54 protein-coding genes, 1 tRNA gene and 1 pseudogene (1 of these 56 running past the window's edge) are annotated in these 57,671 nt (G+C 38.0%); 31 read left to right on the forward strand and 25 right to left on the reverse strand.

Going from position 1 to position 57,671, the window contains the following annotated elements:
* A pseudogene (locus G580_RS09580) lies at positions 1-210 on the reverse strand (IS256 family transposase); the annotation flags it as partial.
* Between the two features lie 141 nt (positions 211-351).
* Between G580_RS09580 and G580_RS09585 the strand changes: the two are divergent.
* The 11 genes from G580_RS09585 to hypD all read left to right on the forward strand — a co-directional run bounded on the left by G580_RS09585 (position 352) and on the right by hypD (position 9,963).
* Entirely contained in the window at positions 352-777 is a 426-nt protein-coding gene (locus G580_RS09585) for an HD domain-containing protein (protein ID WP_281168567.1), read from the forward strand.
* A complete protein-coding gene (gene mdh / locus G580_RS0101940) occupies positions 774-1,703 on the forward strand; it encodes a malate dehydrogenase (RefSeq protein WP_028840806.1) in 930 nt (309 codons plus the stop codon). The genes G580_RS09585 and mdh overlap by 4 nt, the downstream gene beginning before the upstream one ends.
* A 10-nt stretch (positions 1,704-1,713) precedes the next feature.
* Complete coding sequence (locus G580_RS09590) at positions 1,714-2,793, forward strand: PIN/TRAM domain-containing protein (RefSeq protein ID WP_051172983.1); 1,080 nt, start codon at positions 1,714-1,716, stop codon at positions 2,791-2,793.
* Entirely contained in the window at positions 2,786-4,471 is a 1,686-nt protein-coding gene (gene mutL, locus G580_RS0101950; RefSeq protein ID WP_028840807.1) for a DNA mismatch repair endonuclease MutL, read from the forward strand. The genes G580_RS09590 and mutL overlap by 8 nt, the downstream gene beginning before the upstream one ends.
* Entirely contained in the window at positions 4,468-5,388 is a 921-nt protein-coding gene (miaA, locus tag G580_RS0101955) for a tRNA (adenosine(37)-N6)-dimethylallyltransferase MiaA (RefSeq protein WP_028840808.1), read from the forward strand. Before mutL ends, miaA begins: the two co-directional genes overlap by 4 nt.
* Positions 5,376-6,257: a YicC/YloC family endoribonuclease gene (locus G580_RS0101960; protein ID WP_028840809.1), complete on the forward strand. Its 882-nt coding sequence runs from the start codon at positions 5,376-5,378 to the stop codon at positions 6,255-6,257. The genes miaA and G580_RS0101960 overlap by 13 nt, the downstream gene beginning before the upstream one ends.
* A 20-nt stretch (positions 6,258-6,277) precedes the next feature.
* Complete coding sequence (locus tag G580_RS0101965) at positions 6,278-7,150, forward strand: UbiA-like polyprenyltransferase (RefSeq protein WP_028840810.1); 873 nt, start codon at positions 6,278-6,280, stop codon at positions 7,148-7,150.
* Positions 7,151-7,942 (forward strand): ParA family protein, encoded by a 792-nt coding sequence (locus tag G580_RS0101970; RefSeq protein ID WP_028840811.1) that lies wholly within the window; start codon positions 7,151-7,153, stop codon positions 7,940-7,942. It begins immediately after the preceding gene.
* Positions 7,943-8,033: 91 nt separating this feature from the next.
* A complete protein-coding gene (locus G580_RS0101975) occupies positions 8,034-8,627 on the forward strand; it encodes a CDP-alcohol phosphatidyltransferase family protein (protein WP_028840812.1) in 594 nt (197 codons plus the stop codon).
* A 3-nt stretch (positions 8,628-8,630) separates the two neighbouring features.
* On the forward strand, positions 8,631-8,870 hold the full coding sequence (locus G580_RS0101980) for a HypC/HybG/HupF family hydrogenase formation chaperone (RefSeq protein ID WP_028840813.1): 240 nt from the start codon (positions 8,631-8,633) through the stop codon (positions 8,868-8,870).
* Positions 8,833-9,963: a hydrogenase formation protein HypD gene (gene hypD, locus G580_RS0101985; RefSeq protein ID WP_028840814.1), complete on the forward strand. Its 1,131-nt coding sequence runs from the start codon at positions 8,833-8,835 to the stop codon at positions 9,961-9,963. The genes G580_RS0101980 and hypD overlap by 38 nt, the downstream gene beginning before the upstream one ends.
* Positions 9,964-10,059: 96 nt before the next feature.
* Here hypD and G580_RS0101990 read toward each other — a convergent pair whose 3' ends face one another.
* From G580_RS0101990 to G580_RS10900, 4 genes are all read right to left on the reverse strand, one after another.
* Complete coding sequence (locus G580_RS0101990) at positions 10,060-11,757, reverse strand: nickel-dependent hydrogenase large subunit (protein ID WP_028840815.1); 1,698 nt, start codon at positions 11,755-11,757, stop codon at positions 10,060-10,062.
* Between the two features lie 42 nt (positions 11,758-11,799).
* Positions 11,800-12,720 (reverse strand): hydrogenase small subunit, encoded by a 921-nt coding sequence (locus G580_RS09595; protein WP_051172985.1) that lies wholly within the window; start codon positions 12,718-12,720, stop codon positions 11,800-11,802.
* A gap of 165 nt (positions 12,721-12,885) precedes the next feature.
* Complete coding sequence (locus G580_RS0102000) at positions 12,886-14,835, reverse strand: aldehyde ferredoxin oxidoreductase N-terminal domain-containing protein (RefSeq protein WP_028840816.1); 1,950 nt, start codon at positions 14,833-14,835, stop codon at positions 12,886-12,888.
* 50 nt (positions 14,836-14,885) lie between these two features.
* Complete coding sequence (locus G580_RS10900; protein WP_051172987.1) at positions 14,886-16,037, reverse strand: diguanylate cyclase; 1,152 nt, start codon at positions 16,035-16,037, stop codon at positions 14,886-14,888.
* A 146-nt stretch (positions 16,038-16,183) separates the two neighbouring features.
* On the opposite strand from G580_RS10900, the gene G580_RS0102010 reads away from it, so the two are divergent.
* Entirely contained in the window at positions 16,184-18,289 is a 2,106-nt protein-coding gene (locus G580_RS0102010) for an FtsK/SpoIIIE family DNA translocase (RefSeq protein ID WP_051172988.1), read from the forward strand.
* A complete protein-coding gene (lolA, locus tag G580_RS10905; protein WP_245542830.1) occupies positions 18,240-18,884 on the forward strand; it encodes an outer membrane lipoprotein periplasmic chaperone LolA in 645 nt (214 codons plus the stop codon). Before G580_RS0102010 ends, lolA begins: the two co-directional genes overlap by 50 nt.
* Positions 18,885-18,889: 5 nt before the next feature.
* Here lolA and G580_RS0102020 read toward each other — a convergent pair whose 3' ends face one another.
* Positions 18,890-19,507: a DedA family protein gene (locus G580_RS0102020; protein WP_083960780.1), complete on the reverse strand. Its 618-nt coding sequence runs from the start codon at positions 19,505-19,507 to the stop codon at positions 18,890-18,892.
* Between the two features lie 150 nt (positions 19,508-19,657).
* On the opposite strand from G580_RS0102020, the gene G580_RS0102025 reads away from it, so the two are divergent.
* A tRNA-Leu gene (locus G580_RS0102025) sits at positions 19,658-19,744 on the forward strand.
* A 17-nt stretch (positions 19,745-19,761) separates the two neighbouring features.
* Here G580_RS0102025 and G580_RS0102030 read toward each other — a convergent pair.
* Genes G580_RS0102030 through G580_RS0102065 form a run of 8 tightly spaced genes read right to left on the reverse strand, consistent with a single transcriptional unit; the run spans position 19,762 to position 26,704 of the window.
* Positions 19,762-20,592, reverse strand: a complete 831-nt coding sequence (locus G580_RS0102030; RefSeq protein WP_028840820.1) for an ABC transporter permease — start codon at positions 20,590-20,592, stop codon at positions 19,762-19,764.
* 2 nt (positions 20,593-20,594) lie between these two features.
* Positions 20,595-21,581, reverse strand: a complete 987-nt coding sequence (locus tag G580_RS0102035) for an ABC transporter permease (protein WP_028840821.1) — start codon at positions 21,579-21,581, stop codon at positions 20,595-20,597.
* Positions 21,578-22,276 carry a tRNA (adenosine(37)-N6)-threonylcarbamoyltransferase complex dimerization subunit type 1 TsaB gene (tsaB, locus tag G580_RS0102040; protein ID WP_028840822.1) on the reverse strand — a complete coding sequence of 233 codons (699 nt, stop codon included), beginning with the start codon at positions 22,274-22,276 and terminating at the stop codon, positions 21,578-21,580. Before tsaB ends, G580_RS0102035 begins: the two co-directional genes overlap by 4 nt.
* A complete protein-coding gene (gene rseP, locus G580_RS0102045; protein ID WP_028840823.1) occupies positions 22,261-23,340 on the reverse strand; it encodes an RIP metalloprotease RseP in 1,080 nt (359 codons plus the stop codon). Before rseP ends, tsaB begins: the two co-directional genes overlap by 16 nt.
* On the reverse strand, positions 23,334-24,506 hold the full coding sequence (gene dxr, locus G580_RS0102050) for a 1-deoxy-D-xylulose-5-phosphate reductoisomerase (protein ID WP_028840824.1): 1,173 nt from the start codon (positions 24,504-24,506) through the stop codon (positions 23,334-23,336). Before dxr ends, rseP begins: the two co-directional genes overlap by 7 nt.
* Before the next feature lie 8 nt (positions 24,507-24,514).
* Positions 24,515-24,880: a preprotein translocase subunit SecG gene (gene secG / locus G580_RS10910; protein WP_051172990.1), complete on the reverse strand. Its 366-nt coding sequence runs from the start codon at positions 24,878-24,880 to the stop codon at positions 24,515-24,517.
* A 22-nt stretch (positions 24,881-24,902) separates the two neighbouring features.
* Complete coding sequence (locus G580_RS0102060) at positions 24,903-26,093, reverse strand: homocysteine biosynthesis protein (protein ID WP_028840825.1); 1,191 nt, start codon at positions 26,091-26,093, stop codon at positions 24,903-24,905.
* A gap of 11 nt (positions 26,094-26,104) precedes the next feature.
* Positions 26,105-26,704, reverse strand: a complete 600-nt coding sequence (locus G580_RS0102065) for a CBS domain-containing protein (protein ID WP_028840826.1) — start codon at positions 26,702-26,704, stop codon at positions 26,105-26,107.
* Between the two features lie 143 nt (positions 26,705-26,847).
* Between G580_RS0102065 and polA the strand changes: the two genes are divergently transcribed.
* Positions 26,848-29,433, forward strand: coding sequence for a DNA polymerase I (gene polA, locus G580_RS09620; protein ID WP_038041332.1), 2,586 nt, complete (start codon positions 26,848-26,850; stop codon positions 29,431-29,433).
* Positions 29,434-29,440: 7 nt separating this feature from the next.
* Positions 29,441-30,154, forward strand: a complete 714-nt coding sequence (locus tag G580_RS0102075; RefSeq protein WP_028840827.1) for a pseudouridine synthase — start codon at positions 29,441-29,443, stop codon at positions 30,152-30,154.
* Between the two features lie 10 nt (positions 30,155-30,164).
* Here the strand turns inward: G580_RS0102075 and G580_RS09625 are convergent, their stop codons facing one another.
* From G580_RS09625 to G580_RS0102115, 8 genes are all read right to left on the reverse strand, one after another.
* Positions 30,165-30,830, reverse strand: a complete 666-nt coding sequence (locus tag G580_RS09625) for a 4Fe-4S dicluster domain-containing protein (RefSeq protein ID WP_051172992.1) — start codon at positions 30,828-30,830, stop codon at positions 30,165-30,167.
* Between the two features lie 3 nt (positions 30,831-30,833).
* Entirely contained in the window at positions 30,834-31,502 is a 669-nt protein-coding gene (locus tag G580_RS0102085; RefSeq protein WP_028840828.1) for an ATP-binding protein, read from the reverse strand.
* Between the two features lie 72 nt (positions 31,503-31,574).
* Positions 31,575-36,824, reverse strand: a complete 5,250-nt coding sequence (gene uvrA, locus G580_RS0102090; protein WP_083960781.1) for an excinuclease ABC subunit UvrA — start codon at positions 36,822-36,824, stop codon at positions 31,575-31,577.
* A 46-nt stretch (positions 36,825-36,870) separates the two neighbouring features.
* A complete protein-coding gene (dksA, locus tag G580_RS0102095) occupies positions 36,871-37,203 on the reverse strand; it encodes an RNA polymerase-binding protein DksA (RefSeq protein WP_028840830.1) in 333 nt (110 codons plus the stop codon).
* Entirely contained in the window at positions 37,203-37,703 is a 501-nt protein-coding gene (gene moaC / locus G580_RS0102100) for a cyclic pyranopterin monophosphate synthase MoaC (RefSeq protein ID WP_028840831.1), read from the reverse strand. The genes dksA and moaC overlap by 1 nt, the downstream gene beginning before the upstream one ends.
* Positions 37,703-38,848, reverse strand: a complete 1,146-nt coding sequence (gene dnaJ, locus G580_RS0102105) for a molecular chaperone DnaJ (protein ID WP_028840832.1) — start codon at positions 38,846-38,848, stop codon at positions 37,703-37,705. The genes moaC and dnaJ overlap by 1 nt, the downstream gene beginning before the upstream one ends.
* Positions 38,849-38,856: 8 nt before the next feature.
* Positions 38,857-39,123: a DNA-directed RNA polymerase subunit omega gene (gene rpoZ, locus G580_RS0102110; RefSeq protein WP_028840833.1), complete on the reverse strand. Its 267-nt coding sequence runs from the start codon at positions 39,121-39,123 to the stop codon at positions 38,857-38,859.
* A 38-nt stretch (positions 39,124-39,161) separates the two neighbouring features.
* Positions 39,162-39,386: a NifU family protein gene (locus G580_RS0102115; protein WP_200870690.1), complete on the reverse strand. Its 225-nt coding sequence runs from the start codon at positions 39,384-39,386 to the stop codon at positions 39,162-39,164.
* A gap of 110 nt (positions 39,387-39,496) precedes the next feature.
* Here G580_RS0102115 and ilvD point away from each other — a divergent pair, with 110 nt between their 5' ends.
* The 4 genes from ilvD to G580_RS0102135 are packed head-to-tail and all read left to right on the forward strand — an operon-like array spanning position 39,497 to position 43,689.
* Complete coding sequence (ilvD, locus tag G580_RS0102120; protein WP_028840835.1) at positions 39,497-41,152, forward strand: dihydroxy-acid dehydratase; 1,656 nt, start codon at positions 39,497-39,499, stop codon at positions 41,150-41,152.
* A complete protein-coding gene (locus G580_RS0102125; protein WP_028840836.1) occupies positions 41,149-41,916 on the forward strand; it encodes an MlaE family ABC transporter permease in 768 nt (255 codons plus the stop codon). The genes ilvD and G580_RS0102125 overlap by 4 nt, the downstream gene beginning before the upstream one ends.
* An 8-nt stretch (positions 41,917-41,924) precedes the next feature.
* Positions 41,925-42,653 (forward strand): ABC transporter ATP-binding protein, encoded by a 729-nt coding sequence (locus G580_RS0102130; protein ID WP_028840837.1) that lies wholly within the window; start codon positions 41,925-41,927, stop codon positions 42,651-42,653.
* A 19-nt stretch (positions 42,654-42,672) separates the two neighbouring features.
* Positions 42,673-43,689 (forward strand): MlaD family protein, encoded by a 1,017-nt coding sequence (locus G580_RS0102135; RefSeq protein WP_028840838.1) that lies wholly within the window; start codon positions 42,673-42,675, stop codon positions 43,687-43,689.
* Between the two features lie 4 nt (positions 43,690-43,693).
* Here the strand turns inward: G580_RS0102135 and G580_RS0102140 are convergent, their stop codons facing one another.
* Positions 43,694-44,155: an Lrp/AsnC family transcriptional regulator gene (locus G580_RS0102140; protein WP_038041334.1), complete on the reverse strand. Its 462-nt coding sequence runs from the start codon at positions 44,153-44,155 to the stop codon at positions 43,694-43,696.
* A gap of 76 nt (positions 44,156-44,231) precedes the next feature.
* Between G580_RS0102140 and fabZ the strand changes: the two genes are divergently transcribed.
* The 10 genes from fabZ to rlmN all read left to right on the forward strand — a co-directional run bounded on the left by fabZ (position 44,232) and on the right by rlmN (position 54,220).
* Entirely contained in the window at positions 44,232-44,672 is a 441-nt protein-coding gene (gene fabZ / locus G580_RS0102145) for a 3-hydroxyacyl-ACP dehydratase FabZ (RefSeq protein ID WP_028840840.1), read from the forward strand.
* Positions 44,673-44,677: 5 nt separating this feature from the next.
* The gene (gene lpxA / locus G580_RS0102150; protein WP_028840841.1) at positions 44,678-45,487 is read left to right on the forward strand and encodes an acyl-ACP--UDP-N-acetylglucosamine O-acyltransferase; all 810 of its coding nucleotides are present in this window, start codon (positions 44,678-44,680) and stop codon (positions 45,485-45,487) included.
* A 6-nt stretch (positions 45,488-45,493) separates the two neighbouring features.
* Positions 45,494-46,318, forward strand: a complete 825-nt coding sequence (locus G580_RS0102155) for an LpxI family protein (protein ID WP_028840842.1) — start codon at positions 45,494-45,496, stop codon at positions 46,316-46,318.
* Entirely contained in the window at positions 46,305-47,261 is a 957-nt protein-coding gene (locus G580_RS0102160; protein ID WP_028840843.1) for a Gfo/Idh/MocA family protein, read from the forward strand. The genes G580_RS0102155 and G580_RS0102160 overlap by 14 nt, the downstream gene beginning before the upstream one ends.
* Positions 47,258-48,415 carry a lipid-A-disaccharide synthase gene (lpxB, locus tag G580_RS0102165; protein WP_028840844.1) on the forward strand — a complete coding sequence of 386 codons (1,158 nt, stop codon included), beginning with the start codon at positions 47,258-47,260 and terminating at the stop codon, positions 48,413-48,415. The genes G580_RS0102160 and lpxB overlap by 4 nt, the downstream gene beginning before the upstream one ends.
* A gap of 53 nt (positions 48,416-48,468) precedes the next feature.
* The gene (locus G580_RS0102170) at positions 48,469-49,755 is read left to right on the forward strand and encodes an IMP cyclohydrolase (protein ID WP_028840845.1); all 1,287 of its coding nucleotides are present in this window, start codon (positions 48,469-48,471) and stop codon (positions 49,753-49,755) included.
* Positions 49,756-49,820: 65 nt separating this feature from the next.
* A complete protein-coding gene (gene greA, locus G580_RS0102175) occupies positions 49,821-50,291 on the forward strand; it encodes a transcription elongation factor GreA (protein WP_022856065.1) in 471 nt (156 codons plus the stop codon).
* A gap of 78 nt (positions 50,292-50,369) precedes the next feature.
* On the forward strand, positions 50,370-51,542 hold the full coding sequence (locus tag G580_RS0102180) for a pyridoxal-phosphate-dependent aminotransferase family protein (protein ID WP_028840846.1): 1,173 nt from the start codon (positions 50,370-50,372) through the stop codon (positions 51,540-51,542).
* Positions 51,543-51,578: 36 nt separating this feature from the next.
* Complete coding sequence (gene serA, locus G580_RS0102185) at positions 51,579-53,159, forward strand: phosphoglycerate dehydrogenase (RefSeq protein WP_028840847.1); 1,581 nt, start codon at positions 51,579-51,581, stop codon at positions 53,157-53,159.
* 2 nt (positions 53,160-53,161) lie between these two features.
* A complete protein-coding gene (rlmN, locus tag G580_RS0102190) occupies positions 53,162-54,220 on the forward strand; it encodes a dual-specificity RNA methyltransferase RlmN (protein ID WP_028840848.1) in 1,059 nt (352 codons plus the stop codon).
* Here the strand turns inward: rlmN and amrS are convergent.
* On the reverse strand, positions 54,198-55,220 hold the full coding sequence (gene amrS, locus G580_RS0102195; RefSeq protein WP_245542827.1) for an AmmeMemoRadiSam system radical SAM enzyme: 1,023 nt from the start codon (positions 55,218-55,220) through the stop codon (positions 54,198-54,200). The two genes, rlmN and amrS, sit on opposite strands and share 23 nt — an antisense overlap.
* Positions 55,221-55,410: 190 nt before the next feature.
* Between amrS and G580_RS0102200 the strand changes: the two genes are divergently transcribed.
* Positions 55,411-57,237 (forward strand): carbon starvation CstA family protein, encoded by a 1,827-nt coding sequence (locus G580_RS0102200; RefSeq protein ID WP_028840850.1) that lies wholly within the window; start codon positions 55,411-55,413, stop codon positions 57,235-57,237.
* Between the two features lie 336 nt (positions 57,238-57,573).
* Here G580_RS0102200 and G580_RS11930 read toward each other — a convergent pair whose 3' ends face one another.
* On the reverse strand, positions 57,574-57,671 hold the 3' portion of the coding sequence (locus tag G580_RS11930) for a chloride channel protein (protein ID WP_028840851.1). 103 nt of this gene lie beyond the right edge of the window; the window shows 98 of its 201 coding nt (coding positions 104-201); its start codon lies off the right edge, out of view; its stop codon occupies positions 57,574-57,576.

A 57,671-nucleotide genomic window follows, 5' to 3' on the forward strand; every position in this document is an offset into this window, starting at 1 on the left:
AGAGATACCAAGGTTACCTAAGAAACAGGCAAGTTGTCTTTCATAGTAACCATTAGCTTTATTATCAATACTATCTCTAAGGAATATTTCTCTTTCTTTTTTCATGAGAGCGTTTAAGAGGAGTGCAGCAGCCATTTTGATACCCTCTTTTGATTCAATTTTTGAGATTTCACTTAAAACTTTTTCTAAATCTAAGTCTAAGTTTTCCATTTTACAGACCTCCTGGTTAGTTTAGTCTTTTAGGTTTTATGTTATCATTAATTTAAAAAATATTAAAAATTTTTATTATGCCTCTAAAATATTTTATTAAAAGACACAATTTATATTCTACTCCCATTTCCCCAGGTAAATTTGGAAGTTGTTTATAAAGGAGCTATGTTGCATGATATAGGCTGTTTTTTTACTTATTTCCCTAAGTTTAATGAAAAAGCTACAGAGCCTTATATTAAGCATGGAATGATAGGTAGACATATCCTTGAGAAGGAGGGGTATTTAGACCTTGCTTTCATTTGTGAAAGACACATAGGGGTAGGGATTACCAAGGAGGAGATTATAGAAAAAAAACTTCCTCTTCCCCCAAGAGATATGGTACCGCAGACCTTAGAAGAAAAAATCATAGCCTTTGCAGATAAATTTTTTTCTAAGGTTCCTGAAAGGGTAGATAAAGAAAAGTCGATAGAGGAGATTAAAAAAGAGCTTAGTAAGCATGGAGAAAAAAAAGTTTGTATCTTTGAAGCTTGGTATAGACAATTTGTTAACAGGGAGGAGAGTTTATGAGTAAGTTGGCTATTATTGGAGCAGGTGCGGTTGGGACAAGTTGTGCCCATTGGGCGATGGTTAAAAATACTGCCCGAGAGGTCGTGCTTATCGATATCATCCCAGACCTTGCTAAAGGTAAAGCTTTAGATTTGGTGCAAAGTTCTCCCCTTTTTGGATTTTCAGGAAAAATATGGGGTACAGAAGATTTTTCAGCCCTTGAGGGTGCAGACGTAGTGGTGATCACCGCTGGTAAGCCAAGACAACCAGGGATGTCAAGGGAAGATCTGATAAGCATTAACGAGAAAATAGTAAGTTCTTGCGCAGAAAATGTTAAAAAATATGCCCCTCAAAGCATAGTAATCGTAGTTTCTAACCCTCTTGATGCGATGGTTTATGTAGCCTTTAAGGTAACTGGTTTCTCTAAGGAGAGGGTTATCGGAATGGCAGGGGTGCTTGATTCAGCTCGTTATCGCTATTTTTTGGCAGAGGCTTTAGGTGTAAGTCCTAAAGACGTCCAAGCCCTGGTTATGGGAATTCATGGGGACCTTATGCTTCCTTTGGTGAGATTGGCCAATGTGTCTGGGATCCCTGTTACCGAACTTCTTCCTAAGGAAAAAATAGAAGAGATAGTTTATAGGACTAAGTTTGGTGGAGGGGAAATCGTTTCTTACCTTAAAACAGGTAGTGCTTTCACTACCCCAGGTCTTTCTGTGATAGAAATGGTAGAAAGTATTTTAAGAGACGAAAAGAGGGTGTTAACCTGCTCTGTTTACTTAGAAGGGGAATATGGAATCAAAGGGGTTTTTCTGGGAGTACCTGTGGTTTTAGGAAGAAAAGGGGTAGAAAGGGTGATAGAGTTCAAACTCTTGCCTGAAGAACAAGAGGCTTTAAAAAAGTGTGCCGAAAATTGTAAAGAACTACTCTCGTATTTGTCTATTAAGTAAAGGAGGTGCGATGCTAGGTGGTAAACACTTTTTCCCAATCATCTTTATAGCTGTTTGTACTGTTTTGGGTGGTGGCATTTTGTTTTATTTTTATCCTGAAAAAGGCTATGTTTTTCCGTTATTAGGTGGGGCTGCAAGTTTTTTTCTTGGTGTATTGGTTGTTTTTATAGAAAAAAGAATAAGAGATCTACCGTTTTTACAGTTGTTAGGTAGCTCCATCGGTTTACTGGTAGGATTAGGGGTCGCTAGGCTTATTTCCTCTATATTCCATCAAGTTTTAGGTAACACGGTTTGGGAAATTTTTCTCTATATCATGAGTATGTTAGGATTAGGATATTTAGGTCTTGTTCTTGGAGGTAAAAAATTCCAAGAAATAAAAGTTACTGACATGATAGAAAAAATTTTAGAAAAGATAGTTACTAAGGCTCTTACTCCAATTTCCACCGTTTCTAAAAAATTGGCTAAAAAAGATTCTCAAAGAGATTGGGTTAAAGAAAATCTAAAGGTACTTGACACCAGTGCTATAATAGATGGTAGAATTGTAGATGTCGCAAAAGTAGGGTGGCTTGAGGGTAAACTGGTAGTACCTAAGTTTATCTTAGAGGAGATTCAATTTTTAGCAGACAGCACTGATCCTATTAAAAGAGAAAGGGGACAAAGGGCTTTAGATTTACTTAACCAATTGAAAAACCTTCCTAAGGTAGATTTAACAATCGTAGAAACTAACTATCCTAAAATTCCTACCGATGAGAAACTTGTCAAGTTTTGTAAAGATACAGGGGCTAAACTAATTACCACAGATTACAACTTAAACAAAATTTGTCAGTTAGAAAAGATAGAGGTGCTTAACATAAACGACCTCTTCTTAGCCATAAGACTTCCAGTACATCCAGGAGATGTATTCAAAATTCATATCCTGAAAGAAGGTAAAGAAAAAGGGCAAGGAGTAGGTTATCTTGAAGACGGAAGCATGGTGGTAGTAGAAAACGGAAGGGCTTTTATAGGAAAAGAGGTAGAGGTGGTGGTAACCAACCTTTTACATTCTTCAAGCGGAAGGATAATTTTTACTCAGATAAAAAAACATGCCTAAAATTTCGATTTTACCAGAAGAGATAAGAGGGAAAATAGCCGCAGGAGAGGTGGTAGAAAGACCTGCCTCTGTGGTAAAGGAATTGGTAGAAAACTCTTTTGATGCTCAGGCTTCTTATATCAGGGTGATACTAAAAGAGGGAGGGTTAAAAGAGATCTCTGTTTATGACGACGGAGAAGGGATGGATTTAGAAGATTTAAAGCTTTGTTATTATCATTTTGCTACCAGTAAGATAAAAAATCTTGCTGATGTTTTTAAGATAGTTACCTATGGATTTAGAGGCGAAGCCCTTGCCAGTATCGCCCAAGTTTCAAGGATGTCGATAGCAAGCCGAAGAGAGGGACAGGATATAGCCTATCAGATAGAGGTTGAAGGAGGCCAAGAGTTAAACATAAAGCCTGTTAACCTTAAAAAAGGAACTCTGGTAGTGGTAAGAGATCTGTTTTTTAACCTACCTGCAAGAAAAGCCTTTCTTAGGTCTCCTAAGACAGAAACCTTAAAAATAACAGAAGTTTTTAGAGGGTTGTGTCTTTCCCATCCTGAAATCAGGTTTGAGCTTAAAGCCCAGGACGAAAAAGAAAAGATACTTTTTTCATGGGAAGGGGGATCTTTACAAGGGCTTTTACAAAAAATAACAGGAATCGATCAGAAATATTTTAAAGAGGTTCGATTAGAAATTCCACCCTATGTGGTAGACTTGATCCTTACTGATACCTCTTATACCCTTCCTCATACGAAATATATCTGGATGTTTGTAAATCAAAGATGGATAAAAGACGAGAAGATAGTTAAAATTTTTATCAGTGCGTTAAAACCATTTTACGGAAATCTTGGCTTCCCGGCAGGAGTTGTTTTTATTAAAGCCCCCTATCATCTGATAGATGTAAACGTACATCCTGCTAAATGGGAGGTAAGGTTTAAAGATGAAAAAGCCTTACATCAAATGTTGAGTTCTGCTGTAGAAAAGATTTTTTTTGAGAAAAAGTTTTTTTACCGAGAAACTTTTTCTGACGAAAAGTTAAAGACCAAAGAAGACATTTTGGACTATAAAAAGGATTGGCAACCTTTGGTTTCTTCAAGAAAAGGATCTTTCTCCGCCTCTGAGTTTCAACTATCAACGTTTAAAACCAGGGATTTTAAATACTTAGGAAGTTTTTTGCAAACCTATCTCTTGGTAGAAAGAGGAGACACACTTTACTTGATAGACCAGCATGCCCTTTCAGAACGCTTGATGTTTGAAGAAATAAAAAGGCGGTATAAGAAAGGAGCTTCTCAAGAATGTCTGTTTCCTTTGCCTTTAAGATTGACCCAAGAGGGATTAACTAACTTTAAAAATAAAAAGAAAGCCTTGGAAGAGATGGGGTTTGGTTTTGAGGTGACTGAGGATAAAGTTTTTTTAACCAAAGTCCCTACAGGTTTTGATGAGGAAGTGAGAGAGGTGTTAGAAGACCTTTTAGAAAATGATTTTGGGGATCCTAAGGTTTTATTAGATGAGGTTTTGGTAGGTTATGCTTGCAGGCTTGCTAAGAAAAAAGGAGACTTTCTGCATGAAGCTGAGTTGTATCAGTTATTAGATAAGTTTTTTGAAGATAAACTTCAAACCTGTCCTCATGGGCGTCCTCTTTATTGGATGATCGAAGCTTCTGAAATAGAAAAAAGGTTGAAGCGTAAGCTATGAAGATACAGGGATTGGTGGTCTTAGGACCCACTGGAGTAGGGAAGTCTGAGGTAGGGTTGTTTTTAGCCAAACATTTAGACGGAGAAATCATAAACTTTGATTCTCTACAGTTTTATAAAGAGTTGAACATAGGCACAGCTAAACCTACAGAAAAAGAGAAAAAAGAGGTTCCTCATCATCTTTATGATGTTTTAGACTTAGAAGAAGAGTTTAACGCCGCAAGGTTTGTAGACTTAGCTGATAAGATTATAGCCGAGATACTGACCAGGGGGAAGCTTCCTATCTTAGTTGGTGGTACAGGACTTTATCTTAGGGCGTTAGAATATGGCCTTTTCCCGGTAGAGATCCCTGAGAACATCAGAAAAGAAATCCAAAAAAAGGCAGAACAAAATTTAGAGGAATTATATGAAGAGCTTAAGAAGGTTGACCCTGAATATGCCCACAAAATTTCGTGTAAAGATAAAGTAAGGATTACCAGGGCTATGGAGGTCTTCTATACCACCGGAAAGCCTTTTTCCTCTTTTCATAAGGAAAATCCATTTTTTAACAAAAAGCGGTATAATTTTTTGAAAATAGGGTTGATTTTACCAAGAAAAGAGCTTTATCAACGGATAAATCAAAGGGTTCTCAAGATGGTCGAGACAGGGTGGATACAGGAGGTTAAAGGGCTTTTGGAAAGAGGTTTTGGTCCTTATTTGAAGGTGTTTAAAGCGATAGGTTATGGATACTTGGTAAAATATTTAGAAGGAGAGCTTAGCTTAGATGAGGCCATAACTCTCATTCAAAGAGATACAAGACGTTATGCCAAAAGACAGATTACCTGGTTTAAAAAAGAACCGGATGTAGTTTGGTTTTTGCCTAAAGAAAAAGAAAAAATATTAAACTGGGTAAAAGAGAGGTTATCATGGAAAGCATGACAGGTTTTGGTAAAGCCAGTTTTCAGATAGATAGTTTTAAGGTTACGGTGTACATAAAAAGTGTAAATTCGAAATATTTAGACCTTTCTTTAAAATTACCTAAAAGGTATACCTTTTTAGAAGAAAAGATAAGAAAACTGATAATAGAGCAAGTTTCTCGTGGAAAATTAGAAGTTCTGATAAAGCATACAGGAATTCCTGCGGAGGGGAGAGAAGTCTTTTTAGACCTTCAGACAGCTTTAAACCTTAAACAGGCCTTGGAAAGATTAAAAGAAACCTTAGATTTTGAAGAAGGATTAACCCTTTCCGATTTTTTGAGGTTTAGAGAATATCTTATGTTAGAGGATAAAGAAGAGGAGGTTGATAAACTTTGGGAAGAGGTTTACCCACCTTTAAAGGAGGCTTTAGAACAACTTAAAGCCTCAAGGGTAAAAGAGGGGACGTATTTAAAGAGGGTATTAAAAAAACACTTAGAAGACCTAAAGAGACAGATAACTGAAATCGAAACCTTAAAACCTCAGGTAATCCAAGAGAACACCGAAAAATTAAGACTTAGGCTTCAAAAACTTGCAGAAGAGATAGGAGTTAGAGATTTAGACGAAAACAGGTTTTATCAGGAACTGGTATATCTTCTTGATAAGATGGATTTTACCGAAGAACTAAACAGACTAAAGGTTCATCTTAAACATTTTGAAGAGACCTTAGAAGAATATTTCCCAGGGAAAAAGCTTGACTTTTTATGTCAGGAAATGTTTAGAGAGATTAATACTTTGTCTAACAAAGCACAGTCCTCTGCCATTTCTTTGGTAGCGGTAAGGATAAAGGATTTGATAGAAAAACTAAGAGAACAGGTTCAAAATATAGCTTAATTTTTAGGAGGGAGAAATTGTTGTCCAAGCTTAAAATTTATTCAGACCTTTTAAAGTTTGAACACACAATTTTTGCCCTTCCTTTTGGCCTGGCAAGTGTATTTTTACTCTATAAAGAAGTTCCTTCTTGGAAAAAAATCATCGCTATTTTAATAGCTATGATCTCAGCCAGAACCTTAGGGATGGCTTTAAACAGGTTAGTTGATAAACCCTTTGATGAAAAAAATCCGAGAACCAAGATCTGGCCTCATGCAAGCGGCTTGGTAAAAGATTGGGAAATAAAACTTCTTATTTTTATTAGCGGCTTGGTTTTTATAGGAAGTTGTTATGCTATTAACCTGTTAGCTTTAGCCTTAAGTCCGGTGGTGATTTTTTTCTTATGGTTTTATCCGTATGCTAAAAGGATAACCTATTTTCCTCATTTAGTGCTTGGGGTGGTTTACTTTCTTATTCCAATAGCCGTAGATGTAGCTTTAAACGAAAGGGTTAGTGCGATTGCCTTTTGGTTAGGTTTGGCTATGGGGTCCTGGGTTTCTGGTTTTGATGTGCTTTATAGCCTGCAGGATTATGAGTTTGATAAAACAATAGGGCTTAAGTCTATTCCTGTAAGATTTGGGATAGCCAAAGCCCTTAAAATATCGAGACTTCTTCATGGTCTTACCTTCTTTTCGTTAGTTTCAGTAGGGTTAGTTTATCCTAAGACTACCTGGGTTTATTATTTTGGCCTTTTATTGATCACCCTTTTTTTGGTCTATCAGCATCGTTTGATAACCGAAAAAGATCTTTCCAAGATAAATAAGGCTTTTTTTACGGTAAATGGTTGTATCAGTTTTGTTTTTTTGTTAGTGGTTGTTCTAAACGAGTTGTACTATACTTTTGGGCTAAAAGGATAGATGAAAGTATTAGCTTTTATCAACCAAAAAGGTGGGGTAGGAAAAACTACGGTATGTGTTAACCTTGCCCGGGCTTTAACCTTGGAAGGGTTTAAGGTTTTAGTGATAGATTTTGACCCTCAGGCCAACGCCTCAAGTGGTTTAGGAGTTAGGGTCAAAAAACAACAAAGCATCTATCAGGCAATCATAGAAGAAAATGTAGAGCCTTTTATCAAACAGCCGTTTTCAGGTCTCTATCTTTTGCCTTCTTCGATAGACCTTGTAGGGCTTGAGATAGAGTTGGTAGACTATCCTCAAAGAGAATATGTGCTTAGAAACCTTATTGAAAAAGGGACTTATTTACAACAACCTATAAAAGAGTTTTTCGATTTTATTTTTATCGATTCACCCCCTTCTCTTGGTTTGACAACCGTTAACATCCTAACAGCTTCTCATGGGGTGGTTATACCTCTTCAGTGCGAATACTATGCTCTGGAAGGACTATCTTTATTGGTAAAAACCATAAAGGGAATTAAAAAAAGTTTAAACCCTGAATTGATGCTCTTTGGGTTGGTTTTAACGATGTATGACGGAAGAAACCGCCTTTCTCATGAAGTAGCTGAGGAAGCAGAAAAACATTTTAAATGGATTATTTTTAAGACTCGCATCCCAAGAAGTGTAAAGGTTAGTGAGGCTCAGAGTTTTGGAAAACCTGTTCTCGATTATGATAGACAAAACAGGGTCTCCCTTGCGTTTAAAGAGTTATCCTTAGAGTTTTTAGATAGGATAAAGGAGAGACAAACTTTGGGATAAGAGGTAAGTAGTGTTAGATCAACTTTTTTGCTATTGAAGATTTACGAGAATGTGAAATAATATAAAAACTAAAAGTTAGAAAGGTTTTAACATGTCAAAGATAAACTTAAGCGAGACTGCCAGAAATTTAGCCCAACCAATATTGTTTCCTTTGGTAAAAGTACTCTCTGGTCTTAACGTCCATCCCAATGCTATCACCATTCTTTGTTTTTTAGGGTTTGTTTTAAGTTCCTTTTTTATAGCCTATGGAGAGTTTGTGGTAGCTGGGATTTTACTCCTTCTTTTTGCTCCTCTTGATGCCTTAGATGGTGCTTTAGCCAGGTTTACCAACAAAGTCTCACCTTTTGGGGCTTTTTTAGACTCAACTTTAGACCGATATGGAGAAATATTTATATTTTTTAGTTTTTGTTATTATTTTATTGCCTATAATCAGCCTTATCAGGCTCTTCTAAGTTTCTTAGGGATTACAGGGTCTTTGATGGTAAGCTATACCCGAGCAAGAGCAGAAGGGGTAGGGTTTGAATGTAAAATCGGAATGTTTACAAGGTTTGAAAGGATTAGCTTTATGATAATAGCCCTTATTTTTGATCTAATCACGTTGTTTTTGGTGGTAATTTCAGTTTTTACACATTTAACTGCCATACAAAGGATTTTATATGTATACAAAAATCAAAAGAGGAGTTAAAAGATGTGCTTGGCCTACCCTTATAAAATAGTAGAGGTAAGAGACGAATGGACAGCCGTTGCTGAGGTTCAAGGAGTAAAAACTGAGGTAGCCCTTCATCTTCTTCCTGAAAAGGTAAAAGAAGGGGATTGGGTGTTGGTGCATGTTGGTTTTGCCATTAAAAAACTTAGTGAAGAAGAAGCTCAAGAAAGTTTGAGGTACTGGGATGAAATACTTAGGCTCACTCAACCAAACATGGAATAGCTTTAAAGACCCTCAAAGGGTAAAAGTTTTAGCAGATCTTATCAAAAGAGAGGTAGAGGCTTTAGGGAATACTGTAAATATCATGGAGTTCTGCGGAGGGCATACCCATGTTATCTTGAAAAACGGGTTAGATGAGCTCCTTAAAGGTTATATCAATTTTTTACATGGCCCAGGTTGCCCGGTATGTGTAACTGCTTTAGAAAGGGTAGATTTAGCCATTGAACTTGCCAAATTACCTGATGTTATCCTCTGTACCTATGGAGACTTGATGAGAGTTCCTGGTTCTAACAAGATTAGTCTTTTAACCTTAAGGGCTGAAGGCTATGAAGTGCGTCCCCTTTCTTCATGTTTGGAAGCCATAAAAATAGCTCAAGAGTTTCCTAATAAAAAAGTAGTGTTTTTTGCCATAGGGTTTGAAACCACCGCACCTCATACAGCAGTTCTTATTAAACAAGCCCAAGAATTAGGCATTACAAACCTTTGGGTGGTCTCAAACCATATTTTAGCCTTAGAAGTCCTTGACTACCTCTTAAAAAGCGAAGAAAAACCTTTTATAGAGGCTTTTATAGGCCCAGGTCATGTAAGCACCATTACCGGAGTTCAGGTCTATCAACCGATAGTGGAAAAATACGGCACTCCTATCGTGGTGTCAGGTTTTGAGCCTTTAGACTTATTGCAGGCGGTTTATCTGATAGTAAAACAGAAAAAGGAAGGAAGATGTGAGGTAGAAATTCAGTATACCCGTACGGTGGATAAACAAGGCAACGTAAAGGCACAAGAACTTCTAAAAGAGGTTTTTGTGATAAGGGATTCTTTCCCTTGGAGAGGGTTAGGTGAGATACCAAAAAGTGCTTATGCCATAGCTCCTAAGTATGAAGCCTTAGACGGAGAAAAGTTTTTTAATCTATCTTTTCCTTCTTCTAAGGAACATCCTCAGTGTTTGTGTGGAAGGGTTATAAAGGGGCTTAACAAACCTACAGATTGTAAACTTTTTGGTAAAGCTTGCACTCCTCAAAATCCTATAGGTCCTTGTATGGTATCCTCTGAAGGGGCCTGTTTAGCCTATTTTAAATACAGAAAACAGTTTAGTTAAAACTCAAAAATATTGTAAAAATTCCTTTTTGTAATCCAAGAAATAAAAAAAGGGAGCCTTTAAAGGCTCCCTTTTTTATGGGTAAAAATTTAAACCTTAGAGTACTTTTACTCTTTTGATTTCCTTACCTTTGGCATCTAATAGATGAACAGCACAGGCTATACATGGGTCAAAGGAGTGGATGGTTCTTAACACCTCAAGTGGTTTTTCAGGGTCAACCACAGGGTTGTTGATCAAGCTCTCTTCGTAAGGACCACGTTTTCCTTTTTCACATCTTGGGCTCATGTTCCAGGTAGATGGCACAACTGCCTGATAGTTTTTGATTTTACCTTTTTCTATGACCACCCAGTGAGAAAGAGTTCCTCTTGGGGCTTCATGAAAACCAACACCCTTGATTTCCTTGGCAGGAAATTCAACCTTATTCCAGATAGCATAGTCACCCTTAGCGATGTTTTTCTCAAGAAGGTTTAGATGCTTGAAGGCAAGGTCAGCAAGCATGGCTGCTCTTATGGCTCTGGCTAAATGTCTTCCCATCGTGGAGTGAAGGTCATCCACCGTCAAGTTGACACCTAAAGCTTTAGCTTTTTCTATCGCATAGTTGACCCACTTCATCGTTAATTCATGTTTGGTAGCGATACCCACCAACACTTGAGCCAATGGGCCAACCTGCATAGGTTCTCCTTTAAAACGAGGAGCTTTGGACCAGCTGTATTTTCCGTTAGGATTGAAGTCAGTATAATTAGGAACAGTTTCACCCTGCCAGGGATGTCTTGGTCCGGTATCTTTGTACCATGAATGAGCCACACTTTCGGTAACGTTATCTCTAAAATAAGGATCGTTAAAGCTTTTGATCGGGGTATAAGTAGACAAGTCTCCGTTAAAAATGGTTCCACCAGGAAGGTCAAATACTGTTCCTTTGGTGTCAAGAGGAAGGTCTGGGACTGCTAAGTAGTTAGTTACTCCTCTTCCGATCTTAAACCAGTCTTTGTATAAGCATCCTACAGCAATCACGTCGTTAAGATAAACCTCTTGGATAAAATGTTTTACTTTCATGAGTAATTCACGGGCATAATCTAACCTTTCTGCGTTAAGGGTAGCTAAGTTGTCAGGATTGATGGCTAAAGCTACTCCACCTACTACCAACGTTTGGATGTGAGGTGTTTTAGCTCCAAAGATAGCAACCACTTTGTTAGCGTCAAACTGATAGTCTAAGGCAGTTAAGTAATGAGCTACAGCAAGTAAGTTTACCTCAGGAGGAAGTTTCATCTGTGGATGTCCCCAGTATCCGTTGGTAAAAGGTCCAATTTGCCCCTTTTCTACAAACTTTTGAAGGGTTTCTTTTACCTTTTTAAAGTAAGTAACAGAATTTCCTTCCCAATGAGACAGGCTCTGAGCAAGCTCAGCAGTTTTTTTGGGGTCTGCCTGTAAAGCAGATACTATATCTACCCAGTCAAGGGCTGATAGATGGTAAAAATGGACCATGTGGTCATGTAAAGCATGAGCACAAAGGATAATGTTCCTTACATATTGGGCATTTAAAGGAATTTCCATGCCTAAAGCGTTTTCTACTGACCTAACAGAGGCCATAGCATGAACGGTGGTACACACACCACAGAACCTTTGAGTAAAGGCCCAGGCATCCCTTGGGTCTCTTCCTTTAAGGATGATCTCAATACCTCTCCACATCTGCCCAGAAGACCAAGCATTTACTACCTTGCCTCCATCCACCTCTACATCTATCCTTAAATGTCCTTCTATCCTGGTTATGGGGTCTATGGTAATCCTTTTAGCCATACGTTAACCTCCTTTTTAATCTTTTTTTAGATATTTGTTTTATTATTCCATAATAGGCTTGTAGAACGGGGACATTTCATCCCAAAAGTCTGGTTCAACACATCCCATACATCCGTGACCAGCTCCGACTGGCCAGGCACCTACATCACAGAATCTGATCACACCACAGTTAGCATAGGTAATAGGCCCTCTGCATCCTACTTTGTATAGACAATAACCCTGTTTATGCCCTTCGTCACCAAAGGCCTCAGCAAAACGACCTTCATCAAAGTGAGGCCTTCTTTCACAGTGGTCATGGATAAGCCTACCATAAGCAAACTTTGGCCTTCTAAGTTTATCTAATTCAGGAAGTTTACCAAAGGTGAGGATATAACTGATGGTAGCAAAGAAGTTGTAGGGGTTAGGAGGACAACCAGGTATGTTGATTACCTTTTCATTGCCTATTACCTGAGGAATACCTACGGCTCCTGTGGGGTTAGGTTTAGCTGCCTGTACTCCTCCAAAAGCAGCACAGGTACCCATGTTGATAACTAGCTTAGCATCCTTTGCCACTTCTTTTAAAATCTCTATAACAGGTCTTCCACCAACCTTACAATAAATACCACCATCTTTGGTAGAAACAGCTCCTTCTACTACGCAGATGTACTCACCTTTATAGGTTTTGATGGTTTCATGGAGCACTTCTTCTGCCTGGTGACCAGCAGCTGGCATTAAGGTTTCATGATACTCAAGGTTAACCATTTCAAGCAAAAACCTTCCTAAAGGCGGATGCGAAGACCTGAGAAGTGATTCTGTACATCCGGTACATTCCATAAAGTGCAACCATACTACCGTGGGTTTAGGACCTTTTTTGAGGGCTGCTTCTACTTTTTCTACCATAGACACAGGAAGACCCATCGTAGCGGTAACTACGGTACATATCTTTAAAAAATCCCTTCTACTAAGGTCTTTGAGGTTAAACATACGCATACCTCCTCTTTGTATTATCTTTAATTAAAAGAGATTATAGTTTTTTGCGAAAAAAGTCAACTTTAGTTTTTCAGATTTTTTTTATAATAGATTAAATAATTTAAATTTGACAAAAATTTTTTGATAAAATTCTTTTGATTTCTTGCTTTTTTGACGTTTTTAGGAAATGCCTACTAAATAAAGATAGGAAAGATAAAACCTTTCAAACCACTCTAAGTACGCTCTTTTTTTATTTTTAGTAAACTTAGTGTACCATTTAGAAAGGCTTAACTCTTCTGCTAAGGTACAGAATATATCTGTGGCTTTTTCACTTTCTAACGGTTGAGGTAAAGCTTTAGCCTTAAGATTATAGATTCCTATGTTTCGATAAACCTCTTTCATCTTTTCTTCATATTCAGATATTCCTAATTGTTGGTAAAGAGATGGAATGAGGTTTTCGGCCCAACCTCTGTGGAACCGACAAAAAGCTGCGTTGGAAAGGCCAATTTCTTTGATGGCTCTTTGATAGACCTGTTTAGCAAACTCTTCTGGAGAAGTAAAGGCTAAACAGTAATCTGTCCAGTACTTACCTGTTATGAAAATAGGAATAAGGAATCCTTTGGTCCAATAAAAATTAGGGGTCATATAACCATCTTCTCCATAAGGTTGATAAAGAGCTAAATCCCTAAAAGAAAGCCCTACTGAGGTAATTCTGTCTTCATAGAGATTTTCTAAGTATGTTATCGCCTGTCTTAGACCTTTTTCTGCGATAAGGGATAGTATTTTGTTTTTCTTACTCACCAAACCTTCAATAATCTCAAAAGCTAATTTTCCGTTAACTTCCCAGGCCTTAGGATTTAGTTTAAAGGGATCCAAACAAGGAGGCTCTGAAACCCCTACCTCTTCACAGGTTAGAAGTTCCTTTTGTATAGCCTCAAGTAAAAACATTACCACATGTCCTGCTTCTATAGCATCAAGCCCTTTTTGGTCTATCAGGTCTACGATTTTTGAAGCTAAATCTAAGTTAAAAACTCCTATTAAAGGCCCAATTCCTTGAAAAGGTTCGTAGTCTACCTTTTTCCCTTTCCATACTTTTTTACAAGCCACAGGACAGGGCTCTCCACAGGTTTTCCAAGTTTTAGCTTGCTCAAAAGTGAGTTCTTTAAAGGGTTTCCAATAATAAGAAAGGATAAGGTCAGCTAATTTTTTTCTAAACTCCCTTTTAAGGTATATACTGTTAAAGCAAAAGGTAGGCAACCATTCTTTGTAGTAAGGATAGTTAGACCCAAAGGTACCTCCTGCTCCTATTTTAGGGTCAAATCTATACTTTAAGGTAGCTGAGTTTACTGCTGAAGTATAATCTCTGGAGGTAACTTCTTGGAAAAACTTGGCGAAATTTTTAATGTTTGAAAAAATCTCAGGAACCTGGGGCCTGGCTTCTCCACCTACCACCAGGCCAACCACCCCATGGGCTTGAGCTAAAACTGACCCTGGGCCTGCCCTTCCTGCAAAGTCTTCACTTCCTTGGATAAGCTCTTTTTTTTCAGGGTTTACGTCTATTGAAACCAAAGACCCAAGCTTAGTAGAAAAAGCTCCTTCCCCTACCAGCACAGCCCTTGCTTTGTTTTTAACAAAAAAGTCTGAGTAATTATCTAAAAGATATTTAGTTATGGCATAAGTTCCTTTATATCCACTATAGTTTTCATAAATTTCTTTAAGTTTTTCTTTTCCTATCGTTTCAAACCTTAGGTTTATCCCTTCAGTGCGTCCTTCTACAAAAATAACGACAGGTTCAGGACTTTTACCAAAAATGGCAAATCCATTAACCCCAGACCTTACGAACTTATAACCCACCCCTCCCATTTCTGATACATGTAAGCCAAGACTTTCTGGACTTCTAAATACCGCTACCAACCTGTGGGTACCAAAAATTTTCCCTCCAGCAAAAGGTCCGGTTCCTAAAAAGAGTACGTTAGTCCCTGAAAAAACCTCTTCCTTAAAGCTTTCTATCTCCTCTAAATGTATTCGTACCCCTATATCTACAGGACCTAAGTAAGGTGGGATCGGATAATTTTTGATTTCCCAAGTTTTTTGATTTACATCTATCCACAAGACTTTATATTCAAGCATTTTAAAACCCTCTAACCGGTTGATGTAAAACGAACTTGTATAGATAAAACCTAAAAGATCACAATACGGTTTTTACCTTTGATTTTACCCTGATATAAGGCTTTATCAAGTCTGTTTAAAAAGCTATCTAAGGTGTCTTCGTCTTTCCAAGAAGTAACCCCAAAGGAAGCGGTAATCTTAAGTTTTTTTTCACCAAAGTTATGTTTTTCGATTAAATTTCTTAGATGATCAGCTAATATTTGTGCTTTTTCTAAAGGAGTCTCTGGACAAACAAGGATAAATTCTTTTCCTCCCCATCTCCCAAGGATATCCTGATTTCTTATTCTTTGCTTAATTATTTCAGTTATTTCTTTTAAAACCCTATCTCCTTCTGCGTGTCCGTAGGTGTCGTTTACCTTCTTGAAGTCGTCAATATCTATAAGTATTGCAGAAAATTCATAATCCTTTTGAGTTTGTTTTTTCAAAGCTTCTTGTTTAATCTTGTGAAGTATATATCTTCTGTTGTAAACTTTGGTAAGAGGGTCTATGATAGAAATATTAACAGCCCGAGCCCAGAAAAAAATTAAAAATCCATTCAAGATAAACAGAAGTACCAAGCCTATATAAGGAATAATTATATTTTGATAGAACTTTTGTTGAATAGGTTTAAACTTTTTAAGTGAGATACCGGTATAGAGAATCCCAATAATTTTACCAGAGGGATCTTTTATAGGTTTGTAGGCAGTGATGTATTTTTCTCCTAATATGTCTGCGATACCATAATACTCTTTCCCATGTTGTAAAACCCTTTGTGCAACAGGAGGGCTTACCTTAGTTCCTATGATACGGGCACCTAATTCATTTCTTATGGTAGTGGTGACCCTTGTATCGTTTAGAAACACAGTAGCGGTGTTTCCTGTTGCTTTTTCAAAAAAGTCTACTATCTCAAAATTGTCATTAATCAAAACCTTTCCTTTATACAACCTACCGTTTAATACCTGCCATTCCCCAGGATATTTTAGGTTTAATAACACTTCAAACATGTTTAGGTCTTTCTTTACATGTAAGGTAGCTACTTCTAAAACCTGATGGTAAGTGCAACGGGCTGAAATCCAACCTACTAAAAGGGCTAAAAATATAGATAACCCTATAAAAAACAATATGAGCTTGGATTTGGAAGATAAAAAATTGTGAACTATATATCCAGCAAGGCGATATTTCATAACATTTTAAAACTAAATGTGATAGTGTTTTTATCAGAAGTTATGTTATAATTTTTATAAAAATTTGTCAAGTTTAACTTTAATGAAAACGGGTTTAAATTTTTATTAAAAATTACCCAAACTGTATAAAGTTGACCTATAAAAGGGTGTTTTTCATTTATTTTTTATTTTTTATTTTTTCTATTTTTCTGTTAGTTTCCATTTATTCTTATAATCCTTATGACCCGGGAATAGGTGTTTCTGGAGCAATTGAAATTACTAATTTAGGTGGGCTTTTAGGGGCTTATACGGCTTCTTTTTTTTATTTTATCTTTGGTATCGTAAGTCTTTTAATTCCTGTCCTTCTTATTTTAGGGTTTTTCCTAAAATTGATGGGAGGGTCTATTAAAAGGTTAGGTTTTAGTTTTTCTTTTCTGATTTTATCTCTTTGCATGTTGATAGGTTATACTTTTAATCTTTTAGAAACCAAAAATCTTTTACTTTTTGGACGTTTCCCTTTAAACGGAGGATTTATAGGGGAGTTGAATTTTTATTTTAGACTTTGGGTAGGAGATTTTGTTTTTTTGGTGATAATGTTTGCCTTTCTTCTTGTTTCTTTTTTGGTAGGATTAGGTTTTAACCCGATAACCTTTAAATCCATCTTAACCAAACTTCGGTATAAAAAAGACATAAAAAAAACAGAAGAAAAACCTGAGGGAAAATTTGAAAAGATTTCCTCAACCAAGATATCTTCTCAACCGGTTGAGGAATCCCTGTCTTTTGAAATTAAACCTTTAAACTCAAAAAATAATACTAAAGAGAAGATTTCTAAAAAGAAGGTCCAAGAAGAAACACAGATAAAGGAATTCGAAAAAACCTTGCCACCACCTGTAGATTTACTTAGGGATCCTCCCCTTTCTTCTTACAGGGTAAGGCCTGAGGAGTTAAAAGAACGTGCCTTGGTGTTGATCTCAAAACTTAAAGAGTTTGGTATAGAAGGTGATGTAGTAGGTGTTTCTCCAGGCCCAGTGATTACTGTATTTGAGTTTAGACCAGCTCCCGGTATTAAAATCAGTAAAATCCAGGGCTTGGTAGATGACTTAGCCTTGGGGCTTTCTGCTAAAAGTGTAAGGATAGTTGCCCCTATCCCAGGTAAAAGTGTGATAGGTATTGAAATTTCAAACCCTAAAAGAGAGTGGGTATATCTTAAGGACATTTTACAGAGCGAAGCTTTTATTCAGTCTAAGTCTCCTCTTACCATTGCCTTAGGTAAGGATATTTCAGGAGCTCCTGTGGTAGCTGACCTTAAAAAGATGCCTCATCTTTTGATAGCCGGAAGCACTGGTTCTGGAAAAAGCATCTTTTTACACAGCGTAATTTTAAGCCTTATCTACAAAGCAACCCCGGAAGAGGTAAGATTCTTGATGATCGATCCTAAAAGGATCGAACTTTCCGTTTACGATGGAATTCCCTATTTATTACATCCTGTGGTGTTAGAACCTAAGATGGCTACCAAGGCTTTAAGATGGTTGGTAGGGGAGATGGAAAAAAGGTATACCCTTTTTGAGGAGGTAGGGGCAAGAAACCTTGAGTCTTATAACGAACAGTTTGACGAAAAACTGCCTTATTTAGTGATGATCATCGATGAGTTGGCAGACCTTATGGTGGTATCTTCTAAAGAGGTAGAAACCTTACTTACCAGACTGGCTCAGATGGCAAGGGCAGCAGGAATACATCTACTGGTAGCCACCCAAAGACCTTCGGTAGATGTAATCACCGGGTTAATCAAGGTTAACTTTCCAGCCAGGATCTCCTTTCAGGTTACCTCTAAAGTAGACTCAAGGACCATCCTTGATATCCAGGGAGCAGAAAGGCTTTTAGGGGCAGGAGATATGCTTTTTATGCCTCCTGGATCATCTTATCTACAAAGAATTCATGGTCCTTATGTTTCAGAAGAAGAAGTTAAGATATTAGTAGATTATCTTAAATCTATCGGAGAACCTGAGTATTTAGCCAACTTAGAGGAGATAGAAGACGAAGAACCTATTTCTGTTGAAGAGGAAAGCGATTACGAAGATGACAAACTGTATGAAGCTGCCTTGAAAATTGCCTATCAGTATGGTAAAATTTCTGTATCGATGCTTCAAAGAAAGCTTAGGATAGGTTACAACCGAGCTGCAAGGTTGGTAGAACGTATGGAGGAGGAAGGCATTGTTGGCCCAAGTGATGGTGTTCGTCCTCGCTCTGTTATTGGTTCTCGTAAACCCCTTTAGTCTTAAGGCCCAAACTGTAGACGAGGTCATAGACCATATCCAAGATTTTTATCAAAAAATACAGACGCTTGAAGCAGAATTTATCCAGGAAGCCTATATTTCTCAAGGCCATAAGGAGGTGTCTTCAGGTAGACTCTGGATTAAAAAACCTGGCAAATTTCGCTGGGAATACTACAGGCCCCAAAAACTTTTTATCATATCTTCTGGAAAAAGTATATACTTTTACTATCCAGAAGAAAAACAAGCCTTGGTTTATCCTTCAGGCACAACCTTTGGCTCTAAATTAGCCCTGGGGTTTATGACCGGAAGGGGAAATGTGAAGACAGACCTTAAGGTCGAAAGTTTTCAGACCTTAGATAACGATTTTTGGAAGCTAAACTTTTTACCTGCTAACAACGACCAAAAGGTAAGAAGGATTTCTTTGGTGGTAAACCCTAAATCTGGAGAGGTTAAAGAAGTTATTTTAAACATGGCTTCAGGAGAAACCTTAAGGATAATTTTTAACAATTTAAGATATAATAAAGCCATTAAAGACAGCTTTTTTCATTTTTCACCTTCGAAGGACGTAAAAGTTATTCAAGCTCAAAGTGATTAAAAAGTCTATTTTCTTTTTAGTTTAAACCAGATGTAAACCCCCAAAATCACCACACAAAAGATTACTATTCCTATAGAACCACGTTCTAAGTAAGTTTTAAGAAGGGCCTCGTTTTTTCCAAAAAAATATCCACAAAACCCAAGGAAGCTACACCATAATAATGCCCCCAATAGAGTATAAAAAGAAAACAGAAAAAGTCCCATCCTGGCAAACCCTGCAGGGATAGAAATGACATGTCTAAGTCCTGGAAGGAGCCTTCCTATGAAGGTACTGATATGCCCGTGTTGATCCCAAAATCTTTCCATTTTTTGAAAGGAATATTCGGTTAGAAGTACATACTTACCGTATCGTCTGACAAACCTTAAAAACATCGGACGACCAAACTTAAGGGCTAAAAAATAATTGATAAGAGCTCCAGCCCAACTACCTAACGTACCTGCTATGATAACACCGCAAAGGGAAAGTTTACCTTGATAGGCAAGGTAAGCAGCGGGAGGTATGATTATTTCACTTGGGATAGGAATTAAAGTAGACTCAAGGGTCATCAAAAAAAATACACCTAAATAACTACTTTTTTCAAAAAAAAGCAAAAAATATTGCATAAAATCTTTTAAAAATTCCATAAAAGGTCCTCCTAACCTTTTTCAGAAGTGTAAGGTTTAAAGAGTTAAAGGTTTAATTTAAAATCATATAAAATCATATAAAAAATTACTTAAACAAGGTTTAATCCGTCTTGACAAACCAAAAAAGGATAATATATTATTACTCAATACGCCGAGGTGGCGGAATTGGTAGACGCGCTGGCTTGAGGGGCTAGTGGACGTCGGTCCGTGCGGGTTCGAGTCCCGCCCTCGGCACCATCTATGTTCTTTTCTTTTCATCTTTCTTTCCTTTTAGGATTCAAAATTTCTTGTAAAGTTTCTCCAATTATGGTAAACGCAAGAACCGTTATCAAAATAGCCATCCCTGGGTAAAAAGAAAGCCACCAGGCTACTTCTAAGGTCTCTTTACCGTCTATCAGCATATTCCCCCAAGAAGGTGTGGGAGGCTGTACTCCTATACCAAGAAAGGAAAGGGCAGATTCTATCAAGATGGCCTGTCCAAGCCCTAAGGAAGCAGAGACCAAAATAGGAGGTAGGGCATTAGGTATAAGATGTTTAAATAAAATCCTTAAGGATGATGCCCCGTAGGTTTTGGCTATCAACACAAAGTCTCTTTCTTTTAAGGATAAAATTTCGGCTCTTACTAAACGAGCTAATCCCATCCAGCTGGTAGCACCTATTACCACCATGATGGTAACGATAGATGGTTCTAAATAGGCTACCATAGCTAAAACCAAAAATATGGTGGGGAAACAAAGCATGATGTCAATAAACCTGCAAATAATCAGGTCAACCCATCCTCCGAAGTAGCCAGCTATCGCTCCTAAGACTACACCTATCACCAGAGATAATCCTACTGCCACCAAGCTTACCTCAAGAGAGATCCGAGAGGCATAGATCATCCGGCTTAACACGTCTCTTCCTAAAAGATCAGTTCCTAACGGATGGGCTAAGGAAGGTGGTTGAAGTATATGGTCTACGTTTATTTCTAAAGGGTCATAAGGGGCTATGTAAGGAGCAAAGACAGCCAAAATAGCTAAAAATAGAATGATTATTAAAGAAGCCGTTCCTAAACGATTTTTTAACAACTCTTTTATTAAAAACATTCTTAATGTTTATCTCCAAGCCTTATTCTTGGGTCTGCCAGAGCATATCCTATGTCTGCTAAAAAGTTCCCTATCAAAGTAAGCACAGCTACCAGGAAAAGGTTGGCCATGATAACAGGATAATCCCTTGCCATCACCGCTTGCCACATCAGCTGTCCTAATCCAGGTATCCCAAAAATGGTTTCAAAGATAACACTACCCCCTATAAGTCCAGGTAAAGAAAGACCTAAGATGGTAATAAGGGGTAAAAGGGCGTTTCTTAAGGCATGCTTATAGATTACTTCTTTTTCTGAAATTCCTTTAGCCCTGGCAAAAAGAATATAGTCAGCCTTTAATACTTCTACCATAGAATTTCTCACATATCTTGAGATACCTGCAATTCCTCCAAAGGTAGCTACAAAAAGCGGGCAAATCAGGTGTTTCGTCCAGTCCCAAATTTTTTCAAGAAGACCCATTTCTTCATAACCTAAGGTGGAATGTAGCCCAGAAATAGGAAGCCATTGAAGTTTTACCCCAAAAATCATCATAAGAATGATGGCCAGCCAAAAGCTGGGCATAGCATAACCCAAAAAAACCACTATGGTTAGTATTCGATCAATCCAACTTCCAGCTTTTACAGCCCCCAACACCCCTAAGGGTAAAGAAATCATAAAGATTAAAATTAAAGAAAGAAAGTTTAAGAGTAAGGTAATCGGAAGCCTTTCTTTGATTTTATCCCATACCGGTCTTTGGTCTGGAGAAAAAGAACGCCCAAAATCAAGCTTAGCTGCTTTTTTTAGCCATTCCCAGTATTGAACATAAAGTGGTTTGTCAAGACCGTACATTTTAACCAATCTTTCTCGATATTCTGGGGTGATCTTTGGGTTGAAGTCAGTGATAGGACTTAAAGGACCTCCTGGAGCTAAATGAATTACCGAAAAACTTATGACAGTAATCCCAAAAAGTGTTATCAAAAACACCATAAATCTTTTTAACAAGAAAAGGATCATCTTTTATCGCCTCGTTTTCTTTCTGCTTCAGATGGTTTTAAATACAAAGGAAGTAAATCTTCTGCAGATTTCACTTCAAAATCGTTATTTCTTAGCTTTAAATAAACCAGTTTGGCCACATTTTCCAAGGTAAGACCTATCGTAAAAGGCCATTTTAAAAAATTAGGACCTAAAATTTCTTTCAAATAGGGTTCCCATTTTTCTAAGGTTTCACCAACAAACCAGGAAGTTTCTTTTATCAAATCAGGTATACTCTTGACTGAGACGCAAACAGGAAAAATCTCTGTTTTTAGGTTATTTTCTTCCCATCTATAGACACCTAAAAAAACTTCTTGGCTATAGGCATCTATCAGAGATACCACAGGTAAGTTTGCTGGAAAGGTTTCTACCGCAAGCACTTCAAGGCTAAAAAAGGGTATCACCGGTTTAGGTGATATTAAACTTAATCCTTTTAGCACCGAAAGCCCAACTCTTAATCCAGTAAAACTACCTGGACCAAGGTCTATGGCATAGTAGTCTATGGTCTTTAGGTCTAATCCTAAGTTTTTTTCAAAAAAAGTTAAACACTGAAAAATTATCTGAGAATAAGACTGAGAGGACCTTAAGGTAACAGCCCCTAACAATTTATCTTTTATAAGGGCTATACCTCCAGACTTCCCTGCTGTTTCTATAGCTAAAACTAAGGGAGTTTCCATCCGCTAAGAAGTTTAAGGATGTCGTTGTAAAACACAGCTATACTTAGAGCAATGATGATAAAAAGTCCTATTTTAAAGATAAGCTCTTGGGTTTTTAAGGATAAAGGTTTTCTTCTGATGGCCTCTATACCAAAAATGACTAAATGGCCTCCGTCAAGCATAGGTAAAGGGAGAAGGTTTATAATCCCTAAGTTGATCGAAAGAAGTCCGGTAAAAGAAATAAGAGGATAAATCCCTAATTTGGCCGTATCTCCTGCCATTTTTCCGATGGTAATAGGACCTCCTAACGTAGAAAAAGGCAATTCTCCTATAAAGAGTTTAAAGATAGCTACAAAGGTAAGGACAGTTATGTCTACCACCTTTTCTACAGCAAGGACAAAGGATTCACCAAAACCGTGCCTTTGATGAACAACCTCTTGGGTTGACTTGACCCCGATAAAAGGTACCTGGGTTTTTTTCCCAAAGATGTTGTATCCTTCTTTCATTTCAGGAGCGATTTTTACCTCAAACTCTTGAGAGTTTCTCTTTATCTTAAGGGAAACTTCTTTTATGTTTTCTTGACTTTTTAGATATAAGATAAGCTGGTCAAAAGATTTGACCTTTTTGCCGTTTACTTCTATGATTTCATCTCCAGGAGCAAGTCCTGCTTTTTCAGCTGGAGAACCAGGTAAAACCTCTCCTATTTTGGTAGAAAGAAGATAAGAACCAGAGGCCCAAAAAAGAAACCAAAAGAGAAGAACAGGTAAGATAAAATTAGCCAAAGGGCCTGCAACCACGATAAACGCCTTTTGCCAGGGTTTTTTAAAGGCAAAAGCTTTGTCTTTTTCGACTACAGAAGGCAACGTTTCAGGATGCTCTCCATAAAGTTTCACGTATCCACCTAAAGGAAAGACAGACACCCTATATTCTGTTTCTCCTACTTTAAAACCAATAATTTTAGGCCCAAAGCCTAAGGAAAAAATTTCTACTTTGACCCTCATGAGTTTAGCTGCTATAAAATGACCTAACTCGTGAACAAAAATAAGTACACCAATTACTAATAAAGCTATAATTACTGTTAGCATGTTTTATTTCCTTTTATCAGGTTTTCTACATAAAGACAAACCTCTTTATGCAATTTTAAAATAAAAGATAAATCTTCTTTATAAGAAGGCATCTCTGGTATTTTAAACCCATCGAGTGTTTTTGCAAGAAAATAAGGGATTTTATCAAAGGTGATTCTTTTTTGTAAGAAAGCCTCTACCACCACTTCATCAGCTGCCTCAAGGATAAGAGGATAAACTCCTCCTTTTTGTCCTGCTTCATAAGCAAGCTTAAGGCAGGGAAATTTCTCAAGGTCAGGGGCCTCAAAAACTAAACTGCCAATTTTCTCCAGTTGAACCTTAGGTACCTGAAGTTTAACCCTTTCAGGGTAGTTTAAGGCATAAGATATGGGCAGTTGCATGTCAGGAGAGCTAAGGTGCATTAAAATACTTCCGTCTATCAACTCAACCAAACCATGGACTAAACTTTGAGGATGGATAAGTACCTCTATCTTTTCCAAGGGAAAGTCAAAAAGGACCTTAGCTTCAAGAACTTCAAAACCCTTATTCATAAGGGTAGCAGAATCTACCGATATTTTAGCTCCCATCTTCCAGTTCGGGTGTTTTACCGCCATCTCTGGGGTAATTTTAACAAACTCCTCTAAAGGTAGACGATAAAAAGGACCCCCTGAGGCTGTAAGGATGATTCTCTTTACCTGTTCTTTTTTTTCTTTTTGTAAAAGCTGAAAAATCGAAGAATGTTCGCTGTCAACAGGCAAAAGTTCGGCTTTAGCCTCTTTAGCTATTTTTTTTAAAATATCCCCAGCTACGATCAAGCTTTCTTTGTTGGCTATAGCTACCCTTTTTCCTGCCTTTAAAGCATAATAGGTGGGTAAAAGGGCTTTTATCCCAGAAATTCCTATGACTATTATCTCAGCCTCTTCTAACTGAACTAAAGTCTTAAGTCCTTCCTCTCCTACCAAGACTTCAGCTTTATAATCTAAAGAACTCTTCAACTTTTCAACAGAAGAAAGCTCTTCTACTACCAAATAGGGAATTTTAAAGGATCTGGCAATTTCCTCTAAGGCCTCAATCTTGCTACGACAAGAGGCTCCTAAAATCCTAAATTTTTCAGGATGGGCTTGAACTACCTTAAGGGTAGAATTTCCTATCGAGCCTGTAATACCAAGTATTACTAAATTTTTCATTTTTAGAATTAATTTTTAGGTTTTTCTGGGGTAGAAGAAGGAATTTGGGGAGGTACGGGAATATTTTGAGGGGGAATTGGGGTAGGGATGGTAGAAGGAGAGGTTGTTTGGGTTTGAGGGGTAGGGACGACAGGAATTTCGGTTTTGTTTTTGTTGGTTTGGATTTTAGTGAGTAAGATAGAGTTTAAAAAAAACACCAACACCAAAATCATCGTCACTTTGTTTAAAAAACTGGTTGGTCCTGCACCACCAAAGATGGCCTCAGCCCCTCTAAACACCGCACCATATTCTGAACCTTTGGTTACATTTATCAAAACAATCAAAACTATCAATATAGCTACTATCAACTGTAAAACCGTTAAAATAGTTTCCATCAAAAATCCTCCTTTTTAGGCTTTATCTCATCGGAAAAAGTTTAGCTCCTGGTAAAGGGTTAACTGGTTCTGTTAACAACATCTCTCCCTGTTTAATCCAGTTTTTAAGGATTTCAGCTATTTTTCTGGCTTTAGGAAGGCTTGAAATGGGAAAGGTAGGGACCTCTTTTCCTAAGACGGTTATTTTTCCGCTTTTCAGTTCTGCATAACTTACGATCCCGTAGTTTCTTTTAATTCCGTTAGGATAGTCATAGGAGTAGTCTATTACCTGGGTAAAGAGGTCTTCGTCAGAGAGTCCTGCCCATTCAGCCACTTGTTCATTCAGTATAGGAATAGGTATACCTAATCCTACTGCCAAAGAACATCCATAGCCTATATGACTTGTTCCTACCAACCATTCTGGTGACATTTCTTTCAGGTTTCCGATAACCATAAGGGTAGCTGCAGGTTGCATGGGTGCCCCTTTAGGTGTTCTTTTAACTTCGGTTTTATGCTGGGTCCCAGCCCAAATCACATATCCTTTGGTTCCTCCTAAGAAAATCCTTGTCCCTATCCCTATGGTTTTTAGATAAGGGTCTTTTAGCAAGGGAGAAAGACATCCTGCGGTCGCATAGTTGGCATTGCCAAGGTTAGGTTTTAACACCCCCATGTAGGTATAAAGTATTTTATCTGAAAGGTTAATAGCACAATTATAGTTTTGATAGGCATTTCTTGGGTTGCAAAGAACGGCATCCACTAAGTCATGAATGGTGAACTCTTTTTCAAAAGATTTTCTAGGATAACAATGGGTCCCATAACCTAAAGCCCTTAGCTGGATTTTTTTTCCGGCAACTAAGTCTTGGATAACATGTCCACCACCGTATAAAAACTGACCCGGAAAAACTTTGTTAAGAGGATCGTCTTCTCTTGTTTCAGTGGCTCCTATGTAAAGGTCTACAGCCGCAAGCCCCCCATAAGCTGGCACATCGTTTAACCAAACCCTATAAGCTTTTATCGTAGGAGAGGGATGGCCGAAGTTTATAAAAGCCCCAGAAGAACACATCGGAGAAAAGGTCCCGGTGGTGACTACATCTACCTCTTTAGCCGCAGTAACAGGCCCTACCTCTTTAACCAAACTGACAAACTCCTCAGCTGTAAGGACTACAGCCTCTCCTTTTTCAATCCTTTTATTGATTTCTTCTATGGTTTTTTTAACTCTGAATTCTCCTTCCATAAAGACGCCTCCTAATCGATAAGAGATATTATTTTATGACCTGCTACTTCAAGCTCAGAAGCTATCTTATCTAAGGATATTTTTTCTAATCTTATAAAATAAACTCTTTCTCCTTCAAAGTTAACGTCCATTCCTATGGAAATAACCTTGCCTCCGTTTTTTCTGATAGTCTCCAACACATCGTCTAAGTTACCGTTTTTAGGAATAACGTCTAAACGAGAAGAGGCCCTTAAAATTCCCATAAGTTCTATAAAAGACTCTAAAATATCGGTAACAGTTATGATACCCACTAATTTACCTTGGCTAACTACAGGTAAACCACCGATTTTATACTTATAAATAAGCTTAGCTGCCTCATCTATATAAGTATCAGGGTCTATGGTAATCGGATTAAGGATCATAACTTCTTTAAGAGAAAGTTTAAGCTTTTCTGGACTAAGATAGGCTCTCAACTCACTTTCAGTCACCAACCCTATCAACCTCTCTTTTTCTTTGTCTACTACAGGAAGGTGCCTGATAGAGTGTTTTTTCATTAACTGAATAGCCTTTTCTACTGTATCTTCAGGAAAGGCAACCACCACATCAGTAATCATCCAGTTTTTAACCTTCATCTTTTTCCCTTAGATGAAATTTTTTAATTAAATATACCATAAAAAAATAAATAGCCAAACTAAAGAAGTATGCTTTCTTTTAAGTTTATTTTTGATAAAATAGATTAAATTTTAAGGTACCTAACCAGGAGGTGGTAGAATACATGGTAGATAAAAAAGAGATAATCCTTATAGATGGGGCCTCTTTTATTTATAGAGCTTATTTTGCTATTCCTGGGTATTTAGCTACTTCTAAAGGGCTACCCACCAAAGCTGTTTTCGGTGTAACCCAGATGGTGCTTAAAATTTTAAAAGAGTGGGACCCTGAGTATATCATCTGGTTTATGGATGAAAAGGAACCTACTTTTAGACATAAGGCTTACGAAGGATACAAGGCTACCAGACCTCAAATGCCTGATGACCTAAAGATCCAAATACCTTACATAAAAAAAATCATTCCTGCTTTAGGGATTCTTTTGATTTCAGCTCCTGGATATGAAGCAGACGACTTGATAGCAAGTTTTGTTAAAAATTTTATCCTATCTTCTATCAATCAAGCAGTTATCGTGGCTGGGGATAAAGATTTATATGCCCTTGTTTCTGATAGAGTAAGGATTTATGACCCAGTAAGAGAAGTTTTTTTAGATAAACAAAGTTTTATTCAAAAATACGGATTTTCCCCAGAGGTTTTTCCTGAATTTAGAGCCCTGGTAGGGGATAAAAGCGATAACATACCCGGAGTCCCAGGAATAGGCGAAAAAACCGCTAAAGAGTTGCTCATAAGATTTAAAACCCTGACAGCCATCTATGACCATCTTTCTTTAATTTTTTCTAAAAGAATAAGAGAAAATTTGATAAAATATCGAGAACAGGTGTTTAACAACCTTAATCTTATTCGCCTTAATCTGGAAGCCCCTCTCCCTTCAGAGGACCTTGAATTCTATCGAAGAAAAGACCCTGATTATCTCACGCTTAAAGCCCTTTTTAAAGAACTTGAGTTTAGGAAACTTCTTTCAGAGCTTTCTTTACCCCAAGAAACTTTGCCTAAACCACCAAACATAAGAAAAGCCTCCCAAGATTTATTTAATAAAGTAAAAAAAGATTCGGTAATAGCTGTTTTACCTGAAAATCTAAATAAAGGCCTTTTTGGCAAATTGCAGCCTGCAAAATTTTTGATTTCCCTTTCTGAGGAAGAGGTCTACAGGTTGACTTTAGACGAGTTTAAAAGATTGGCTGAGGATCAAGGCATTTACGTGGTTTATGACTATAAAAACTGGCTTAAAAACTATAAGATCCCCTTTTCTCATCCCTTAGACGTAAAGTTAGCTGCTTATCTTTTAAATCCCGGATTAAAGGCTTATGATTTAAACTTTTTGTTTCAGGAATACTTAGACCTAAATCTTAACGGAAAAAACAAGGCTTCTGAAGAATTATCAGGGATAAAGGTAGTCAGTTTAAGAAGGTTAGGTAAAGAGCTTTTAGCAAGGTTAGAAGAAGAAGGGCTTTCTTCCTGGTTGTTTAAGGTAGAGGCACCTTTAAGTGAGGTTTTAAACGGGATGGAACAAGCTGGGATAAAGATTGATTTGGTTTATGTAAAAACTTTAGTACAACAATATCGAGAAAAAATAAAAGAAATCGAAGAAGAACTTTTTAAGATTGCGGGAAAAAGATTTAATCCTCGTTCTTCAAGAGAGGTGGGCGACATCCTTTTTAATAAACTGAATCTTCCTTCTATAAAAAGGACCCCTAAAAGTTCAGTTCCCTCTACAGATGCAGAGGTGCTTGAAGAACTGGCTCCTTTACATCCCTTTGCCAGGCTTCTTCTGCAATATCGTACTACTCAGAAAATATTGAGCACCTACCTTGAGCCTTTTTTAAAGTATACCAGACCACTTACTTCTCGTATTCACACAGAGTTTAACCAAACAGGAACAGCCACAGGTAGGATTAGTTCGCAAAACCCAAACCTACAAAACATCCCCATAAAAGGAGAGGAAGGTTTAGAAATTCGCAAAGTATTTATAGCAGAAGAAGGCTGGTGGCTTTGTAGTTTAGACTACTCACAAATAGAACTCAGGATTTTAGCTCATTTTTCTGAAGACAAAAATCTTATAAAGGCCTTTAATGAAGGGCAGGACATCCATACCTTTACGGCCTGTGAGATATTTGGAGTAACTCCTGATAAAGTAACCCCTGAAATGAGAAGGGTTAGCAAGGCTATAAACTTTGGGATTGCCTATGGGATGAGCTCTTACGGTTTAAGTAAAGAGCTTAGGATTTCGGTAAAAGAGGCAGAAGAAATCATAGCAAGGTATTTTCAGCGGTATCCTGGAGTAAAAAAATACATAGAAGAAACGATAGAATTTGTTAGAACCCATGGTTATGTTAAGACCTTAGCCGGGAGAAAACGCTATATACCTGAAGTATTTAGTTCTGATAAAACTGTAAGAGACTTAGGGTTTCGCATGGCAGTAAACACCCCGATCCAAGGTTCTGCCGCAGATCTTATCAAGGTAGCTATGGTAGCCCTTTATAGGCAAATTAAACAGAAAAATCTAAAGTCCAGCCTTCTTTTACAGATTCACGATGAACTTCTTCTTGAGGTGCCAGAAGAAGAAGTAGAGGTGATAAAAGAAGTAGCTCCTTCGGTGATGGAAGCCCCTTTTAGTTTTTTAGGCCTTGATTATGTTCTGAAAGTACCTATTAAGGTTAATTTTGCCTTTGGTAAGTCTTGGGCTGAATGTAAATAGGTTAGATATGCGTTTAGATAGGTTTCTTTCTAACCTTGGGATAGGCTCAAGAAAAGAGGTATCCCTTTTAATAAAAAGGGGTAGGGTTACGATTAACGGTGTAAAGGTCACAGACCCAGGGGTAAAAATTAACCTCGAAAAGGATGTGGTCCAGATCGACGGAAAAGAAGTTGGAAAGAAAATAGAAGGTTTTTATTATAAATTCTATAAGCCCAGAGGGTGTGTTACCTCTAAGTCAGACAAGGACCTTACGGTCATGGATTTTCTTCCTAAGGATCTGCTAGGGCTAAACAGAATTTTTCCTGTGGGAAGACTTGATAAGGATGCGGAAGGATTGTTAATCTTTACCGATGATGGTTCCCTTGCCCATAGGATGATGCATCCTAAATGGAAGCTTGTTAAGACCTATCAGGTTTGGTTGGATAAAGAAATAACTGAGTTAGACCTGAAAAAGATAGAAGAAGGAGTTGAGCTTTCTGACGGTAAGACCTTACCGTGTACAGCCTCTTTTTTAGATGAGACTAAAGGGTGGGTAAAAATAGAGGTTAGGGAAGGGAGATATCATTTGATAAAAAGAATGTTTGGAAGTTTAGGTTATAAGGTTATAGGTTTAAAAAGGATAGCGATAGGTCCTGTTGAATTAGGAGAACTCAAACCATCAGAAATAATTCCTCTTTCTGAAGAAGAAGTTAAACTTTTAAAAAAGGCAGTTGGTTTATAAAAAATTAGGTTTAGGATTTTTGGTTTAAAAGTTTTTTTACCTTTTGCCATCCCATCTTTTCTATCATAGCCCCCACTCTTTCTCCTTTTTCGTTGTAGTTTTTGTAAAACTGTATCAAATTTTTAAGATAAACCGGGACTTCTTCAGGTGAGGCCTTGGTTAAAAAGGAAGCCAGTCTTGGATGTCTTCCAAGTTTACCTCCGACGTAGATTTTGTAACCTCTAAAGGTTTCTTTTATGGCTCCTTCAGGACAAGCTTTTATACATGCACCACATCCTATGCATTTCTGATAGTCTATCACAATTTTTTGGTCGACTTCTTTAATCACCCTTTCCTCGCAAGAATTTACACAATTGTCACATAGAGTGCATAAACTATCATCGTGTTTTATTTTAACAAAACTATGGATTCCAAAGTCAGCGATATAAAGTTGGGAACACCCGTTCGGACAGTCTGAAATAGAGAGTTTAAACCTATGATGGGGTCTTAAAGTTTGGCCTTTTAGTTTGGTTTTTATAAAATCATCCAGTTGAGAGTTTTTTAGTACATCTTCGAGGGTGTTTATAAGCTCGAGAGAACGGTTTATAGCGTTAGGGCATCCTTTTGGACCAAAGCAGGTAATAATCTCGTAAGCTACAGATGAACTTCCATATGGTATAACCTTATCTTGTTTCATCCTTTAAACCTCCTCCTCTATATCTTTAAGCCTTCCGTCTATACCAATGGTGTAGACCTTAAAGGGAAGTTTTTGGCTTAAAGTTTTTCTTACGTCTAAGAGTAGTCTAACCAAATTTTTGCAACAAGGCACTTCCATGATGGCTATTTCTAAACCATTTGGTTGGGCTTGATGTGAAATCTTTGCAAGTTTCTCCCAGTATAACTCAGGTGGATCAAACTTAGGACATCCTGTTAGGATTTTCTTGCCAGGAAGAAGATGGGTATGAAGTTGGGGATAGGCTACGGCTACACAGTCTGCACAAATCAATAGATTAGCTCCCTTTAAAAATTTAGCAGAAGGAGGGATTAATCTAAGTTTAACCGGCCAATGAGAAAGGGAAGAAGGTATTTCGTTTGCAACAGGAGGTAGGTTTTTAGGAATAAACTCTTTAACTTGATGAGAGGGACATCCACAAGGTAGGAAAGAGGAAGGTTGAGGTTTTTCTATAAGTTTTATAGCACCGGTAGGACATTCACCTATGCAAGCCCCAAGTCCGTCACATACCTCTTCTGCCACAAGTTTAGCCTTGCCATTGACGATAGCTATCGCCCCTTCGTGGCAGGCAATCACACACTGACCACATCCATTGCAGAGTTCTTTGTCTATTTCTATAATCTTAGCGGCTTTCATCGATATATGCCCTCTTTTTTATTTTTTAAGTTTAGTTAAAATATAAACTGACCTAAATGAAAAAACCTTGATTTAGGTCAACTGAAGATATTTTTTAAGGATTTTAGAGGTAGGGGTAGAGGCTTTTAAGAAATCTTCTATCGGACCCTGAAAAAGGAGTTCCCCTCCTTTTTCTCCTCCTTCAGGTCCGAGTTCTACCACCCAGTCTGCCCATTTGATAAGTTCAAGGTTATGTTCTATCACGATTACTGTATGGCCTTTCTGGATTAGACCTTGTAAGAGTTCTGCTAATTTTTCTACATCTTTTATGTGAAGTCCTGTGGTAGGCTCATCAAGAAGATAGAGGTTCCCAGGTTGAGAAGACTTGATAAACTCTTTGGCAAGCTTTATCCTCTGGGCTTCTCCTCCAGACAAGGTTGGACTTGGCTGTCCTAAGGTCAGATAGTCAAGGCCGATATCACAGAGGGTGTTAAGTTTATGACGGATTGAAGGGTAGTTGCTGAAAAACTCCACAGCTTCAGCAAAGTCCATCTCAAGGACCTCTGCGATGTTTTTATTTTTTAACAAAACTTCCAAGGTTTCTGGATTATACCGTTTACCTCCACAGTATTCACATTTTTGATAAACTGCAGGTAAAAATTTAATCTCTATCTTTTCATATCCCTGTCCATTGCAATAAGGGCACTGTCCTTCTTTGGTATTAAAGGAAAATCTGCCTTCTTTGTAACCTCTCTGTTTAGCCAATAAAGTGTTGGCAAAGGCCTTTCTAATGTCGGTAAAAACCCCTACATAGGTAGCAGGGGTAGATTTTGGGGTGTTTCCTATAGGTTGGTGGTCTACTAAATATACCCTTTTGATTTTTTCCCAGTTTTCTATGTTTTTTAAACCGTGAATACCGTTTTTTTCTCCCTCTAATAGTCTTTTTAGATTTTCGTAAAGGCATTCCTCTAATAAAGTAGACTTCCCTGAACCAGAAACCCCTACTACTACTGTAAGAGCGTTTAAAGGAAAAGAAACGGTTATGTTTTTAAGGTTTCTTAGGGAAGCCTCTTTAAGTAATAAGAATTCCTTAGGATTGCGCTTAAAACTTTTCAGGGTTTTTCTGTTTTGATCTTTAATTACTTCAGCTGTGGGTGAGGAAGATCTTAAAAATTCTTTAGAAGGTCCTCTGAAAAGTACCTGTCCTCCTCTTTTTCCTCCTCCTGGTCCCAAGTCTACCATAAAGTCGCTTGCCAAAATCGTATCTTCGTCATGTTCAACCACTATCAAGGTATTTCCTTTATCCCTGAGTTTTTTTAACACCTTTATTAATTTTTGTGTATCCTTAGGATGAAGCCCGATGGTCGGTTCATCGAGGATATAGGCTACCCCTGTGAGATTACTCCCTATTTCTGCTGAAATTCTTACCCTTTTGGCTTCTCCTGAAGATAGGGTGTCTGCAGACCTACCTAAGGTAAGGTATCCTACACCTAAATCTATTAAATAATCAAGTCTTGAGAGGGTTTCAGAAATTAGTTCTTCGGCTATTTTTTGTTGTATACCTTCAAACTTAAGCTTTTCTAAAAACTCTTTTACTTTGTAGAGACTTAAGTTAGACAATTCAGGCAAAGAAATCCCGTTAATTTTATAATAAAAAACCTCTTTACGATATCTTGAACCGTTACAGTCAGGGCATGGTTCTTCTTCAAGTCTACCCAGTCCTCCACAAGTAGGACAAGCTCCTACCTTTGAATTAAAAGCAAAAAGCAACGGGTCTGGTTCAGGAAGACTTATCCCACATAAAGAGCAGGTTCTTTTTTGACTAAAAAGTACTTCCCTTTTATCGGTTTTTATCAAAACCTCTCCTTTTCCAAGTTCAAGGCCTTTGTAAAAAATCTTTTCAAACCACTCTTCTTTCCAATCTATTTCTTGAGCTAACACCACCTCAATCGTATATTCTTTAAACCTTGAAAGTGCAGGGATAGGAGGAATGTTGTAGAATTCTCCGTTTATTCTGACCTTATGATATAGGTTGGCAAGCAGTTTATCAAACAGATTTTTGTAGATTCCTTTTCGGTGTTTTACCAAAGGAGCAAGAAGGGTAATGTTTGAAGCCTTTTCTCCTTTTAAAAACTCTAAAGCTAAGTCAAACAATTCCTTTGGTTCATGAGGTTTTAGTTCCCTTTCACATTTAGGGCAATAGGCCTTGCTAACCTTAGAATAAAGAAGCCTAAGATAAGGAAGGATCTCAGTAATAGTCCCTACCGTAGATTTGGGAGAAAGTTCTCCTGACCGTTGTTCTAAAGCCACCGTAGGCGGTATCCCTGAAATAAGGTCATAATCTATCTCTTCATAAAGCTTAAAAAATTGTTTCAAATAAGTGGGTAAAGTTTCTAAAAACCTTCTTTGGCCTTCGGCAAACACCACATCAAACGCAAGGGTAGATTTTCCTGAACCAGAAACCCCTGTGATCACTATCAACTGTTTCCTTGGTAGGTTTAAGTCTATGTTTTTTAAGTTATGATGTCTGACCCCTCGAAGCTTTATAAGATCTTCGTCGTATTTATATTTTTTTGAGGCTTCAGCTTTATCTTTAAGGTTTAGTCCATCGAGATATTCTCTTAGATAAAAAGAGGTTTGAGTCTGCACCTCTGGGTTTTTGATAACCTCGGAGAGGGGTCCTTGGAAGATAAGTTCTCCTCCCTCTTCTCCGCCACCGGGACCAAGTTCCAGTATCCAATCAGAGTTTAAGATAACCTCAGGATGATGTTCTACTATTACCACCGTGTGTCCTAAGCTTTTTAGATAGTTTAACGAACAAATCAGTTTTTCTATGTCTTTTAGATGAAGGCCAACCGTAGGTTCGTCAAGAAGGATTAGACATTTTTCTCCTTTTATTTTAGAGAGTAAATCTGCTATCTTTAGTCTCTGGGCTTCTCCTCCAGAGAGGGTAGAAAGGGGTTGTCCCAGTTTGAGATATCCTATCCCAAGATTTTTTAAAAGGGTCAGGGTTTTTTTAAGAGGTGTATGTCCTGAGAAGAACTCTAAAGCCTGTTCTACGGTAAGGTCTAACATTTCAGCGATGTTTTTTCCTCTCCATCTGACTTCTAAAATCTCTTCCCTAAATCGGGTACCATTACAAACCTCACAGGGGATGGTTAGGTCTGATAAAAATTGCATCTCTATTATCTCAAACCCAAGACCTTTGCACGCAGGACACTGGGCATGTTCTGAGTTAAAAGAAAACCAAGTTTCAGCATATCCCAAACTTTTTGCGGTATTAGTACTTGCAAGGAGCTTCCTTAAATATACTATGATGTCTAAATAGGTTGCTACCACCGAGCGAGGGGACCGAGCTAGTGGTTCCTGAGTAAGGTATAACACCTGGTCGATCCGGTTGACTCCCTCAATCTTTTCACAGGTCCTTAAAGGATGCTTATTCTTTGCGTCAACCAGCCCCTGGTAGATTACATCTTCTAAAAGGGTAGACTTACCAGACCCCGATACCCCTACGATACAGGTAATCGCTTTTAGCGGAAGAGAAAAGGAAAATCCTTTTAGATTGTTTTTCTTTGCTCCATAAAATCTGATAAAACCTGAGGGTTGAAAGTCGGGTAAAGAATACGTTCTTTTTTGGCTTATCTCGGTTAAAGCTTCTGCTGTAGGGGTGTTTGTGTTAAAAATTTTTTTGGGAGGTCCAAAAAATAAGAGATGACCTCCTTTTTCCCCTCCCTCTGGACCTAAATCTATCAGAAGGTCCGCTTGGGTAATGATCTCAGGATCATGCTCTACCACCACTACTGTATTTTTTTGAGAAACCAATCTTTCAAGAAGTTTTAATACTTTTTGGGTATCTCTGGGATGAAGTCCAGTAGTTGGCTCATCTATCAAGTAAAGGGTTTCTACTAAGTTAGATGAAAGTGCTCTTGTCAGAAGACATCTGCTGGTTTCTCCCCCAGAAAGGGTTTTACTTGCTCGGCTAAGGGTAAGGTAGGAAAGGCCCACTTCTTCAAGATAGGAAAGACGTTTTAATATTTCCTTAGCCAGCCTTTCTTCTGCAGGCTGAGGTTTTTGTTCTAAAAAGTTTTGAATAAATTTAACCGCTTCTTTAATTTCTAAACCGTAAAATTCTCCGATGTTTAATCCATTAATATAAAACATTAAAGCTTGAGGGTTAAACCTGGTTCCTTTACATACAGGACAGTTTACTTCTCTTCTTAGTTTTGAAAGAAGAATCCTTATATGGGGTTTATATCGCTTACTTTCAAGCCAGTCTATAAGCTCTTTAAGTCCGTACCAATCCCCTTCGCCCCAAAAGATTTTTTGTTTAATTTCTTCAGGCAGGTCTTTAAAGGGAAGGTTTAAGTTTATGTTTTTAGTCCTTAAAAACTCTATCAGGTCCAGTTTTACCTCAAACAAAAAAGGAAAATCAAGGATAGGGATAGCGCCTTTGGTTGCAGGTTTTTCTGGATGTTTTACCAAGGCCTCAAAGTCTAAGACTAACAGGTTTCCAAACCCTTTGCATTCAGGGCAAGCCCCTAACGAGCTGTTAAACGAAAATAGATTGGGTGTTTTTTCAGGTATCTTAAGACCACACTGAGGACAGTTTTTTTCTTGGGTATAATATGCCTCTTCTCCGTAAATAGTTCTAACCTTGATCCATGGAGAGATTTTAAAACCAAGTTCTAAAGAGGATATAAGATCAAAGAGGTCTTTTTCCGTAGGCTTGAGTCTATGTATGATTAATTCTATTTCTTCAGGTACTTCTTCTATCTCGTCTATTTCACATACCTTTCCATCTAAAAAGACCCTTGAAAATCCTGCAGCAAGTAGACCTTCTTTGAGGTGCTCAAAGCTTTCTTGTGGTTTTTGAGGAACTATGAGGTAGAGTGGTACCTGATAAAATTTTTCGATAATCTCTTTGGCTATAGCCTGTGGGGTTTGAGGTAGAAGGTATTTTTTACAGTTAGGACAAAAAGGAACCCCGCTGTAATAGTAGAGCATTTTAGTAAAGTGACTAATCTCAGTAAGGGTAGCTACCGTGGAACGTGAAGTTTTGATGCTATTACCCTGAGGAAAGGCCAAAGCTGGTGGGATGTTTAAGATAGCTTTAACCTTAGGTCTGGGGAGTTTTTCGAAAAACTGTCTTACATACGAAGAAAAAGTTTCTATATAACGTCTTTGGCCTTCGGCAAAAAGGGTGTCAAAAACTAAACTTGATTTTCCAGCCCCAGAAACACCGGTGACTGCTGTTAAACTATAGAAAGGAAGTTTTAAACTAAACCCTTTGAGGTTATTTTGGTTAACCTCAAGAAGCTCGATAAACCTGTCTTGTCTTCTCACAAAAGTGCTGGTTTATTTATTCTCCTCTGATTTTTTCCATCCTTTCTTAGGCTTTTTTACATTCGATACAAAGGGTGGCCTCAGGTCTTGCAAGAAGCCTTTTTTCGTCTATTTCATCTCCGCAGGCTTCACATATTCCGTAGGTTCCGTCTTCTATTTTTTTTAGGGCTTTGTCAATCTTCTTTAACAGTTTTTGTTCTCTGTCTCTTAGTCTTAACTCAAAAGCCAGATTACTTTCACGTGTGGCCTGGTCGATGGCGTCTGCTAAAGGTTCATACTCTTCCACCAACTCTTTTTTGGTTTCTAAAACATCCTTTAGAATTTCTTCTCGACGTTTTAGCAAAAGTTCTTTAAACATGGCTAATTTTTCCTTATCCATCAGAAATCCTCCTTTCCAGGTTGTTCTTCTAATACTACTTCACCACTTTTTCCACCGGTTTTATAAACCAACCTGATGTTGGTGATTTTGATGCGCTTATCAAGGGCTTTACACATATCATAAACGGTAAGAGCAGCAATGCTTACTGCGGTCAAGGCCTCCATCTCTACCCCGGTTTGTCCTACAGTCTTTACCATCCCCTCGATTTCAAGCACATACCTTTCAGGAATAAACCTAAAATTAAGGTCTACCTTAGAGATGGGCAAAGGATGGCAAAGAGGTATAAGCTCAGAAGTCTTTTTAGCCCCTAAAATTCCTGCAACCTTAGCACAGGCTAAGAAATCTCCCTTAGGGATATCTTGGGATATCACCTTAGGGTAGATCTCTTCAGGAAAGACTACCTCAGCTTTAGCTATGGCTATTCTCTCAGTCGCAGGTTTTCCTCCTACATCTACCATAAAAAGATTGCCTTGGGAGTCTAAATGGGTAAAATCAGCCATTACCTACTTCCAAAAATAAACTTTTTCCAAAAACCTTCTTTTTTCTTTTTTTTCTCCTGTTGATATGGTTCTAACCTGTTGGTTGAACTGTCGATTTTTTCTTTTTCAGATATTTTCTTTAAAAGTTGTTTAGTTTCTTCACTAACATTATGGGGAAGCTCTACCTGTAGTCTTAGTATAAGATCTCCTTTTTTCTTAGTTTTAGGGTCAGGAAGTCCTTTATTTTCTATCACGAGTTCATCCCCTGGTTGACAACCTGGGGGTATCTTTACAGATAGCGTTTCTTTAAAAAAAGGGATTTTAACTTCGTCTCCTAAAATTGCAGAAACAAAGTTTACCTTTAAAATTCCAACGAGGTTAGATTTTTCTCTGTAAAAAAGAGGATGTGGTTTGACTTTTACCCTAAGATAAAGGTCTCCTGGCCTACCTCCATAAAGCCCAGCCTCTCCCTCGCCGTAGATCCGTAAAATAGTCCCATCCTCTACCCCAGCAGGGATAACTACCTTTATTTGCTTTTTCTTCCAAGCCCTTCCCGACCCGTTGCATTTCTTACAGATTTCTACATAAGTAGAACCTCTGCCTCTGCAATCTGGACAAGCATAAGCAATCCTAAAAAATCCTTCGGTGTAGGCAATTTTCCCTTTACCTTTACAGGTTTCACAAATCTTTAAACCTTTATCAGGATTATAGCCTAATCCTCCACAATCTTCACATAGGTCCAATTTTTCTATGTCAAGCGTAATTTCTTTATCTGTAAAAAGGTCCTCTAAGTCTACTGCTACTTCATATGAAAGGTCAGCTCCATCTCGAGGTCTAGTATGGCTTTTTTCTTCAAAGGTAAAACCAAAAAACTCCTCAAAAATGTCAGAAAATGTTTTGAAAATATCTCCTACATCTTCAAACCTTCTATGACCAGAAGAAGTAAGCCCTGAATAACCGTAAGTATCATAGATAGCTCTTTTTTCAGGGTCAGAAAGCACTTCATAGGCCTCGGAGATTTCTTTGAATTTTTCTTCAGCCTCTTTATTTCCTGGGTTTTTATCGGGATGGTATTTAAGGGCAAGCCTTCTATAGGCTCTTTTTATCTCTTCCTGAGAGGCATTTCTTGGAACTCCTAAAATTTCATAAAAATCTTTGTAAGACATCCTATCCTTTACTTAGAGGAACTTTTTTGCTTTAAGATCTCGGTTAGTTCGTAAGGAGAGGATGTTTTCTCTTTTTTACCAAGATGTTTTATGTTTTCAGTGGTAACCAATCCGGCGGCAATTTCTCTAAGGGCTAACACAATATCTTTGTTGTCTGCCTGTACAAGGGGTTCAGCCCCTTCTTTTAATTGTTTAACCCTTTCTATGGCTAAGTGTACCAATCTAAACCTGCCTGGTACTTTTTTTAGACAATCTTCTATCGTAACCCTGGCCATACCTTTATACCCCTTTTAGACTATTTTTAAAATATCAATTAAACGGCTACTACTTCTGTTACCTCAGGGACCTCTTTTTTTAAGTATCTTTCGATACCCATTTTTAGGGTCATGGTAGACATGGGGCAAGAACCACAAGCACCTTTTAACCTAACCTTTACCACCCCTTCTGGAGTAACCTCTACAAGCTCTACGTCTCCACCATCAGCCTGCAACATAGGCCTTACTTTAGCTAAGGCTTGTTCTACTGCATCTTTAATCATAAAAAATCCCCCTAATAAAAATTTTTCTTAAAATTTAATACATTTTTTCTTGACAGCAAGGTTTAATTTCAATAAAATAACAAAGATACCCATTAATAGTGGAGGACAACATGAGAAGCGATCGGATTAAAAAAGGAATAGAAAGGGCTCCCCATAGGTCTTTACTAAAAGCGTTAGGGTTTACAGACAACGAACTTAACAAGCCTCTTATAGGAATTGCTAATTCTTTTAACGAAATCATCCCAGGGCATATACACCTAAGACAGATCGTAGAGGCGGTTAAAGCTGGGGTAAGAGAAGCAGGGGGGGTGCCTGTTGAGTTTGGGGTCATAGGGGTTTGCGATGGGATCGCCATGAACCATGAAGGGATGTGCTATTCTCTTCCGAGTAGAGATATCATCGCAGACTCTATAGAAATCATGGCCCATGCCCATGCCTTTGATGGTCTGGTACTGGTTACAAGCTGTGATAAAATCACTCCTGGCATGATGATGGCAGCTTTTAGGGTAAACATTCCCTCTATCCTGATAGCAGGTGGCCCCATGCTTACAGGAGTTTATAAAAAACAGAGGGTGAACCTTATTTCTGTGTTTGAAGCCATAGGAAAGGTTCAGAAAAAAGCCATGACAGAAGACGAGCTAAAAGAACTTGAGAGTTGTGCTTGTCCTACCTGCGGTTCCTGTGCGGGGATGTTTACTGCTAACTCGATGAATTGTTTATCTGAGGCTATAGGAATAGCTCTCCCAGGAAATGGAACTATTCCTGCTGTTTTTGCTGACCGTATCCGTTTAGCCAAAGAAACAGGGAAAAAAATCGTAGAACTTGTAGAAAAGGGACTTGCCCCAAGAAAGATCATCAACAGAAAGTCTTTTGAAAACGCTATAGCCGTTGATATGGCACTTGGGTGTTCTACCAACACAGTCTTACATCTTATGGCTATAGCCAAAGAAGCCAAAGTAGATTTAGATTTAAAGGTGTTTGATGAGATTTCTAAAAAAACTCCAGTACTTGCTAAGCTTATTCCTGCCGGTTATCATAGCGTGGTAGATTTGCATTTTGCTGGAGGAATACCAGCGGTTTTAAAGGAGCTTTCTAAGTTGAACCTTATTCACCTGGATGTAAAGACAGTTTCAGGAAAAACATTAAAACAACTTTTAAAAGATGTAGAGGTGTTAGACAGGGAGGTTATAAGACCGGTAGAAAATCCCTACCATAAAGAGGGAGGTATCGCTATTCTTTATGGAAATTTAGCCCCTGAGGGAGCGGTGGTTAAGACCAGTGCTGTTTTGCCTGAGATGTTAAAACATGTTGGTCCTGCAAGGGTTTTTGACTCTGAAGAAGAGGCCTATCAGGCTATCTTAGCCGGAAAGATTAAGAAAGGTGACGTTGTAGTCATAAGGTATGAAGGCCCTAAGGGTGGGCCTGGGATGAGAGAGATGCTTTCTCCTACTTCAGCCATAGTAGGAATGGGTTTGGGTGGTTCTGTAGCTCTTATTACCGACGGGAGATTTAGTGGAGGCACCCAAGGGGCTTGTATAGGACATGTGTCTCCTGAGGCTGCAGAGGGAGGCCCTATTGCTTTGGTTAAAGAAGGAGATTTGATAGAAATAGACATACCCCAGAGAAAGCTTGAACTCAAAGTTTCAGAAAGAGAACTTGAGGAACGTAAGAAGAGATGGAAACCTTTGAAGAAAAAAGTAGAAGGAGTATTGAAAAAATATTATAGTTTAGTACAATCAAGTTCAAGAGGGGCTATATTAGAATGAACATCTTAAGGTTCTTAGGAAAAAGTTTCCTTAAAGTTCTTGAAGATTCAGGGGGAATTTTCCTCTTTTTTCTAAAGAGTTTGATTTATTTTTTTACTCCCCCTTTTCGACTCAAGCATTTAATCAAACATATGGAATTTATAGGGGTTAAATCTTTTTTGGTAGTATTTCTTACCGCGCTTTTTTCTGGGATGGTTACAGCCTATCAGGTTAACATTGCCCTTGCCAAAGTAGGTTCTCAAAGTATTTTGGGTGGTGCTGTAGCTTTAACCCTTACTAGAGAGTTAGGTCCTGTGCTTACAGCCATCGTGGTGGTGGCAAGAGCGGGTTCTGCTATCTGTGCTGAGATTGGAAGTATGAGGATTACAGAGCAGATAGATGCTTTAAAAATAATGGCTGTTAACCCGATTCAGTATCTCATCAGCCCAAGGCTTTGGGCTGCTATTTTAGTGGTACCCTTACTTACAGCCATAGCAGATTTGATTGGTATCGCCGGAGGTTATGTGGTAGGGGTTTTTTTGGTAAAAATAGACCCTGGGTTACTTACTGCCAGGATGACTGACATGGTAGAATTTAAAGACATCATGAGTGGTATCCTAAAATCTATCTTTTTTGGAGCTTTTTTGGTAAGTGTATGTGGATATAAGGGTTATAACGTAAGAGGAGGAGCTGAAGGGGTTGGAAGGGCTACTACCGAGGCGGTTGTGGTTTCTACCGTAGGTATTTTAGTGATGGATTACATCTTAACTACCCTTTTCTTTTAGAGGTATAGATGATAGTTATCAAGGGACTTAGGAAAAGTTTTAACGGATTTGAGGTGTTAAAAGGGGTAGACCTTGCCCTACCTGAAAACCATATCACTTTTATCATGGGACAAAGTGGTACAGGAAAGAGCGTTCTTTTGAAACATATAGTAGGTTTGATTAAGCCTGATGAAGGAGAGATCCGGTTTGAAAACCAGGATATAACCAAACTTTCAGAAAAGGAGCTACAAAAGGTTAGAAAAAACATAGGATTTTTATTTCAAGAAGGGGCTTTGTTTGATTCTATGACTGTAGGAGAAAACGTGGCCTTTCCTTTAAAGGAACATTTTAAGTTAAGTGCTAAAGAAATCAAGTCTCAGGTAGAAGAACTATTAGACGCTGTAGGACTTCTTGCCTCAAAGGATAAATTCCCCTCTGAACTTTCAGGAGGTATGAAAAAAAGGGCAGCTTTGGCGAGAACCCTTGCCTTAAAACCTAAGGTTATTCTTTTTGATGAACCCACCACCGGGCTTGACCCGATTTTGCAGGTTTCGATTTTACAACTCATAAAAGACATAAAAGAAAAATACCAGCTTACCTGTGCTATCATAAGTCATGACGTAGCTTTAGCTTTAAAATTTGCAGATTATATCGCCTTTTTACATCAGGGTAGAATTTTAAAGTTTGGTACCCCTGATGAGATTAAGCAGGCAGAAGAAGAGTTTATTCAGAACTTTCTAAGAAGTGCTTTATTATAGGCTATAAGGAGGTGAAAACATGGCAGTAAAAGGCTCTACTGAGATAAAAGTTGGTTTTTTTGTTTTTATAGGTATTTTAGCCCTCCTTTATCTTACCTTTAAGTTAGGAGAAGAGGCTTTTACTCCAAAGGATAGCTATAAGCTTTATGCGGTTTTTGAAAACGTCTCAGGGCTTGCCAAAGGAGCCAAGATAGAGATGGCAGGGGTGAATATAGGGAAGGTAGGGAACATAGAGCTTACCCCTGAAGGAAAGGCTAAAGTAGAACTTTTAATCTATAGTAAATACAAAGTCCAGGAAGACGCAGAGGCTTATGTAAAAACTTATGGGGTATTAGGAGATAAATTTGTAGAGTTAAAGCCAGGATTTTCTAAGAACTATCTTAAGCCTGAAAGTATGATAGCCAATGCTCACAGTGCAGTCTCTGTGGATGATCTGTTGGCTAACATCGGACCTACGGTAGAAGGGTTAAAAGAGCTTTTAGGTACTGAGGAAGGTAGACAAAACTTAAAGATTTTAGTAGCAAACATAAAAGAAGCCTCAGAAAGTTTCAAAGGTATCGCCGCTAAAATAGAGAAAGGGCAAGGTAGTTTAGGAAAATTGGTTACAGATGATAGTTTATATGTAAACCTCAAAGAGACTACAGATCATCTAAAAGTCATAGCCAGACAAATAGAAAGCGGACAAGGGACCCTTGGAAAACTGGTTAAAGACGACCAACTTTACAAAACCCTTACCCAAACAGTGGCTAATTTAGAGAAGGTTTCAAAGAAACTTGAAAAAGGAGAGGGGACCTTAGGGAAACTGATCAATGACGAAAGTCTCTACAAAGAATTGAAACAAATATCTACCAACCTAAAAGACATAACCGCACGGATAGAAAGAGGAGAAGGAACGTTAGGTAAACTTTTAAAAGATGATTCTCTTTATGTAGAGGCTAAAAAGACCCTTAGAAGTGTTAACAGAGCAGCCAAAGGGGTAGAAGAGCAGGTTCCTATCAGCGTAATGGGTACAGTAGCTGGAGCTGCGATGAAATAAAGGGTTATAGGGTAAAAACAGCCTTAGCCTTAAACTTTTTTACCATAGGAAAGCTTTTGATTTCTATTTGATATTTATCAGATAGATTTTTGATAAAGTTTGGTAAGGTTTCTTCTGAAGGGAGGACTACGGTAAACCAAAAGTTAAGTCTATGTTCTCTGAGATAGGCATGGGTAACCTCTGGTAGTTCTGCTATTTCATAAACTATGTTTGTTCTTTCTTCAGGGATAGAGGTTCCACATAGACAGGTATAATACCCTAATTTGATCGAGTTGACTGTGGCTCCAAAATGTCGAATAATCTCTTCTTTTTGAAGGTTTTTTAAAAATTCTATTATTTCTTCCTCTGAAAGGTCGAATTTTTTAGCCAAAGTTTCAAAGGGTTTTTCTTCTATAGGGAATTCTTGCTGCAATAGGTTGAGCAGAGTTTTTTTATCTTTTTGAGAAAGTGAAAACTTTTTTGCCATTTGTTTTTATCCCTTCTTTTAAGATTTGATTTTCTATGATAATATAAAAATCGATTGTTTACAACGGAGGCTTGAGATGGAAATAAAGGCCAAAGAAATTTTTGAACTTCTGCCTCATCGTTATCCATTTTTGTTAATAGATAAAATTTTAGAGCTTGATAAAGAAGGTGAATACATAAAGGTGTTGAAAAATGTAACCATAAATGAGCCTTTTTTTCAGGGACATTTTCCAGGTAATCCCATAATGCCTGGTGTTTTGATCCTGGAGGCTATGGCACAGGCAGCAGCTGCTGGACTTAAGTTTATTTTCCCAGAGTATAAAAATAGCCTTTTTGTGTTTGCAGGGGCTGATAAGGTAAGGTTTAGGCATCCGGTTTATCCTGGAGATACCTTAATCTTAGAAGCCAAGGGGTTTAAAAAGAAAGGACGTATTATTAAAACCTATGCGGTGGCTAAGGTAGGAGAAAAAGTAGTGGCTGAGGCAGAGTTAATTGCAGGTTTGAGAGAGGAGGACTAAAATTTATGGCCAAAATACATCCTACTGCCTATGTAGATCCCTCTTCTGAGATAGAAGAGGGTGTAGAAATAGGACCTAATGTTTATATTGGCCCAAAGGTTTTTATAGGCAAAGGCACCATCATCAAGCCATATTCTTACATAGAAAAAAACACTAAAATTGGAGAAAACAACATAATCGGTCCATCTGCGGTTATTGGAACAGACCCTCAGCATTTAGGATACAAAGGAGAAGAAACCTTTGTAGAGATCGGAAACGGTAATATTATCAGAGAGTTTGTTACCATCCATAGAGGGACTCCTTATGATGATGGCATTACCAGGATAGGTAATCATTGTCTTTTGATGGCCTATGTGCATATAGCCCATGATTGCAAGGTAGGGGATCATGTGGTGATGGCAAACGCCGCAACTTTAGGAGGACATGTAAGGGTAGGTGACCGAGTGGTTATGGGAGGTTTTTCAGCAGTACATCAGTTTTGCAGAATAGGGGCGTATGCTTTTGTAAGTGCTATGACAGGGATAGACAAGGATGTGCCTCCTTATGTAAAGGTTTTTGGAGTCCCTGGGAAAATTCAAGGGATTAACTTGGTTGGATTAAGAAGGGCTGGTTTTACTAAAGAGGATATAAGAAAAATTTCTCAAGCCGTGGGTTTTTTTCTTGACGCACCAGCTACGATAAAAGAGGTGGTTCAGGAGTTGCGTGAAATTTTTAACGAAGACCCAGTAGTTAATGAACTTGTTAAGTTTTTAGAGAATCCCTCTCGTCAGGGAATTATGAGGAGAAAACCTTTCGAGGGTGAAGAGGCTTTTTAAAGGTTTATGGAGACTACTTCTGTAGGCCTCATCTCAGGTGAGGGAGAGTTCCCTTTAATTTTGGCTCAGGTTTTAAAAAAACAAGGTTATAGAGTAGTGGCTGTTTGTTTTTCTAAAGAGCAAAAAAGGCGACTTGATCCTTTAGTAAACAGGGTGGAAGAAGTAGGGATAGGTCAGCTGGGAAAACTTATCAAGATTTTTAAAAAAGAGCAGGTAAAAGATTTGGTATTTTTAGGAAAGTTAGATAAAAGTAAGGCCCTGAAGATAGGGATTCCAGACGTCAAGGCTTTTTTATTATGGAAACGTCTTAAAAACCGAGAAGACAACACTATCTTAAAGGCAGTAGCCGAGGAGTTAGAAAAAGAGGGCTTTAGAATAAGAGGACCTGCTGAGTTTTTAAAAGAATTTTTGACCCCAGAGGGGGTTTTAACTAAAAGAAGTCCTAATGAGGATGAATGGGAAGATATTAGATATGGCTTTTATATTGCTAAAAAAATAGGGGCTCTCGACATAGGTCAGTGTGTGGTGGTAAAAAACAAGATGACGGTTGCTGTAGAAGCTATGGAAGGAACAGATGCGACGATTTTGAGGGCAGGAACGTTAAGAGAAGATACGGTGGTCATAAAAGTGGCTAAACCTATCCAAGACTTAAGGTTAGACCTTCCGGTGGTAGGATTAAATACGATAGAAAATCTGATAAAAGCTAAAGCTAAAGTTTTGATGTTAGAAGCGGGGAAAACCTTTTTTCTTCAGCAAGAAAAATCATTAGAACTTGCCAACAAGCACGGTTTAGCTATCGTAGGCTATAGAGGAACAGATGGAGAAGCTTAGGGTAGGAGTAATTGGTATAGGGCATTTAGGAAGGTTTCATGCAGAGAAACTTGCCCAGATAGATAAAGCAGACCTGGTAGCTTTGGTAGACATAAATGCAGAAAAGATACAGGAAGCAGTTAAAAAACTTAAAAAATTTGGCAAAAGTCCTCAAGTTTTTTCTAACTATCGAGATATAGCAGGGTTAGTGGATGCGGTGGTGATCGTTACTCCTACTTTTACCCATTATGAAATAGCCCGATTTTTTATAGAAAAAGAAAAAGCCGTATTTTTGGAAAAACCTATTACTAACGAATTAAGTTTAGCAGAGGAATTGGTAGGTATTGCCGAGAAAAAAAATGTGCCCTTACAGATAGGGTATATAGAACGGTTTCAAGGAGCGGTAAAAGAGGCTGTTTCAAAGATAAAAAATCCGGTTTTTATAGAAGCCCATAGGCTTTCCTGTTTTACCGAAAGAAATTTAGATATAGATGTGATTTTAGACCTGATGGTTCATGATTTAGACCTGGTGCTTATGCTGAAACCTGGTAGAAAAGTTGAGTTTATACATGCAGTAGGAGCTCCTTTCTTTACTAACCTTCCAGATATAGTAAACGCGAGATTGGTTTTGGATGACGGGACTACCTGTAATCTTACTGCCAGTCGTTTGTCTTTAAGCAGACAAAGAAGACTGAGAATTTTTGAAAAAGGGACTTATTCGGTAGTTGATACCTTAGAGAAAAGTTTTCTCTATGTCCGGGTTGACCCTAACACCAAAGAATACTTTCAGGAAAAAAAGCTTTTTCCGCAAGATGATCCCTTGAAAAGTGAGTTAATTTATTTTGTAGAAGGGGTTTTAGCTGGAAGGCCTCTTTCCCCTGATGGGAGGGAAGGGTTACAGTCTTTAGAATTGGCGTTTCAAATAAGAAAACAAGTTGAGCAGAATCTAAGAAAATTCTTATGAATTCAGAGGCTTCTTGCAAGATTTTTATCATAACCGGTGAGTTGTCTGGAGACCTTTATGGTTCTCTTTTGATAAAGAGAATAAAAGAGGTTAACGCAGCTTTTCAGTTTGTGGGTATCGGTGGTCCTAAGATGAGAAGTCTTGGGATAGATATACTCTTTTCTGCTGAGCCTTTAGCTTTAGTAGGGTTACCTAATCCGTCAGAATTAAAGAAATACTGGTTTGTGTATAAAAAGATTAAAGATTTTTTGGCTAAAAAATTGGTAGATGCTGTGGTTTTGGTCGATTTTCCTGGGTTTAATCTTAAGATAGCTAAATTAGCTAAAGAAATGGGTTATCCGGTTATTTACTATATAGCCCCTCAGGTTTGGGCATGGCATAAAAGACGGATCAAAATTTTAAAGAAATATGTGGATAGACTTTATGTGGTGTTACCTTTTGAAAAGGAGTTTTTTCATTCTCATGAAATACCAGCGGTTTTTTTAGGCCATCCTATTTTAGATCTTATTAAGGTTAATCTTTCTAAAGAGATGCTTTTTGAAATTTACGGGTTAGATGAGGAAAAACCTATTTTAAGTTTTTTCCCCGGAAGTAGAGAAAAAGAAATTCAAAGACATGTTCCTCACTTTTTAAAGGTTTATCGCATGGTAAAAGAAAAGGTACCTGAAGTGCAGGGAATAATGGTTAAGGCTTTAGGATTGAAAGATTCTTTTATCTGGGAAGGAGCCAAAAAAGAGATTAAAGTGGTAGAAAATACTCAGTATGAGGTTTTGAAGTATTCTACCGCGGCTCTTTTAGCCTCAGGAACTATAACCTTAGAATCAGCCATTATAGGGACACCTGCAGTAGTTACCTATTCTCTTCCTTATTGGATGTTAAGTTTGGCTAAAAGATTGGTTAAAGTTCCTTTTATCAGTCTTCCCAACCTTATACTGGGAAAAGAGGTTTATCCAGAAGTAGTAGGATTTAAGAAGAATCAAGAAGAGATTATTGCTAAACGTTTGATTGAAATTTTGAAAGACCGTACCCAACAGGAAAGGATAAAAAGAGATTTAGAAGATTTAAAGAGATTACTTGGGGCTCCTGGTGCCAGTTGGAGGATAGCTGAGGATATGATAAGGTATTTGATGTCTTTAAAACGCAAGGTTTCTTGACAATTTAGATAAGTTTTTATATTATATGATGTAATCTTTTTTGGAGGTTAGTTATGGGAGAAGATTTGAAAAAAATGTACCATATGATAGTTTCAGACCATTTCCCTTCTGAAATAAGGATAAATTTTGGAGATCAAACTTTGATATACAAAAAAAGGACCTGGGACATAGAGGTTGAACCAGGTTTGGTAGAAAGGAGAGGTTTAAGGTATGGAGAAAATCCAGACCAAGAAGCAGCCCTTTATGAGTTGGTAGCAGGAAATCTGGTTTTAGGGGAGTGTGAATTCATTCATCCTAATTTAGGGTTGGTTTCTTCTTTAAGAGAACAAGATTTTATTCAGTTCGGAAAACACCCAAGTAAAACCAACCTTACTGACATCGATAGTGGTTTAAACATCCTTAGGTATCTTAACGAAAAACCTTGTTGTGTTATCATAAAACATAACAATCCTTCTGGGGTAGCTTATGGAAAGAGCTTAGAGGAGGCTTTTTTACGGGCTTTTAAGGCAGACCGTATAGCAGCTTTTGGGGGGACGGTGGTATTAAACAGGCCTGTAGATAAAGTTTGTGCTGAGGCTATATCTTCTCAGTATTTTGAGGTGGTAGTTGCCCCAGAATATGAAGATGGAGCTATAGAGATTTTAAAAGCGAAAAAGTCTTTGAGGATAGTAAGGATTAAACGGATGGATAGACTTCAGGACTACAGAAATTATAAAACCGTAGAGTTTAAAAGTCTTATAGATGGGGGCCTTATAGTACAGGTTTCTCAAAGTAAGAAGGTTAGCCGTCCCGAAGATTTGAAACCTGCGGTTGCGGTAAAAGATGGGGTTGAGTACAGATGTCTAAGAGAACCTAACGAAAGAGAGATTAAAGATATGCTTTTTGGTTGGGCCGTAGAACTTGGGGTTACTTCTAACTCGGTTTTGTTTGTAAAGGATGAATGCACCGTAGCCATCGGAACAGGAGAACAAGACAGGGTTGGTTGTACTGAGATAGCTATTTTTAAAGCTTATACTAAGTTTGCCGATCTACTTTGTTATGAAAAATATGGGATTCCTTACAAACAACTGGAATTAGAAGTAGCCAAAGGAAGTCGCCCCAAGGAAGATAAAGAAAAGATAGATGAAGAGACCAAAGAAAAGAAGGCAGGCTTGATAGGGGCGGTGATGGTTTCTGACGGATTTTTACCGTTTAGAGATTCGGTAGACGTGGTGGCTAAACAAGGGGTTACCGCGATCTTACAACCAGGGGGATCGGTTAGAGATTGGGAGGTTATAGAGGCCTGTAATGAGTATCAGATTGCCATGAAATTTACCGGACAAAGGGCTTTTAGACACTAAAAACTTTTTGTTTTCTCAACCTTAAATCATTACTAAAAACTAAGAAATCAAAGGGGGGATTTATAATGAACAAAATACCTTTTACACCTGAAGGTTTAGAAAAGATAAAAAAGGAGCTTGAACATCTTATCAAGGTTGAAAGAAGAAAGGTGATCAAAGCTATTGAAGAAGCCAGGGCTCACGGAGACCTTTCAGAAAATGCTGAATACGAAGCAGCTAAGGAAAGACAAGCCCATATAGAAGGAAGGATACAGGAGCTTTCAGGGGTTTTAGCCAATGCCGAAGTAATACCTCCCCTAACCAAAGCACCAGAAAGGGTACAGTTCGGGGTTAAGGTAAAACTTTTAAACTTAGACACCGATGAGATAGTAGTTTATAAGATAGTAGGTCCTTATGAGACAGACCCTTCTCAAGGAATTATTTCGGTCAATTCTCCTATAGCTAAAGCTTTAATAGGAAAAGAGATAGGAGATGAAGTCCAGGTAAAAACACCTTCAGGTATAAAGAATTTTGAAATTTTAGACATAGAAATTTAAGCCTTGGGTTGTATTTTAGCATAATACTAATAAAATTAAATTTTGTAAAATTAAAGACTAACTTAAGCGGAGGTTTATATGGAATTTTTATCTAAAAAATATCTTTTCACCCCAGGTCCGGTCCCTGTTCCTCCTAAGGCCCTTCTGACGATGGCTCAGCCGATGACCCATCATAGGTTGCCAGAATTTTCTGAAGTTTTAAGAGAGATAAGAGAAAACCTGAAATATCTTTTTCAAACCCAGAACAATGTTTATTTTTTTGCTTCTTCTGGTACTGGTGCGATGGAGGCAGCTATTTTAAACCTTTTTTCTCCTGGAGACAAAGTGTTGGTAGTTTCTGCAGGAAAGTTCGGGCAACGTTGGTTCGAACTTGCGAAAACTTTTGGTTTAAATCCTTTGGTAATAGACTTACCCTGGGGTAAAGCGGTAAAACCCGAACAAGTAGAAGAGGTTTTAAACTCACATCCTGACATCAAAGGGGTTTTACTTCAGGCTTGCGAAACCTCAACAGGGGTTAAACACCCTGTCAAAGAAATATCACAGCTTACTAAAAATAGAGAAACTGTGATAGTAGTTGATGCTATCACTGGCCTTGGGGTGTTTGACCTACCTATGGATGAATGGGGGCTTGATGTAGTGATCACAGGGTCTCAAAAGGCGTTAAGCCTTCCACCAGGGCTTTCTTTTATAGCGTTTTCTGAAAAGGCTGAAAAGCTTTCGGAAAAATCTACCTTACCTAAGTATTATTTTTCTTTAAAAAAAGAAAAAAAAGCCTATGAAAAGGATACTACTTCTTTTACTCCAGCCGTAAGCCTTCTTTTAGGTCTGAGGGTGGTTTTACAAAGAATAAAAGAGATAGGTCTGAAAGCGCTTTTTGAACATTATCAAGTGCAAGCTAATGCTTGTAGAGAGGCTGTAAAGGCCTTAGGACTTAAGATTTTTCCAGAGGTGCCTTCAGAATCCTTAACGGTGATAGAGGTTCCTGAGGGGGTTAAAACAGGAGAACTTATTAACTTTCTTAAAAACAAATTAGGGATTATTTTTGCAGGAGGACAGGATCATTTAAAAGGAAAGATTATAAGGATAACCCACATGGGGGATCAGAGTCTGTTTGACTTGCTTGTAGCTATTTCGGCTTTAGAGGTAGGGTTAAATCTTTTTGGTTATCAAGTAGAGTTAGGGGCTGGTGTTAAGGCAGCTGAAAAGGTTATCTTTGCACACCTAAAACATAGATATTTTTTAAAATATTAAAAGGAGTAAAAATATTAAAAGGAGGAAAAGGTGAAAATGAAGGTTCTTGTTTCTGACTCAATTTCTGAAGAAGGTATAAAGATTCTTGAAGAACAGGGGTTAGAGGTTATCTATAAACCTGGTTTGCCTTATGAGGAACTTTTAGACCTGATCGAAGAGGTAGAAGGTCTTATCATAAGGAGTGCTACTAAGGTAACCAAAGAGGTTATAGAAAGGGCAAAAAAACTTAGAGTAATAGGTAGAGCAGGTACAGGGCTTGACAACGTAGACCTTCAAGCAGCCAACGAGAAAGGTATAGTTGTGATGAATGTCCCTGGAGGAAACAGTTTAGCAGCTGCAGAACATGCTTTAGCTCTTCTTTTTGCTTTAGCAAGAAAAATCCCTCAGGCAGCAGCCTCTATAAAAGCTGGAAAATGGGAAAAGAAAAAGTTTATAGGGGTAGAGGTAAATAACAAAGTTTTAGGCATTGTAGGTTTAGGAAGGATAGGTGGAATTGTGGCAGAAAGGGCCTTGGGACTTAAGATGAAGGTTATAGCCTATGACCCTTTTGTAACCCCTGAAGCCGCAGAGAAAAAAGGAATAGAGCTTGTTAGCTTAGAGGAGTTGTTTAAAAGAGCAGATTTTATCACCATCCATACGCCTTTAACCAAAGAGACCTATCATTTGATCGATGAAAAAGCTTTCTTCTTGATGAAAGACGGGGTTTATCTTATCAACTGTGCAAGAGGTGGAATAGTAGATGAAGAGGCATTGTATAAGGCTATGGTTTCTGGCAAGGTAGCTGGTGCAGCTCTTGATGTGTTTGAAAAAGAACCTGTAGACCCTAACCATCCTTTATTAACCTTAGAAAATTTTATCGGAACCCCACATCTTGGAGCTTCTACAGTTGAAGCGCAAAAGGTAGTAGCCGTAGAAATAGCTAAACAGGTAGCAGATTATCTGACAAAAGGCATCATAAGAAATGCGGTTAATGTGCCATCGATCAGTCCTGAAGTCCTTAAGATTATAGGTCCTATAATTACTCTTGCAGAAAAAATGGGGCTTTTAGCTACACAGATTACTGATGGAGCTATCAAAGAGGTAGAAATAAGCTATAGAGGAGAAATTTCTCAGTTAGACGTAAGACCAGTTACCATAGCTATAGTAAAAGGACTTCTTTACCCATTTTTAAAAGAGGACGTAAACTATGTAAACGCCCTTATCAGGGCTAAAGAAAGAGACATCAAGGTAATAGAATCAAAGATAGAGATGGCAGAAGATTTTACCTCGCTTATCAGCCTTAAAGTGACCCATACTGAAGGTACTACCATCGTAGAAGGAACCCTTTTTGGTAAAAAAGAACCACGTATAGTTAAGATAAATGGTTTTAGGTTAGATGCTTTACCTGAAGGGCATATGCTTTATATTTTTAATGAAGACAAACCAGGGGTTATAGGGCAAATAGGAACCATTTTGGGTAAACACACACTTAACATCGCAAGGATGTATGTAGGGCAGGATCCGATGAAGGAAACTAACGTGATCCTTCTTAGCTTAGACCAGCCTCCTACAGCAGAGGCCCTGGCAGAATTAAACAAATTAAATACTGTATATCTGGTAAAACCCTTAGAACTTTAACTATGGAAAGGCTTAATTTAAGAAACTATACCTTAGAAGAATTAGAATTTTTGATCTTAAGTCTTGATGAGCCCAAATATCGTGCAGAGCAGATTTTTCACTGGATTACTTGTAGAGAAGCAGTCGATTTTGACCAGATGACCAACCTTCCTAAGGTAATACGAAAAAAACTGGCAGATACCTTTACTCTCGAATTGCCAGAAGTAGTTGAAAAAATTTCAGACATGGAAGGAACTACCAAATTCGGTTTAAAATTACAGGATGGTGAAATCATAGAGACGGTGGTCATCCCTGAAAGAGACCATTATACCCTTTGTGTCTCAACTCAGGTAGGATGTGCGATGGGGTGTAGATTCTGTCTTACGGCTAAAGGAGGGTTTAAAAGAAATTTAGAGGTCTATGAAATAATTTCTCAAGTGGTTATAGCACGTCTGTATCTTAAGGAAATAAATAGTTTGCTGCCTTTAAGAAACATTGTTTTTATGGGTATGGGAGAGCCTTTAGCTAACTACGAAAACTTGATAAAAGCTTTAAGGATCCTTGCCCATCCTTTGGGGTTTAATTTTTCTAAAAAAAGGTTAACTATTTCTACTGTAGGGTTGGTAAAGGAGATTAAAAAGCTGGCGGTAGACTTCCCTACTGCCTTGGCTATTTCTCTTCATGCCCCAAACGACGAGTTAAGAAAAACCCTTATTCCTTTAGCTAAGAAATATCCCCTTCGAGACCTTTTAGAGGCTATCAAGACTTTTCCCAGGATAAAAAACGGACGTACCACGATAGAATATATTCTTATAAAAGAGATAAATGACAGTCCTCAGCATGCTAAAGAGTTGGTTAATCTTTTTAAGGGTCTTCCCATAAAAATTAATCTTATTCCTTATAATCCTCATCCGGAACTTCCTTTTGAAAGACCAGAAGAAGAAAAGATAGAATCCTTTCAAAGGTTTTTGTTAGACCATGGTATCCTTACCACCGTAAGAAAGAGCAAAGGACTTGATATTTCTGCAGCTTGTGGTCAGCTAAGAAGAAGATTGACTCTTAACTCCATACCCCTGCAATAGTAAATCCACAAACAGGGCATACGCCGTTACTTCCTAACTGAATCCTTAAGGCTCTTAAGCCTTTTCTTTCTATCAAAAGGGTCTGACATCGAGGACAATAGGTGTTTTCATAAGGATTTCCTGGGACATTTCCTATGTATACGTAGTTTAACCCAGTTTCTTTTCCTATTTCATAAGCCTTTTGCAGGGTTTCTACAGGGGTAAAATCTTTGTCAAGCATCTGATATTGAGGATAAAACCTTGAAAGATGCCAGGGTGTGTTCTCATCAAGCTCGGTTTTTATAAAATAGGCTATGTCTTTAAGCTCAGAAGGATCGTCGTTTTCTCCTGGGATGATCAAGGTAGTGATTTCTACCCAGATACCTTTTTGTTTGAGATATTTTAGGTTGTCCAGTACAGGTTGAAGTTTGGCTTTGCAAAGTTTTCGATAGAAGCTATCTCTAAAAGATTTCAGGTCTACGTTTATCCCATGTAGATATGGGCTTATGTAGTCTATGGCCTCTTTAGTCATGTAGCCGTTTGAAACAAACACGTTTTTAATACCATTTTTAGAGGCTAATTTTGCACAGTCATAGGCAAACTCAAAAAAGATGGTAGGCTCTGTATATGTATAGGAAATACTTTTTGCATCTTCTTTTAAGGTTTTTTCTACGATTTCCTTAGGCGAGACTAATTTTCCGGTAATAGAGTTATAAAGCTGTGGGTATTGAGAGATTTCAAAGTTTTGGCAAAAACTACACCTGAAATTACATCCCACCGTGGCAATAGAATAACTCCAGGTTCCAGGTAAGAAGTGATAGAGAGGCTTTTTTTCTATGGGGTCTAAATTTTGGGCTACAATTTTTCCATATATCAAAGAATATAAAACTCCCTCTTCGTTTTTCCTAACCCCACAAAGACCTACAGAATTGTTTGGTATTACACACCGATGGTTACATAGCATGCATTGAACCTTTTTTTCATATAACTTTTGATAAAATAGAGCTTGCCTAATTCCCATAGATCTACTCCCCTTTTTTATTAAAATAAAGATTTTTTGCTAAAATTCAATCACATTTAAGGACTAATTAACCTTAGGCAAAGTAATAAACATACTATAGCGATTAATTTTAATCGATTGTCAAAACTAAAAATAGGTTTATAATTTTCTTGTTTATTTGGGTTAAAAAAAACTAAAAAAGAGGTGCAAGATGCAGGCACTTGTACTGGTGGTGATTTTATCGTGTGTTTTTGTGCTTGCCTATAGGTTTTACAGTGCTTTTATTGCTGCAAAAGTTCTTTCTTTAGATCCCAAAAGAACTACCCCTTCTACTATTTTAAACGATGGAAGAGACTATGTCCCTACCAATCGTTGGCTTGTTTTTGGGCACCATTTTGCAGCGATAGCTGGCGCAGGACCTTTAATCGGACCTGTGTTAGCTGCACAATTCGGTTATTTGCCTGGTTTTTTATGGATTTTGATCGGAAGTGTGGTAGCTGGTGCTGTTCATGATATGGTGGTGCTTTTTGCTTCAGTAAGGCATAACGGTAAGTCTCTTGCTGAAATTGCTAAAGCCCAGGTAGGCCCGGTATCTTACTGGCTTGTTCTTGTCGCTACTTTATTTTTGTTAATCATCGTTTTAGCTGGTGCTTCTATCGCAGTTGTGAATGCTTTGTATAATAGTCCCTGGGGAGCATTCACAGTTGGAGTAACCATACCGATTGCTATTTTTATAGGTATCTATCTTAAATGGTTAAGGCCAGGCAAGGTGGTAGAAGCAAGTATTATTGGTGTGATATTGATTATCTTAGCGGTTGTGGTTGGGCCTGTGATTAAAGAATCAAGCTTAGCACCTTATTTTACTCTTGATAAAAAAACACTTTCTGTAATAGTTCCAGTATATGGATTTTTTGCGGCTGTTTTACCTGTTTGGTTGCTTCTTGTTCCCAGAGACTATTTGAGCTCTTACATGAAGTTTGGAACGATGTTTTTACTTGCTATTGGGGTGATACTTGTAAATCCTTTAATTAAAATGCCTGCAGTTACTCAGTTTGTGGCAGGTGGTGGTCCTGTTATACCAGGTAAGGTTTGGCCTTTTATGTTTATCACCATAGCTTGCGGAGCCATTTCAGGTTTCCATTCCCTTGTTTCATCAGGAACTACACCTAAGATGGTGGAAAATGAAAGAGATATACGATTGATTGGATATGGTGCCATGCTTGTAGAAGGATTTGTAGCTTTAATGGCTTTGATTGCTGCTACTGTACTTCCTACAGCAGACTATTTTGCCATAAACAGCGCTCCAGAAGCTTTTAAGAAACTCGGGATGCAGGTTCAAGACTTGCCTTATCTTTCTGCTTTAGTAGGAGAAGAGCTTGCAGGTCGTCCAGGTGGAGCCGTATCTTTGGCAGTAGGAATGGCTGATATTTTTTCAAGGATAGGTGGGCTAAGACACTTGATGAGTTACTGGTATCATTTTGCAATTATGTTTGAGGCCTTATTTATCCTTACTCTTATCGATGCAGGAACAAGAGTAGGTAGGTATCTAATGCAGGAATTAGGAGGAGTGTTTTATCCAAAGTTAAGAGATTATACTTGGTGGCCAGGGGTAATCTTTACAAGTGGGATATTTACATTTTGCTGGGGATATCTTCTTTATACAGGAACGATAGCTACCATATGGCCACTTTTTGGAGTAAATAACCAGCTTCTTGCTGGAATGGCCTTTGCAATCACTACAACCTATCTTTTAAGGCTTGGTAAAGCAAAATATATATGGGTAACTCTTATTCCTATGACCTTTTTATTAATAACCACCATCGTTGCTGGGTATCAAAATATAGTTAACAATTATCTTCCTAAACAAAAATATTTACTTGCCGTGCTTTCTGCGGTAATGATTTTATTGGTTATACTGATTGTAATGGACTCTATAAGGGTATGGCTAAAGATATTTAGAGGAGAGATCCCCCCTTATAAAGATAACGAAAATTCTCCTTCATTAAAAGCAGAAACAATGAAACATCTTTCTGAGTAGTCAGAAAATGTCATAAAATTGGGATGGCTGTCTTAAAGAAAGACAGCCATCCTTTTTCTATTTTAGACAACTTTTATTAAAAATTTGTTTGCAAAATATAGTAGCTACTCAATCAGATTTGCTATTAAAGATTATGTTGGCTGGTGAAAAAAGATGGCTATGACCTGTTAAAAAATTTTTTTATTAATTTGAAAAAGAATAGCAGAAAGGCTTTTTGGTCTTGGTTGATAGATAATTTTTATTATTTCTCTTAGTTCTTTTCCTTTTTCTATAGAAAGTGAGGTAGATTTTGCCATATCAAGACTTGACTGGAGAAGATGCTTCTGTGTCCTGTTATTAAGAAGCTGATGATACAATCGAGAGCCGCGTAGGAGCTATTTGGGGACCGAAAAGTTCTCCTGCCATAATGATTGCAGAGATATGAGTATTGGTTG

This window comes from Thermodesulfobacterium hveragerdense DSM 12571, from assembly GCF_000423845.1.
Taxonomy (GTDB): Bacteria; Desulfobacterota; Thermodesulfobacteria; order Thermodesulfobacteriales; family Thermodesulfobacteriaceae; genus Thermodesulfobacterium; species Thermodesulfobacterium hveragerdense.

What these genes read in the sequence shown, in the direction of transcription:
- lpxA (WP_028840841.1), top strand. Translation starts at nt 44,678, where the DNA reads ATGGCCAAAATACATCCTACTGCCTATGTAGATCCCTCTTCTGAGATA.
- dksA (WP_028840830.1), bottom strand. Translation starts at nt 37,203, where the DNA reads ATGGATAAGGAAAAATTAGCCATGTTTAAAGAACTTTTGCTAAAACGT.
- G580_RS0101990 (WP_028840815.1), bottom strand. Translation starts at nt 11,757, where the DNA reads ATGGCTAAAAGGATTACCATAGACCCCATAACCAGGATAGAAGGACAT.
- G580_RS10900 (WP_051172987.1), bottom strand. Translation starts at nt 16,037, where the DNA reads ATGAAATATCGCCTTGCTGGATATATAGTTCACAATTTTTTATCTTCC.
- G580_RS0102000 (WP_028840816.1), bottom strand. Translation starts at nt 14,835, where the DNA reads ATGCTTGAATATAAAGTCTTGTGGATAGATGTAAATCAAAAAACTTGG.
- secG (WP_051172990.1), bottom strand. Translation starts at nt 24,880, where the DNA reads ATGGAAACTATTTTAACGGTTTTACAGTTGATAGTAGCTATATTGATA.
- G580_RS0102180 (WP_028840846.1), top strand. Translation starts at nt 50,370, where the DNA reads ATGGAATTTTTATCTAAAAAATATCTTTTCACCCCAGGTCCGGTCCCT.
- G580_RS0102135 (WP_028840838.1), top strand. Translation starts at nt 42,673, where the DNA reads ATGGCAGTAAAAGGCTCTACTGAGATAAAAGTTGGTTTTTTTGTTTTT.
- polA (WP_038041332.1), top strand. Translation starts at nt 26,848, where the DNA reads ATGGTAGATAAAAAAGAGATAATCCTTATAGATGGGGCCTCTTTTATT.
- G580_RS0102125 (WP_028840836.1), top strand. Translation starts at nt 41,149, where the DNA reads ATGAACATCTTAAGGTTCTTAGGAAAAAGTTTCCTTAAAGTTCTTGAA.
- greA (WP_022856065.1), top strand. Translation starts at nt 49,821, where the DNA reads ATGAACAAAATACCTTTTACACCTGAAGGTTTAGAAAAGATAAAAAAG.
- rseP (WP_028840823.1), bottom strand. Translation starts at nt 23,340, where the DNA reads ATGCTAACAGTAATTATAGCTTTATTAGTAATTGGTGTACTTATTTTT.
- G580_RS0102060 (WP_028840825.1), bottom strand. Translation starts at nt 26,093, where the DNA reads ATGGAAGGAGAATTCAGAGTTAAAAAAACCATAGAAGAAATCAATAAA.
- tsaB (WP_028840822.1), bottom strand. Translation starts at nt 22,276, where the DNA reads ATGGAAACTCCCTTAGTTTTAGCTATAGAAACAGCAGGGAAGTCTGGA.
- G580_RS0102160 (WP_028840843.1), top strand. Translation starts at nt 46,305, where the DNA reads ATGGAGAAGCTTAGGGTAGGAGTAATTGGTATAGGGCATTTAGGAAGG.
- G580_RS0102130 (WP_028840837.1), top strand. Translation starts at nt 41,925, where the DNA reads ATGATAGTTATCAAGGGACTTAGGAAAAGTTTTAACGGATTTGAGGTG.
- hypD (WP_028840814.1), top strand. Translation starts at nt 8,833, where the DNA reads ATGAAATACTTAGGCTCACTCAACCAAACATGGAATAGCTTTAAAGAC.
- G580_RS0102200 (WP_028840850.1), top strand. Translation starts at nt 55,411, where the DNA reads ATGCAGGCACTTGTACTGGTGGTGATTTTATCGTGTGTTTTTGTGCTT.
- G580_RS0102115 (WP_200870690.1), bottom strand. Translation starts at nt 39,386, where the DNA reads ATGATTAAAGATGCAGTAGAACAAGCCTTAGCTAAAGTAAGGCCTATG.
- G580_RS0102075 (WP_028840827.1), top strand. Translation starts at nt 29,441, where the DNA reads ATGCGTTTAGATAGGTTTCTTTCTAACCTTGGGATAGGCTCAAGAAAA.
- G580_RS0102140 (WP_038041334.1), bottom strand. Translation starts at nt 44,155, where the DNA reads ATGGCAAAAAAGTTTTCACTTTCTCAAAAAGATAAAAAAACTCTGCTC.
- lpxB (WP_028840844.1), top strand. Translation starts at nt 47,258, where the DNA reads ATGAATTCAGAGGCTTCTTGCAAGATTTTTATCATAACCGGTGAGTTG.
- G580_RS0102085 (WP_028840828.1), bottom strand. Translation starts at nt 31,502, where the DNA reads ATGAAAGCCGCTAAGATTATAGAAATAGACAAAGAACTCTGCAATGGA.
- miaA (WP_028840808.1), top strand. Translation starts at nt 4,468, where the DNA reads ATGAAGATACAGGGATTGGTGGTCTTAGGACCCACTGGAGTAGGGAAG.
- amrS (WP_245542827.1), bottom strand. Translation starts at nt 55,220, where the DNA reads ATGGGAATTAGGCAAGCTCTATTTTATCAAAAGTTATATGAAAAAAAG.
- serA (WP_028840847.1), top strand. Translation starts at nt 51,579, where the DNA reads ATGAAGGTTCTTGTTTCTGACTCAATTTCTGAAGAAGGTATAAAGATT.
- G580_RS09595 (WP_051172985.1), bottom strand. Translation starts at nt 12,720, where the DNA reads ATGTTTAACCTCAAAGACCTTAGTAGAAGGGATTTTTTAAAGATATGT.
- rlmN (WP_028840848.1), top strand. Translation starts at nt 53,162, where the DNA reads ATGGAAAGGCTTAATTTAAGAAACTATACCTTAGAAGAATTAGAATTT.
- G580_RS0101980 (WP_028840813.1), top strand. Translation starts at nt 8,631, where the DNA reads ATGTGCTTGGCCTACCCTTATAAAATAGTAGAGGTAAGAGACGAATGG.
- G580_RS0101960 (WP_028840809.1), top strand. Translation starts at nt 5,376, where the DNA reads ATGGAAAGCATGACAGGTTTTGGTAAAGCCAGTTTTCAGATAGATAGT.
- G580_RS09625 (WP_051172992.1), bottom strand. Translation starts at nt 30,830, where the DNA reads ATGAAACAAGATAAGGTTATACCATATGGAAGTTCATCTGTAGCTTAC.
- dnaJ (WP_028840832.1), bottom strand. Translation starts at nt 38,848, where the DNA reads ATGTCTTACAAAGATTTTTATGAAATTTTAGGAGTTCCAAGAAATGCC.
- mdh (WP_028840806.1), top strand. Translation starts at nt 774, where the DNA reads ATGAGTAAGTTGGCTATTATTGGAGCAGGTGCGGTTGGGACAAGTTGT.
- G580_RS0102030 (WP_028840820.1), bottom strand. Translation starts at nt 20,592, where the DNA reads ATGTTTTTAATAAAAGAGTTGTTAAAAAATCGTTTAGGAACGGCTTCT.
- G580_RS0102065 (WP_028840826.1), bottom strand. Translation starts at nt 26,704, where the DNA reads ATGAAGGTTAAAAACTGGATGATTACTGATGTGGTGGTTGCCTTTCCT.
- G580_RS0101970 (WP_028840811.1), top strand. Translation starts at nt 7,151, where the DNA reads ATGAAAGTATTAGCTTTTATCAACCAAAAAGGTGGGGTAGGAAAAACT.
- G580_RS0102020 (WP_083960780.1), bottom strand. Translation starts at nt 19,507, where the DNA reads ATGGAATTTTTAAAAGATTTTATGCAATATTTTTTGCTTTTTTTTGAA.
- dxr (WP_028840824.1), bottom strand. Translation starts at nt 24,506, where the DNA reads ATGAAAAATTTAGTAATACTTGGTATTACAGGCTCGATAGGAAATTCT.
- fabZ (WP_028840840.1), top strand. Translation starts at nt 44,232, where the DNA reads ATGGAAATAAAGGCCAAAGAAATTTTTGAACTTCTGCCTCATCGTTAT.
- rpoZ (WP_028840833.1), bottom strand. Translation starts at nt 39,123, where the DNA reads ATGGCCAGGGTTACGATAGAAGATTGTCTAAAAAAAGTACCAGGCAGG.
- moaC (WP_028840831.1), bottom strand. Translation starts at nt 37,703, where the DNA reads ATGGCTGATTTTACCCATTTAGACTCCCAAGGCAATCTTTTTATGGTA.
- G580_RS0102035 (WP_028840821.1), bottom strand. Translation starts at nt 21,581, where the DNA reads ATGATCCTTTTCTTGTTAAAAAGATTTATGGTGTTTTTGATAACACTT.
- ilvD (WP_028840835.1), top strand. Translation starts at nt 39,497, where the DNA reads ATGAGAAGCGATCGGATTAAAAAAGGAATAGAAAGGGCTCCCCATAGG.
- mutL (WP_028840807.1), top strand. Translation starts at nt 2,786, where the DNA reads ATGCCTAAAATTTCGATTTTACCAGAAGAGATAAGAGGGAAAATAGCC.
- G580_RS0102155 (WP_028840842.1), top strand. Translation starts at nt 45,494, where the DNA reads ATGGAGACTACTTCTGTAGGCCTCATCTCAGGTGAGGGAGAGTTCCCT.
- G580_RS0102170 (WP_028840845.1), top strand. Translation starts at nt 48,469, where the DNA reads ATGGGAGAAGATTTGAAAAAAATGTACCATATGATAGTTTCAGACCAT.
- G580_RS0101975 (WP_028840812.1), top strand. Translation starts at nt 8,034, where the DNA reads ATGTCAAAGATAAACTTAAGCGAGACTGCCAGAAATTTAGCCCAACCA.
- G580_RS09590 (WP_051172983.1), top strand. Translation starts at nt 1,714, where the DNA reads ATGCTAGGTGGTAAACACTTTTTCCCAATCATCTTTATAGCTGTTTGT.